48 protein-coding genes and 3 pseudogenes are annotated in these 57,671 nt (G+C 61.6%); 39 read left to right on the top strand and 12 right to left on the bottom strand.

Annotated elements, in window-relative coordinates:
* Positions 1-653: 653 nt before the first annotated feature.
* Both SO140_RS31730 and SO140_RS31725 read right to left on the bottom strand, forming a co-directional pair.
* Entirely contained in the window at positions 654-1,427 is a 774-nt protein-coding gene (locus SO140_RS31730; protein ID WP_449378133.1) for a tetratricopeptide repeat protein, read from the bottom strand.
* 573 nt (positions 1,428-2,000) lie between these two features.
* Positions 2,001-2,513, bottom strand: a pseudogene (locus SO140_RS31725) (AfsR/SARP family transcriptional regulator); the annotation flags it as partial.
* A 315-nt stretch (positions 2,514-2,828) separates the two neighbouring features.
* Between SO140_RS31725 and SO140_RS31720 the strand changes: the two are divergent.
* The 8 genes and pseudogenes from SO140_RS31720 to SO140_RS31685 all read left to right on the top strand — a co-directional run bounded on the left by SO140_RS31720 (position 2,829) and on the right by SO140_RS31685 (position 10,086).
* Positions 2,829-3,524 (top strand): alpha/beta fold hydrolase, encoded by a 696-nt coding sequence (locus SO140_RS31720; RefSeq protein WP_449378093.1) that lies wholly within the window; start codon positions 2,829-2,831, stop codon positions 3,522-3,524.
* A 67-nt stretch (positions 3,525-3,591) separates the two neighbouring features.
* The gene (locus tag SO140_RS31715; protein ID WP_449378094.1) at positions 3,592-4,464 is read left to right on the top strand and encodes an alpha/beta fold hydrolase; all 873 of its coding nucleotides are present in this window, start codon (positions 3,592-3,594) and stop codon (positions 4,462-4,464) included.
* 37 nt (positions 4,465-4,501) lie between these two features.
* On the top strand, positions 4,502-5,923 hold the full coding sequence (locus SO140_RS31710; protein ID WP_449378095.1) for a mercuric reductase: 1,422 nt from the start codon (positions 4,502-4,504) through the stop codon (positions 5,921-5,923).
* Positions 5,924-6,040: 117 nt separating this feature from the next.
* Positions 6,041-6,613, top strand: a complete 573-nt coding sequence (locus SO140_RS31705; protein WP_449378096.1) for a YkgB family protein — start codon at positions 6,041-6,043, stop codon at positions 6,611-6,613.
* Positions 6,614-6,642: 29 nt separating this feature from the next.
* On the top strand, positions 6,643-7,329 hold the full coding sequence (locus SO140_RS31700; protein WP_449378097.1) for a haloacid dehalogenase type II: 687 nt from the start codon (positions 6,643-6,645) through the stop codon (positions 7,327-7,329).
* Between the two features lie 26 nt (positions 7,330-7,355).
* Positions 7,356-7,663 (top strand): annotated as a pseudogene (locus tag SO140_RS31695) (SDR family NAD(P)-dependent oxidoreductase); the annotation flags it as partial.
* A 1-nt stretch (position 7,664) separates the two neighbouring features.
* A pseudogene (locus tag SO140_RS31690) lies at positions 7,665-7,916 on the top strand (HpcH/HpaI aldolase family protein); the annotation flags it as partial.
* Between the two features lie 373 nt (positions 7,917-8,289).
* The gene (locus SO140_RS31685; protein WP_449378098.1) at positions 8,290-10,086 is read left to right on the top strand and encodes a flavin-containing monooxygenase; all 1,797 of its coding nucleotides are present in this window, start codon (positions 8,290-8,292) and stop codon (positions 10,084-10,086) included.
* Positions 10,087-10,237: 151 nt separating this feature from the next.
* Here SO140_RS31685 and SO140_RS31680 read toward each other — a convergent pair whose 3' ends face one another.
* Positions 10,238-11,119 (bottom strand): ferritin family protein, encoded by an 882-nt coding sequence (locus SO140_RS31680; protein WP_449378099.1) that lies wholly within the window; start codon positions 11,117-11,119, stop codon positions 10,238-10,240.
* Positions 11,120-11,294: 175 nt separating this feature from the next.
* On the opposite strand from SO140_RS31680, the gene SO140_RS31675 reads away from it, so the two are divergent.
* From SO140_RS31675 to SO140_RS31645, 7 genes are read left to right on the top strand one after another with little or no spacing between them, the layout of a single operon-like run.
* Positions 11,295-13,568 carry a 4Fe-4S binding protein gene (locus tag SO140_RS31675; protein WP_449378100.1) on the top strand — a complete coding sequence of 758 codons (2,274 nt, stop codon included), beginning with the start codon at positions 11,295-11,297 and terminating at the stop codon, positions 13,566-13,568.
* A gap of 17 nt (positions 13,569-13,585) precedes the next feature.
* Positions 13,586-15,535, top strand: a complete 1,950-nt coding sequence (gene nosZ, locus SO140_RS31670; RefSeq protein ID WP_449378101.1) for a TAT-dependent nitrous-oxide reductase — start codon at positions 13,586-13,588, stop codon at positions 15,533-15,535.
* Positions 15,536-15,549: 14 nt separating this feature from the next.
* Positions 15,550-16,908, top strand: a complete 1,359-nt coding sequence (locus SO140_RS31665; RefSeq protein ID WP_449378102.1) for a nitrous oxide reductase family maturation protein NosD — start codon at positions 15,550-15,552, stop codon at positions 16,906-16,908.
* A complete protein-coding gene (locus tag SO140_RS31660; protein ID WP_449378103.1) occupies positions 16,905-17,813 on the top strand; it encodes an ABC transporter ATP-binding protein in 909 nt (302 codons plus the stop codon). The genes SO140_RS31665 and SO140_RS31660 overlap by 4 nt, the downstream gene beginning before the upstream one ends.
* A complete protein-coding gene (locus SO140_RS31655) occupies positions 17,810-18,637 on the top strand; it encodes a DUF2705 family protein (protein ID WP_449378104.1) in 828 nt (275 codons plus the stop codon). The genes SO140_RS31660 and SO140_RS31655 overlap by 4 nt, the downstream gene beginning before the upstream one ends.
* Positions 18,634-19,182 (top strand): nitrous oxide reductase accessory protein NosL, encoded by a 549-nt coding sequence (locus SO140_RS31650; protein WP_449378105.1) that lies wholly within the window; start codon positions 18,634-18,636, stop codon positions 19,180-19,182. Before SO140_RS31655 ends, SO140_RS31650 begins: the two co-directional genes overlap by 4 nt.
* Positions 19,183-19,193: 11 nt before the next feature.
* On the top strand, positions 19,194-20,192 hold the full coding sequence (locus SO140_RS31645) for an FAD:protein FMN transferase (RefSeq protein ID WP_449378106.1): 999 nt from the start codon (positions 19,194-19,196) through the stop codon (positions 20,190-20,192).
* A 61-nt stretch (positions 20,193-20,253) separates the two neighbouring features.
* Here the strand turns inward: SO140_RS31645 and SO140_RS31640 are convergent, their stop codons facing one another.
* Both SO140_RS31640 and SO140_RS31635 read right to left on the bottom strand, forming a co-directional pair.
* Positions 20,254-21,486 (bottom strand): caspase family protein, encoded by a 1,233-nt coding sequence (locus SO140_RS31640; protein ID WP_449378107.1) that lies wholly within the window; start codon positions 21,484-21,486, stop codon positions 20,254-20,256.
* A gap of 91 nt (positions 21,487-21,577) precedes the next feature.
* Positions 21,578-22,696, bottom strand: a complete 1,119-nt coding sequence (locus SO140_RS31635) for a DUF4399 domain-containing protein (RefSeq protein ID WP_449378108.1) — start codon at positions 22,694-22,696, stop codon at positions 21,578-21,580.
* 65 nt (positions 22,697-22,761) lie between these two features.
* On the opposite strand from SO140_RS31635, the gene SO140_RS31630 reads away from it, so the two are divergent.
* From SO140_RS31630 to SO140_RS31610, 5 genes are all read left to right on the top strand, one after another.
* On the top strand, positions 22,762-23,637 hold the full coding sequence (locus SO140_RS31630) for a formylglycine-generating enzyme family protein (protein WP_449378109.1): 876 nt from the start codon (positions 22,762-22,764) through the stop codon (positions 23,635-23,637).
* 29 nt (positions 23,638-23,666) lie between these two features.
* On the top strand, positions 23,667-24,077 hold the full coding sequence (locus SO140_RS31625; protein WP_449378110.1) for a hypothetical protein: 411 nt from the start codon (positions 23,667-23,669) through the stop codon (positions 24,075-24,077).
* A 384-nt stretch (positions 24,078-24,461) separates the two neighbouring features.
* Positions 24,462-24,734, top strand: a complete 273-nt coding sequence (locus SO140_RS31620) for a curlin repeat-containing protein (protein WP_449378111.1) — start codon at positions 24,462-24,464, stop codon at positions 24,732-24,734.
* Between the two features lie 96 nt (positions 24,735-24,830).
* On the top strand, positions 24,831-25,166 hold the full coding sequence (locus SO140_RS31615) for a hypothetical protein (protein WP_449378112.1): 336 nt from the start codon (positions 24,831-24,833) through the stop codon (positions 25,164-25,166).
* Between the two features lie 85 nt (positions 25,167-25,251).
* The gene (locus SO140_RS31610; protein ID WP_449378113.1) at positions 25,252-25,692 is read left to right on the top strand and encodes a hypothetical protein; all 441 of its coding nucleotides are present in this window, start codon (positions 25,252-25,254) and stop codon (positions 25,690-25,692) included.
* Positions 25,693-26,220: 528 nt separating this feature from the next.
* Here SO140_RS31610 and SO140_RS31605 read toward each other — a convergent pair.
* A complete protein-coding gene (locus SO140_RS31605; protein ID WP_449378114.1) occupies positions 26,221-26,454 on the bottom strand; it encodes a DUF6894 family protein in 234 nt (77 codons plus the stop codon).
* Between the two features lie 248 nt (positions 26,455-26,702).
* Between SO140_RS31605 and SO140_RS31600 the strand changes: the two genes are divergently transcribed.
* Positions 26,703-27,182, top strand: a complete 480-nt coding sequence (locus SO140_RS31600) for a cyclic nucleotide-binding domain-containing protein (protein WP_449378115.1) — start codon at positions 26,703-26,705, stop codon at positions 27,180-27,182.
* 130 nt (positions 27,183-27,312) lie between these two features.
* Here SO140_RS31600 and SO140_RS31595 read toward each other — a convergent pair whose 3' ends face one another.
* Positions 27,313-28,344: a LacI family DNA-binding transcriptional regulator gene (locus SO140_RS31595; RefSeq protein ID WP_474800017.1), complete on the bottom strand. Its 1,032-nt coding sequence runs from the start codon at positions 28,342-28,344 to the stop codon at positions 27,313-27,315.
* Positions 28,345-28,671: 327 nt separating this feature from the next.
* Here SO140_RS31595 and SO140_RS31590 point away from each other — a divergent pair, with 327 nt between their 5' ends.
* The 15 genes from SO140_RS31590 (at position 28,672) to SO140_RS31520 (ending at position 47,464) form a co-directional block, all read left to right on the top strand.
* The gene (locus tag SO140_RS31590) at positions 28,672-29,490 is read left to right on the top strand and encodes a TIM barrel protein (protein WP_449378116.1); all 819 of its coding nucleotides are present in this window, start codon (positions 28,672-28,674) and stop codon (positions 29,488-29,490) included.
* Positions 29,491-29,571: 81 nt separating this feature from the next.
* Positions 29,572-30,510, top strand: coding sequence for a sugar ABC transporter substrate-binding protein (locus SO140_RS31585; RefSeq protein ID WP_449378117.1), 939 nt, complete (start codon positions 29,572-29,574; stop codon positions 30,508-30,510).
* A 107-nt stretch (positions 30,511-30,617) separates the two neighbouring features.
* Positions 30,618-32,156 (top strand): sugar ABC transporter ATP-binding protein, encoded by a 1,539-nt coding sequence (locus tag SO140_RS31580; RefSeq protein ID WP_449378118.1) that lies wholly within the window; start codon positions 30,618-30,620, stop codon positions 32,154-32,156.
* Between the two features lie 50 nt (positions 32,157-32,206).
* Positions 32,207-33,229 (top strand): ABC transporter permease, encoded by a 1,023-nt coding sequence (locus SO140_RS31575; protein ID WP_449378119.1) that lies wholly within the window; start codon positions 32,207-32,209, stop codon positions 33,227-33,229.
* Between the two features lie 179 nt (positions 33,230-33,408).
* The gene (locus SO140_RS31570) at positions 33,409-34,311 is read left to right on the top strand and encodes a sugar phosphate isomerase/epimerase family protein (RefSeq protein ID WP_449378120.1); all 903 of its coding nucleotides are present in this window, start codon (positions 33,409-33,411) and stop codon (positions 34,309-34,311) included.
* A 25-nt stretch (positions 34,312-34,336) separates the two neighbouring features.
* Positions 34,337-35,512, top strand: a complete 1,176-nt coding sequence (locus SO140_RS31565; RefSeq protein WP_449378121.1) for a Gfo/Idh/MocA family protein — start codon at positions 34,337-34,339, stop codon at positions 35,510-35,512.
* A 10-nt stretch (positions 35,513-35,522) separates the two neighbouring features.
* Positions 35,523-36,452: a sugar phosphate isomerase/epimerase family protein gene (locus SO140_RS31560; protein ID WP_449378122.1), complete on the top strand. Its 930-nt coding sequence runs from the start codon at positions 35,523-35,525 to the stop codon at positions 36,450-36,452.
* 28 nt (positions 36,453-36,480) lie between these two features.
* Positions 36,481-37,491 carry a Gfo/Idh/MocA family protein gene (locus SO140_RS31555; RefSeq protein WP_449378123.1) on the top strand — a complete coding sequence of 337 codons (1,011 nt, stop codon included), beginning with the start codon at positions 36,481-36,483 and terminating at the stop codon, positions 37,489-37,491.
* A gap of 14 nt (positions 37,492-37,505) precedes the next feature.
* Entirely contained in the window at positions 37,506-39,416 is a 1,911-nt protein-coding gene (locus SO140_RS31550) for a bifunctional 5-dehydro-2-deoxygluconokinase/5-dehydro-2-deoxyphosphogluconate aldolase (protein ID WP_449378124.1), read from the top strand.
* Positions 39,413-41,248, top strand: coding sequence for a 3D-(3,5/4)-trihydroxycyclohexane-1,2-dione acylhydrolase (decyclizing) (gene iolD, locus SO140_RS31545; protein WP_449378125.1), 1,836 nt, complete (start codon positions 39,413-39,415; stop codon positions 41,246-41,248). The genes SO140_RS31550 and iolD overlap by 4 nt, the downstream gene beginning before the upstream one ends.
* Positions 41,249-41,256: 8 nt before the next feature.
* Positions 41,257-42,150, top strand: coding sequence for a myo-inosose-2 dehydratase (gene iolE / locus SO140_RS31540; RefSeq protein ID WP_449378126.1), 894 nt, complete (start codon positions 41,257-41,259; stop codon positions 42,148-42,150).
* Positions 42,151-42,208: 58 nt separating this feature from the next.
* Positions 42,209-43,015 (top strand): 5-deoxy-glucuronate isomerase, encoded by an 807-nt coding sequence (gene iolB / locus SO140_RS31535; RefSeq protein ID WP_449378127.1) that lies wholly within the window; start codon positions 42,209-42,211, stop codon positions 43,013-43,015.
* A gap of 536 nt (positions 43,016-43,551) precedes the next feature.
* Positions 43,552-45,120, top strand: a complete 1,569-nt coding sequence (locus tag SO140_RS31530) for a sugar ABC transporter ATP-binding protein (RefSeq protein WP_474799997.1) — start codon at positions 43,552-43,554, stop codon at positions 45,118-45,120.
* Entirely contained in the window at positions 45,117-46,109 is a 993-nt protein-coding gene (locus SO140_RS31525) for an ABC transporter permease (RefSeq protein WP_449382203.1), read from the top strand. Before SO140_RS31530 ends, SO140_RS31525 begins: the two co-directional genes overlap by 4 nt.
* A 203-nt stretch (positions 46,110-46,312) precedes the next feature.
* A complete protein-coding gene (locus tag SO140_RS31520; protein WP_449382204.1) occupies positions 46,313-47,464 on the top strand; it encodes a substrate-binding domain-containing protein in 1,152 nt (383 codons plus the stop codon).
* 77 nt (positions 47,465-47,541) lie between these two features.
* Here the strand turns inward: SO140_RS31520 and SO140_RS31515 are convergent, their stop codons facing one another.
* Entirely contained in the window at positions 47,542-48,336 is a 795-nt protein-coding gene (locus tag SO140_RS31515) for a DeoR/GlpR family DNA-binding transcription regulator (RefSeq protein WP_449382205.1), read from the bottom strand.
* Between the two features lie 356 nt (positions 48,337-48,692).
* On the opposite strand from SO140_RS31515, the gene deoC reads away from it, so the two are divergent.
* The 3 genes from deoC to rbsK all read left to right on the top strand — a co-directional run bounded on the left by deoC (position 48,693) and on the right by rbsK (position 52,996).
* Positions 48,693-49,610: a deoxyribose-phosphate aldolase gene (deoC, locus tag SO140_RS31510; protein WP_449382250.1), complete on the top strand. Its 918-nt coding sequence runs from the start codon at positions 48,693-48,695 to the stop codon at positions 49,608-49,610.
* 9 nt (positions 49,611-49,619) lie between these two features.
* Positions 49,620-52,007, top strand: coding sequence for an aldehyde dehydrogenase family protein (locus SO140_RS31505; RefSeq protein WP_449382206.1), 2,388 nt, complete (start codon positions 49,620-49,622; stop codon positions 52,005-52,007).
* A 65-nt stretch (positions 52,008-52,072) separates the two neighbouring features.
* Entirely contained in the window at positions 52,073-52,996 is a 924-nt protein-coding gene (gene rbsK, locus SO140_RS31500; protein ID WP_449382207.1) for a ribokinase, read from the top strand.
* Between the two features lie 347 nt (positions 52,997-53,343).
* Here rbsK and SO140_RS31495 read toward each other — a convergent pair whose 3' ends face one another.
* The 4 genes from SO140_RS31495 to SO140_RS31480 all read right to left on the bottom strand — a co-directional run.
* A complete protein-coding gene (locus SO140_RS31495; protein WP_449382208.1) occupies positions 53,344-55,308 on the bottom strand; it encodes a D-apionate lactonase family protein in 1,965 nt (654 codons plus the stop codon).
* Positions 55,309-55,318: 10 nt separating this feature from the next.
* Complete coding sequence (locus SO140_RS31490; protein WP_449382209.1) at positions 55,319-56,389, bottom strand: ABC transporter ATP-binding protein; 1,071 nt, start codon at positions 56,387-56,389, stop codon at positions 55,319-55,321.
* A gap of 3 nt (positions 56,390-56,392) precedes the next feature.
* Positions 56,393-57,232 (bottom strand): carbohydrate ABC transporter permease, encoded by an 840-nt coding sequence (locus tag SO140_RS31485; protein ID WP_449382210.1) that lies wholly within the window; start codon positions 57,230-57,232, stop codon positions 56,393-56,395.
* On the bottom strand, positions 57,229-57,671 hold a 443-nt coding region (locus tag SO140_RS31480; RefSeq protein ID WP_498543553.1), incomplete at its 5' end, for a carbohydrate ABC transporter permease. The genes SO140_RS31485 and SO140_RS31480, both read right to left, overlap by 4 nt.

Below are 57,671 nucleotides of genomic sequence, written 5' to 3'. Positions count from 1 at the left end.
CCGAGATGGTTGCGGTGAGAGGAGATCGGGAGCTGACCACCGATTGACCACCGAAACGCCGTGAACAAACGGCGATAAAGGTGGTCAATCGCGAGCGAGTTTCATTGTTTTTGTTGATCTTTTCGGCCGCTATTTACGTTCGGGACGCAGGGGGCGCAGGCCATCTTTCCTAATCTAATGGGCCCCTTTATGGCCGAGGCACTGCGGCGCCGGCACGTAATGATCTATGCTGAGAACGGGGCGGTCTGCATCAACGAGAGTTTTTGAAAGTTACCACTAGCTTTCAAATGCACCTTTCAACTCACCGATTGCTGGTAACCCATTGAAATCGCTGCAAATACGACCGCCCTCCGAGCGCACCATTGGCATTGAAATCTCAGGATTTCTTTCGCCCGTTACTTTCAAAGGTCACTATTCTGTTCTGATCGTTGGCATTGCCCGAGCGGCGATGTTCTCGATTTGATCATGGGACGACATCTTCGCCATCCCCGCCGCGGTGCCGAGCGGTCACAGCGCGCGATACTTCGGTATGTCCTCCTCTGTCCACGGAACCCAGCCGCTGCTCTCGAATTTCCGGCGGACAATCAGCTCGCTTTCAACGGTGTTGCGCGCCGACGAGGTGATCGAATGAGCCGCCTTGTTTGTCCTCAAGCTCAATCCGGGATTTGCAGCACTTTCGCGGCCTTTTGGTAGATGCCCGTAAGATCGTCGAGCATATGTAGCGCCTCGGTGAATTGCCTGAAATTGTAGTCCGGACGTAACGCACTGATGCGTTGACGTGCCGCTCGGGCCTCCTCGATGCGGCCAGCGGCCGCAAGCGTCAGCGCTGCTACGGCATGTGCATGAAAATGATCGCCGGCATGCCGTTCAACAAGCGCCGCACAGTCCGCGGCCTCCTGGATCTTGCCGAGCCGCAACAAGGCGAACGTTCGCACTCGATGCGTCCCGAACATCATCGGATCAAGCGGGCTGAGCTGCGCTGCGATGTCGGCTGCGTCGATCGCGCACCCGGGATCGCCGGTCTGGCATTGCACAAAGGCCATAGAGTAGTGAGCAAACGCATAATTGGGACTCAAGCGAATCGATTGATTGAGCTCGCCAACGGCGCCGTCGTGCGCGTGCGCAAGCCATAGCGCCCGGCCGATCGCACAATGTGCCGCCGGGTCGCTGGGATCCGCCTGCAAGGCCTGTTCGGCAGTTTCGATCGCCGACGCAATCTCGTGTTCGGACTTACGCACGTGCAGATGGAACGCGTTCTGAAAATGTGTGAACGACATTCCCGCATAACTTCGCGAGAAGGTCGGGTCGAGAGCTATTGCCCTGGTGAAGAACTGCTGCGCCTCTCGATTGCTCTCGCTCGTAAAGCGATGCATGTGGGAGAGCCCCAGATGGTACGCCTGCCACGCGTCGAGCGAGGCAGGCGGCATGAGCAGCGCACGGTTGCGTTCGATAACGTGAATTTCCGCATCAAGACCCGAGACGATCCGCGTGGCCAGCAGCGGAGGCGCAGCGAAGGAATCGACGGCGTTGCAGCTGAATTCGTCAACCCAGAAGATGCGATCGCTCTTGGGGTCGATGAGCTCGACCGAGACAAGATATTTCCTGCCGTCGCGTCGCAGATGGCCGGACGCAACATATTGCGCGTTCACAATCCCGGCGGCCGTCGAGGGCGTCTGGCTGCGCAGCGAAAAAGCCGTACCGCGGGCAATGACGCGGATGCTTCGCAGCTTGGCAAAACCAAAGATGATGTCGCTTGTGACGCTGTCGGCATCCGCAACGTTTTCCTGCGCCGCTGTGAACGGCATCAGCAGCAGCGTCGGCCTATTCGTGGCCACCGCTTGCTGATCCGTCGGCGGCTCGAAATGCGCGACGCCGGCCGAACTGACACTGGCCGGCCTCGAACCCGAGCGTTGTGCCGCCGCCAGAACGGCCTTGAGCGATGCCGGATCGATGCCTCCGGTCTGGAATTGCCTCACCGCTGCGTCGATCTGGTGCTCGGCCTCGGCATAAAGCCCGCGGCGAAGCAGCGTGCGAACGAGCTCGATGTGAACCGCTTCGTCGAACGGCGCAATTTCGATGCACTGACGCAGCAATGCGATGCGGTCATCGTTCTCCGGAGGCAGGATGAAGATGAGCCGTTCGAGGAGCTGTTGGCGCCATTGACCGAAACGGTGCCGTTGGCTTGCGAGCCAATTCTCGAACGACGGGGCCCTTTCGATCGAGAGACCTTCGAGAAAGTCGCCGCGAAACAAAGCCAGTAGCGAGCGAAGGTCGCTCGGCGAGGGACTGCTTAGCGTCCTCTGCGCACTGCGCGCAACGGCGAGGGCATCCACGTGGAGCGACGCCGTATCGAGGCTGACTTGCCTGCGGTCGGCGATGAGCCGCTTCGTCGCCTGTCCATCGACCAGAGACCTCAGCTTGGAAAGGCACCAACGTAATTCGCCTCTGGGATCATCGGCGACGTCCCAGAACAGCTCGCAGAGTTTTTCGCGGGTGACCGGACGCGGCGCCATCGCCAGATAGGCAAGGAGCGCCCGCACCTTGCGCGAAGGCGGCTCGGATAACTCCGCCCCATTCCGGATGATCTGCAACGGTCCCAGCAAAAGCACATGGTCCGCCGGAGTGGCCATTTCCATGATTTCTCCAACGCTTGCTCCAACGACGGCCGCCTAACTTCAAGGTCTTAGGGTTTGCCGGGCCCTTGGGAAAGTAACAGATGATCGATTGCTCCAGATGGAAGGATTGTAAGCAAAATCAATATTTTATGAGGCTGGGTGGGAAGGATGGGCTGCAGGTGACGCCTAGGGCGCGTGGCCGGGAGAAGTCGGATGACGACAAAGGATGTGGGCATTGTGCTGGCTCATGGCGCATGGGCGGATGGATCGAGCTGGGCGCGCGTCATAACCGGCCTCGCGGCCCGCGGCGTGAAGGCGTCTGCGGCGCCGCTGCCGCTCACGTCGCTTGCCGACGACGTTGCCGCGCTCAATCGCAGCATCGGGCGCATGTCCGGACCGGTCGTCCTGGTCGGACATGCCTATGCGGGTGCCGTCATTGCATTGGCGCGGCCCGAGCAAGTGAAGGCGCTGGTCTATGTTGCCGCACTGGCGCCGGACGAGGGTGAGAAGGTCGAGGACGTGTTCTATCGCGCGGAACCGCATCCGCTGGCGCCGAAGCTTGCACCGGACGCCAACAATTTGATTTGGCTGCCCGACGATGCCTTCGCCAAATCTTTCGCGCCGAACGCTTCGGCGGAAGATCGGTCGGTGCTCGCCGCGGTGCAGCGGCCCATCTCGCTGGCGTGCATCACGGTCCCGGCAGGGCGTCCGTTATGGAAGGACGTTCCGACGTGGTTCATGCTCGCGGAGCAGGATCATATGATCATCCCAGCGACGCAGCATTTCATGGCCGAGCGCATGAAAGCGAAGATCAGGTCGCATGCCGTCGACCACACGCCGATCGTCACGGCTCCCGGACCTGTCATCGACATCATCCATGACGCGGTCCAGTCGGTCGCCGGCAACTGATCGGTTACGGCCAGGCTCGCGACGAAGCATCGGTCGCGGAGATCGAATTTGCAGGTAGGAGAATCCGATGGCGCCTTTCAGATACCGCAAGGTCAATGTCGACGGGTTCAATGTGTTTTACCGAGAGGCCGGCAGAAGCGACGCGCCGGTGTTGCTGCTGCTTCACGGCTTTCCGTCCGCGGGCCACATGTTTCGCGAGCTCATTCCCATGCTTTCGGATCGGTTGCGCCTGATCGCGCCGGACCTGCCCGGCTTCGGCCAGTCCGACACGCCGCCGCGCGACACTTTTTCCTATACCTTCGCTAAATTGGCTGACGTGATCGAGCGCTTCACGGAAGTGATCGGTCTGTCGCGGTTTGCGATCTACGTTTTCGACTACGGTGCGCCCACCGGCTTTCGCTTGGCGGTTCGCCGTCCCGAGCGCATCAGCGCGATCATCTCGCAGAACGGCAATGCCTATGAGGAGGGGCTGAGCGACGGCTGGATCCCGATCCGCGCGTACTGGCAGGACCCGTCGGAGAAGAACCGTGCCGCGCTCAGGGCCTTTCTTTCGCCGGAGACCACGCTCTGGCAATACACCCATGGTGTTGCCGACACATCGCGTGTGTCTCCGGATGGCTATTCGCTCGACAATTTCTATCTGGCACGTCCCGGCGCTCATGACGTGCAACTCGATCTCTTTGGCGATTACAAGAGCAATGTCGCCATGTATCCGGAATTCCAGGCTTACTTCCGCCAGCACAAGCCGCCATTTTTGGCAACCTGGGGTAAGAACGATCCATTCTTCCTGCCGGCAGGGGCGGAGGCATTCAAACGCGACTTGCCGCTCGCCGACATACGCTTCTTCGATACAGGTCACTTCGCCTTGGAGACGCACTGCGAGGACATCGCAAAAGCCATCGGCGATTTCCTGGATGCGACCAGATCGAAGGCAGCGTAGCGATGTCAACGCAAGGCCCGCATCAGCGGAGAAGCACATGCCTCACCTAGAGCAATTGGACGCCCTCATCCTTGGCAGCGGAACCGGCGGCAAGCTTCTGGCTTGGCACCTGGCCCGATCAGGGTTCAAAACCGCGGTGGTCGAGCGGCGATGGATCGGCGGCTCCTGTCCCAACGTTGCTTGCATGCCGACCAAGAATGAGATCTCGAGCGCAAAAGTCGCGCATGTCGCGCGTCAGGCCGGCGAATACGGCACCTTGGCCCATAACGTCACTGTCGACATGGCAACGATTCGTCAGCGCAAGCGCGCGATGGTCGAGCGCCAAGTTGCGAAGCACATGCAGATCTACCAGGCGAGCGGCGCAGAACTGATCACGGGCAGCGGACGTTTCATCGCGCCGAAAACCGTTGAAGTGAATTTGAACGGCGGAGGCACGCGCGAACTCGCGGCCGATAAGGTTTTCCTCAATGTCGGAACCCACGCGGCAATTCCACACGTTCCGGGCCTTCGAGCGGCTGGGCCGCTCACGCATGTGGAGGTTCTGGAGCTTGATTATTTACCGCGACACCTGATCGTGATCGGCGGGGGCTATTCGGGGCTGGAACTTGCACAAGCCTATCGTCGCTTTGGCAGCGATGTAACCATTATCGAATCCGGTCCTCAACTCCTGGCTCGCGAGGATATCGACGTCTCGGAGGAGATGAGGCGCATTCTCAGCAGCGAAGCTATTCGAGTTCTTGTCGCGGCCGAGCTGCTTCGGGTAAGCGGGCGATCCGGAGATGTAGTTTCTGTCGTGGTGCGCACCCCCTCGGGAGAGCAGCAAATCGATGGCAGCGATATCCTGGTAGCAGCAGGGCGTATTCCCAATACGGCTGAAGTTGGCCTGGATAAGGCCGGCGTCGAGCTGGACGCGCGCGGTTTCATTCGCGTCAACGATCGGCTGGAAACGAGTGCGCCGGATGTATGGGCGGTAGGCGAATGCGCGGGCAGTCCGCAATTCACTCACATATCTGAGGACGACTTTCGAATCGTACGCGACAATCTGGCGGGAGCAAGTCGCAGCACGCGCGGCCGGCTGATTCCGTATTGTATGTTCACCGATCCGCCTCTTGCCCATATAGGGCTGAGCGAAGGAGAGGCGGAACGCCAAGGTATCATTACTCGTGTCGCAAAGCTGCCGATGGACTCTGTGCTCGGAGCGCAGGCGACTGATCAGACACAGGGCTTTATGAAGGCACTTGTCGGCGACGGCGACGACCGCATCCTCGGTTTTACGATGATTGGTGCCGCTGCCGGCGAGGTCATGGCGGCCGTACAAATGGCCGTGTTGGCAGGCCTTCCGTATTCCAGCCTGGCTGGCGCAGCTCTTGCGCATCCAACAATGGCTGAAGGGCTCGGCGCATTATTTTCGGTCGTGCCTCCTCGCGAGGTGCAACAGACCAGCTCAAAGGCGGCTTAGTGATGTCCAATCAGCTTCATCGCTGCGATCCGCAGTCGGTTGCGGTCGGTTGAATGAGAACGTTGGGCTGACGAGGATCTGGAAAAGTCCGCTCCGTGGCCGCTGTTGAGGAACGACATGATGAAGCAGGTGAGCCAGCTTGTTCGTTATGCTTCGAGGACCATTCCGTTCCGGAGCGATCTGGACCGTCATCTAATTCGTGCCGCGATGGTCTTTACCTTCTTCGCATTCAGCGTCCAGAAATGGAACCAGTATACCGTTGAGATGCTGGTGCCTTTGATCAGCCATAGCCCCGTCGTCTTTTGGCTGATCCCGGCCTTTGGCGTGCGGGGCGCAGGCTACTTCCTCGGGACGACCGAAACGATCTTCGGCTGTCTCATCTTCCTTGGCTATTGGAGCTCGAGGCTGGGCATCCTGGGGGCGCTCGGGTCGATCGTAACTTTCGTCGGCACCACGAGCATCATTCCCTTTCTGCCAGATGGCTGGGCCCCTGAGGCGGGTGGATTTCCGATCATGACCCTGCCGGTCGGCTTCCTCATGAAGGACGTTCTGTTCCTCGCCGCGTCGTTCTACCTGCTCAAGCAAGATGTGACACGTGCGGCGCTGGAGGATGAGCGGTCATCCGGTCACGCAGAACTGCACGCCGCCGCGCAGATCCGCATCGACGCCGGTGAGGTAAAGTCGATCTAACCGGGTCACCGCAATATTGGAGGCTGACCATGTCCGATCTTCCACTGATCGTCTTTGACGTCAATGAAACACTGCTCGACCTTCGTACCATGGAGCCGACCTTTGAGCGCATCTTCGGCGACAAGCGGGACATGCGGCTTTGGTTTGCCAACTTCATCATGTATTCGGCGGCGCTCACGGTGGCCGGCTGTTATGTACCGTTCACCGACATCGGTGCGGCCGTGATGAAGATGCTCGCGGATACGCAAGGCATCCAGATCAGTGATGCGGACAAGCGAGAGCTCACCGAAAAATTCTCGACCATGCCGCCCTATCCGGAGGTGCCGGGCGCTTTGCGAAAGCTGCGTGGCGCCGGGTTCCAGCTCTTCACGCTCACGGATAATTTGCTCGAGGTGCAAACCCGTCAGCTCGAGCATGGCGGCATTGTCGATTTGTTCGAGCGGCGGTTCAGCGCGGACGGCGTGAAGCATCACAAGCCCTCGCGCCAGGCCTACGGCTATGTTGAAAAGGAACTTGGTGTCCGTCCATCTCAGCTCTGCCTGATCGCCTGTCACACCTGGGACACGCTCGGTGCGGTCGCGGCCGGTTGGGAAGCAGCCCTCATCAAGCGCATCGGCAATGATGTCTTGGGCGTCGGCCCGCAGCCGCACATCATAGGCAATGATCTAAGCGACGTGGCCGACCAGCTGATCGAGCGCCACAAGCGGCGCGCCTGATCCGCCCGCTGACGAAATTGCCGCCGACCAGCAATTTCAACCTGACCCAGGCTGTGCTGGAGGGCATGATCGCCCAGAAGGAGGGCACGATCATCACCATCTCTTCGCTGGCGGTCGTCAATCCGAACTTGCTCGGAGGTGCTGCCTACGGCGCGGCCAAGGCCGGCGTGAAGAATTTCATGACCTTCCTGCACAACACGTACCGCAATCAGGGCATCCAAGCGACACGATCCTGCCGGGCGAGACCGATACTCCGATCATGGACAATCGCGCACGGCCCCCGTTGCAAAACGAACGTGCGGTGATGCTCAGCCCACATGATGTCGCGCGCGCGCCCCAGCGATCTCTCTCAAAACATGGGGTACCCGCCAGCGCCGCCATTCGGTCAGCCGCGGCCGCAAGCCGTCACCGAGCGGGTCGGCTTTGCCGTGAAGAAGACTCGCGCTGCGTGCAAGGTCGCCGGTACGCTTGTGACGTCGGACGAATTGCCGTCCTGGCTCGAGCAGGGCGTGCGATACTTCTACATTCATTCCGATCCGTTCCTTCGCGTCGGTCTGGCCGGCGTGAAGAAGATGCTCGGTCGGTAATTCCGTTCGCGGAAGGGCGAACCTCGGAATGATACTCAGTTCGCGAAACTAAAGCATGATCCGGAAAAGCGTGCAGCGGTTTTCCAAGAAGATCATGCTCAAACAATGACCTAAAGCGCGATGACGATTCATCCCGATCTCATGCGCTTTGGTGTGATTCGACGCCTTGCACGTGCATTTGACGGATCTGGCACGGAATCGATGGTCCCGCTGCGCTCTGGGGCGGTTGGCCATGTGATCCAGTTTTCATCATGCCCTTCACGCTCTATTGAGGCGCTTCCCGAACTGCGCAAGTGTGGATTCGTTCGATAATTCGGATAAGCTAGTTTCAAGAAACACAGAGGGATACCAATCGACCCGCCGGGAGGAAGTCATGCTCGACACCACGCTCAACGCGCGCGTCCAGGTCTTTCTTGACAAATTCGAAGCGGCTCTTGCGGCAGGTGATCTCGATGCCGCCGCAGCGATGTTCGCTTCGGAATGCTACTGGCGCGACCTCGTTGCTTTCACCTGGAATATCAAGACCCTGGAAGGCCGCGATCAGGTCCGGGAGATGCTCAGCTCTTGCCTTGAGCGCACAAAGCCGCGCGATTGGAAAGTCGCCGATGGGGAAAGCGCGACCGAAGCCGGCGGCGTAACCGAGTGCTGGATCTCGTTCGAGACTGAACTCGCGCGCGGCTACGGCTTGATCCGCCTCCAGAACGGCCAGATCTGGACCCTTCTGACGACGATGGTCGAGCTCAAAGGTCACGAGGAAAAGGCGGGTTTCACCCGCCCGCTCGGCGCCCGGCACGGAGTCAATCCCGGCGCCAAGACGTGGAAGGAGTTGCGCGACGAGGAGACCGAGCAGCTCGGCATCAAGACCCAGCCCTATGTGCTCATCATAGGCGGCGGCCAAGGGGGCGTCGCGCTCGGAGCGCGGTTGCGTCAGCTTGGCGTGCCTACCATCATCGCCGAGAAGAACGAACGCGCAGGCGATTCCTGGCGCAACCGGTACAAGTCGCTCTGCCTGCATGACCCGGTCTGGTATGATCATTTGCCATACATCGACTTCCCGAAGAACTGGCCGGTATTTTCGCCGAAGGACAAGATCGGCGACTGGCTGGAGATGTACACTAAGGTCATGGAGCTGAACTACTGGACCGGTACCACGGTCAAACACGCCGACTGGGACGATACCCGCAAAGAATGGACGGTCGCCGTCGAGCGCAATGGCAAGGAGATCACGCTGAAGCCAAAGCAGCTCGTGTTTGCGACCGGTATGTCGGCCAAGCCGAACATGCCGCAATTCAGAGGCATGGACGCTTTCAAGGGCGAGCAACACCATTCCTCGCGCCATCCAGGTGCCGACCGCTGCAAAGGCAAAAAGGTAGTTGTAATCGGCTCGAACAATTCCGCGCATGACATCTGCGCCGCCCTATACGAGGCCGGCGTCGACGTGACCATGGTGCAGCGCTCGACCACCCATATCGTGCGCTCGGATTCGCTGATGTCATCGATAGCGGATCTCTATTCCGAGCGCGCCGTCCGCGGCGGCATGACCACGGCAAAGGCTGATCTGATTTTCGCCTCGCTGCCATACAAGATCCTGGCCGGATTCCAGAAGCCGGTCTATGACAAGATCCGCGAGGATGACGCCGAATTTTATGCGGGGCTAGCGAAAGCCGGTTTCCGTCTCGATTTCGGCGACGATGATTCCGGGCTGTTCATGAAATATCTGCGGCGCGGCTCCGGCTATTACATCGATGTCGGCGCTTCGCAGCTCATCATCGACGGCAAGGTCAAGCTGGCCGCGGGGCAGGTCGAGGAAATCACGCCCAACGGCGTCAAGCTCGACGATGGCAAGGAACTGCCCGCTAATGTAATCGTCTACGCGACTGGCTACAGCTCGATGAACGGCTTCGTTGCCGACCTCATCAGCCGGGAAATGGCCGACAAGGTCGGCAAGGTCTGGGGGCTCGGCTCGAACACGACCAAGGACCCCGGCCCATGGGAAGGCGAACAGCGCAATATGTGGAAGCCGACACAGCAGGAGGGGCTGTGGTTCCACGGCGGTAATCTGCACCAGTCGCGCCATTACTCGCAATTCCTTTCGCTACAGTTGAAAGCACGCTACGAGGGCATCCCAACGCCGGTCTATGGCTTGCAGACCGTCTATCACAAGGCCTGAACTTTCACGGCACGTGCTCGCGGGTTGGCGTCGCAATGGACTTGCGCGCTCGGAGAAAGGTTTCTCTCGACGAGCTGCTGTTGTTCGACATCGGCCGGGATGGCTATCATGTCTTGGTCGTAGCGCGAGCGTCGGAGACGTTCGCTGTCTATCATCCGGCAAGGGATGCGATGGTCCGAAGGTCCGCCAGCCGAGCGATAGAGCGCGCCGCGAGTTGCTGAGCCAGCTCCAACCGAGACTGGTCGACGGCATTGTCTGCTTCATCCAGATAAATCGAAGACAGCTGCTCCGCGCGACGAAGCACGCGCCGCTTGATCTCGTCGAGTGCGTCGGTGTGCGGCAGCGTGTCGTTCGTCCCGGTGATCAACCCCTGCGAGCCGTCTCCGATCAGGGACAGGAGGTGTCCTCGCTGCGGCGCGGGCGCGTCCTGCGACCATCGATAGATGTCACGGAGGAGGAGGCTCTCAAGCAGCGCAGCCGAGGACAGCTCAGTGGTTTCCGGCGCGTCCCCTGCGAGGGCCTCTCTTCGCTCAGTCCGCCATGCCCGGCGACGTTCGCGGCGAAGCAGATTGCCGTCGCGCAGCGCCTCGCGGGCCATACTCTCGGCGACCGTGCGCACGATTCCCGTCTCCGCGCGCGCTGCAACATATGTCCAGAAGATGAAAGCACGTTCGCGGTGCCTGACGGCGAGAGCCCAAGCGCCATAGGCGGTCGAAAGGAGGGAGTTCTTGAAATCGGAAAGCTCTTCCGTGGGAACCAAATCTACCGGCATCCACCTCAGATCGGCCTGAGCCGGCGCGCGTCCGAGAGCCGCGATGCAGGCTTCTTCGATTAATCCAGCGCGTTCGTTTTCCTGCTGACTCAACACTTCGAATACGCAACGGACGGGCTCGAAGGCATCGTCACCGGCCGCGGCGAGCTTGCCATAGTGCTGCGCAGCCCTTTCGCTCTGAGCCAATGCAATCGCATAGAGCTCACCGGTATTCCGAACGGGAGCGGGCGGCTCTGCGGCCAACAGGGGTTCGCTGCGCATCTTGGGTTCCAATCAGGCTGCAGAGCTTGATCTGAACCAGATCGCGTTAGTTTGAGATAGCGCAAAGGCGAGCGCAGTCGCGCTGGTACAAGGAGCGGGATTCAGAACAACGGCGTTCTCCTAACTGGAAGCGGCGCCCTTGCGAAAATTCCTCGGCATCCGTCTGTTCTTGGGGTTGGCACTCGCCATTCTCGGCTGGAACGGCTCCGGCTGTCCGGCCAATGCGGCTGGCAGATTGAGCGAGTATCTGCCGAAGGCAGAGTCGGGCGAATTGGTCCCCGGCGCAAACAGGCTCGGATCGCCGCAAGGCGATCCGGCGATCGCGGCGGCATATAAGGACGATCAGCTTCTCGGGTTCGTCTACCTGAATTCGGACTTCGCCAACGCAACCGGCTACTCCGGCAAGCCAATTCAGCTTTTGATTGGCATCAGTCCGAAAGGCATCCTCACAGGCCTCAAGCTGGTCGAGCACAAGGAGCCCATCGTTCTGGTGGGTATTCCGGAAAAACGCATCTTGGAGGCCGTCAACAAGCTGATCGGCACCGACATGGAACCCGTCGTGCGCGGAGCGGTGCCCGCGCCGCAGGTCGACATCGTCAGTGGCGCGACGGTCACCGTTCTGGTGATGGGAGACAGCATCGTCCGGTCCGCGACCAAGCTCATCAAGAGCGGTCGTCTCGATGCTCAGGGCAATGCGCACGCCGACACGGCTCCTCAAGCCACCAAAGCGATTGATCCCAGCAAGAGCGAGATCCGCGATTGGCCAAGCCTGGTCGGTGACGGCTCCGTTCGCCGCCTGGCCCTGTCCGTTGCCGATGTCAACATGGCTTTCGAGAAATCCGGCAATGCGGCTGCGGCGGCGCGTACCGAGGAAGGGGACCCCGGCGACACCTTCATCAACCTCTATGTCGCCGACGTTGCGGTGCCGACCATCGGCCGCAGCCTGCTCGGCAACGACGGATACGATCGCCTGACCGCGAAGCTCAAGCCGGGTCAGCAGGCTCTCGTCGTCGCAGGTTCTGGCCGCTACTCCTTCAAGGGAGCCGCCTACGTTCGCGGCGGGATCTTCGACCGGATCGAGTTGATCCAGGAGACCAATAGCATCCGCTTTCGCGATCGCGACCACACTCGGCTGGGGAGCCTCGAGGCCGAGGGCGCGCCCGACTTTCCCGAGATCGCGCTTTTTGTCGTGCCGGCAGAATTCAATTTCGATCCGACCGAACCGTGGACGCTGCAACTGCTCGTGCAGCGCGTCGTGGGCACGCGAGAAAAGGCATGGGTGACTTTCGAACTGGGGTATGCGCTGCCCGATGTCTACGTGAAGCGCGAGCCGATCAGGCCGGTGGCGCAGCAGTCGGCCGCCTCGCCGGCTAAGATGCCGGAGGGAACGCCTGTATCGACGGCAGAACAACGCAGCACTGCGATACCGCCTGGCGCCGAAGATGAACCGCTGTGGATGAAGATCTGGCGAGGCAACATCGTCAAGATCAGCACGACGGTCCTCGCGCTTGGCGCGCTCACCCTGATCTTCTTTTTTCAGAATCAGCTCGTGCGCCGCCCGCAGGTCTACACCTGGGTGCGCCGGGCCTACCTCGCGTTCATCCTCGTGTGGCTCGGATGGTACGCGAATGCCCAGCTTTCGGTCGTCAACGTCCTGACGTTCGCCAATTCACTACTGACAGGATTCAGCTGGGAATACTTCCTCTCCGCACCGCTGATCTTTCTGCTGTGGTGTTCGATCGCCGCTGGGCTTTTGTTTTGGGGACGCGGTCCGTTTTGTGGCTGGCTCTGTCCATTTGGCGCCCTGCAGGAACTCCTCAACAACGTCGCGCAGGCGATGAAGATTCCGCAATATCGATTGCCGTGGGGTCTTCATGAACGGCTGTGGCCACTAAAATACATCATTTTTCTCGGCCTGTTCGGGATGTCGTTGTACTCGACCGCGTTCGCCGAGCAGCTTGCGGAGGTCGAACCCTTCAAGACTGCGATCGTCCTGAAGTTCGCGCGCGAATGGCCATTCGTGATCTACGCGCTGACACTTCTGTCAGCGGGATTGTTCGTCGAGCGCTTTTTCTGCCGCTACGTGTGCCCACTCGGCGCGGCGCTGGCGATTCCGGGCCGCATCCGAATGTTCGAATGGCTGCGCCGCTGGCCAGAATGCGGCTCGCCATGTCAGCGCTGCGCTGTCGAATGCCCGGTACAGGCGATCCATCCCGAAGGGCACATCAATGTCAATGAGTGCATCTACTGCATGCATTGCCAGGAGCTCTACTTCGACGACCACCGCTGCCCGCACATGATCCAGGTGCGGCTTAAGCGCGAGAAGCGGGAAGCCCTCTCGTCTCAGTCGATGCGCAGCGGCGGCAAGGGTCCAGGCACGATCATCACCGCGGGCGGCAAGCCGGTTGCGCTGCCGCGTACAGAAGCCATCACCCCACCATCAACTTGAAGAGCCAGGAGGATAGCATGAGTGAGAACGAAAATGGAAAATCCGTCAGTCGACGCACCTTGTTGGGGACCTCGGCTGCGGCCGCCGGCGTAGGCATCGCGGGCGGCGTCGGCCTGTCGAGCGACGGCCGCGGCCTCGTCGCGGCTGCGGACGCGCAGACCAATGCGGCACCAAAGGCGCCGACGGCGCGTCCAGCAGTGCAGAAGACCGAGGTGGCGCCGGGCGAACTCGACGAATATTACGTGTTCTTCTCCAGCGGCCAGTCCGGCGAAATGCGCATCATCGGCCTGCCCTCGATGCGCGAGCTGATGCGCGTTCCCGTCTTCAACCGCTGCAGCGCCACGGGATGGGGACAGACCAATGAAAGCCTGAAGGTGTTGACCGAAGGGATGCAGCCGGCCACCCGCGAATTGCTCAAAAACCGCGGCGGCACGTTCATGAACGGCGACCTGCATCACCCCCACATCACGTTCACCGACGGCACCTATGACGGCCGATTTGCATTCATGAACGACAAGGCCAATAGCCGGGTCGCGCGCGTGCGCCTCGACGTCATGAAGTGCGACAAGATCATCGAGTTGCCCAACCAGCATACGGTCCACGGTCTGCGACTGCAAAAATATCCCCGCACCGGATACGTGTTCTGCAACGGCGAGGATGGCGTGCCGCTCCCGAACGATGGCAAGGTGCTCGACAAGCCGAAGGAATATCACTCGATCTTTACGGCGCTGGACAGCGATACCATGAAGGTCGCGTGGCAGGTGATCGTCGACGGCAACCTCGACAACGTCGATGCCGACTACCAGGGCAAGTACGCGGTCTCGACCTGCTACAATTCGGAAGAGGGCGTCACCCTCGCCGAGATGACGGCCAACGAGCAGGATTGGGTCGTGATCTTCAATCTCAAGCGGATCGAAGAGGGCGTCAAGAAGGGCGACTTCAAGGAGATGAACGGCGTGCCGGTACTCGACGGCCGCAAGGGCTCGCCCTACACGCGTTACGTCCCGGTCTCGAACAATCCGCACGGCTTGAATACCGCGCCGGACGGCATCCATATCGTGGCGGCCGGAAAGCTGTCACCCACCGTCACGGTGATGGATGTCCGGCTGTTCGACCAGTTGTTCGACGACAAGATCAAGCCGCGCGACGTCGTTGTGGCCGAACCCGAACTCGGCCTCGGGCCGCTGCATACGGCTTATGACGGCAGAGGCAACGCCTATACGACGCTGTTCCTCGACAGCCAGGTCTGCAAGTGGAACATCGAGCTCGCCAAACGCGCATTCAAGGGCGAGAAGGTCGATCCCATCATCCAGAAGCTCGATGTCCACTATCAACCCGGTCACAACCACTCGTCCATGGGCCAGACCAAGGAGGCCGACGGGAAGTGGCTGATCTCCCTGAACAAGTTCTCCAAGGACCGCTTTCTTAATGTCGGTCCGCTGAAGCCGGAGAACGATCAACTGATCGACATATCGGGCGACAAGATGGTTCTCGTCCACGATGGTCCGAGCTTCGCCGAGCCGCACGACGCAACGATCGTCCATCGCTCCAAGATCAACCCGATCTCGATCTGGGACAGGGCCGATCCGATGTTCGCCGACGCGGTGAAGCAGGCGAAGGCCGACGGGATCAATCTCGAAGCCGACTCCAAGATCATCCGCGACGGCAACAAGGTTCGCGTCTACATGACGTCGACCGCGCCGGCGTTCGGTCTCGAGACGTTCCAGGTCAAGCAGGGCGACGAGGTGACCGTCTATGTCACCAACATCGACGCCGTCGAGGATCTGACCCACGGCTTCTGCATCGTGAACTACGGTATCCAGATGGAGGTTGCGCCGATGGCGACGGCCTCGGTGACGTTCGCGGCGGATAAGCCCGGCGTCTACTGGTACTACTGCTCGTGGTTCTGTCATGCCATGCACATGGAGATGAAGGGCCGCATGTTCGTCGAGCCCAAGATGGTCTGAAGCGAGGACGGAAAGTGTTTTTCCTGCAACGACTCATTCCGGCGGCGATCCTCGCCGCCGGAGTCTTCGGTCCCGCTGCCGCGGCTGAGCTGAAAGCTGTCGCGTACCAGCCGCTTCAGGCAGTGCTGGACCGTGCGCAGGAAGGCGACGTCGTCAAGCTGGCGCCCGGCGTTTACCGAGGTGCGATCAGGATTGACCGTCGCCTCGTTTTGACCGGGGGACCGGGCGCCGTGCTCAGTGGCGGCGGGGCCGGCAACGTCGTTACTGTCGCCGCGCCTGACGTCACGATCCGCGGCATCACGATCAGGGAATCCGGCCGCGACCTTCAGGCCATGAATTCAGGGATCTTTCTCGAGAAGACCGCCGAGCGCACGGTGATCGAAAACAACCGCCTGGAAGAAAACCTGTTTGGCATCTACGTTCACGGCGCAGCGGGATCCCACGTCGAACGCAACATCATCGAAGGATTGCGCGAGGGGCGCCGCAGCGAGAGCGGGAATGGCGTGTCGCTCTGGAACGCGCCAGACGTCACCATCGCGGAAAACACCTTCCGCTATGGTCGAGACGGCATCTTCACGATCAGCAGCCGCAAGGACCGCTTCATCAACAACCGCTTCGAACAGGTGCGCTTCGCGATTCACTACATGTACACCAACGACAGCGAGGTTAGCGGCAACGTTTCCGTGCGCAATACTGTCGGCTACGCCATCATGTATTCGAACCGACTGGTGATCCGCAACAACATCTCCGATCGCGACCGGGACTACGGGATACTGTTCAACTACGCCAACTACGCCGAGATTGACGGTAACCGGGTCGTCGGCGGACCGCTGGACAATGTCGCGGTCAGCCGCGAAGGGGTGGACGGTGAGAAGGAGATGGTGCCCGACATACGGCCGACGCGGGACGTCGGCAGCGGGCCGGAAAAATGCGTGTTCATCTACAACACCAACCACAACAAGTTCCGCAACAACTGGTTCGAACGTTGCGGCATCGGCGTCCACTTCACCGCCGGCTCAGAAGGCAATGAGATTTCCGGCAATGCCTTCGTCGGTAACCGCAACCAGGTCAAGTACGTCGGCACGCGCGATCTCGACTGGTCCAAGGGCGGCCGCGGCAACTACTGGAGCGACAACCCTGCGTTCGACCTGAACGGTGACGGCATTGCCGACACTGCTTATCGGCCCAACGATCTGGTCGACCGCGTGCTGTGGACGGCGCCGTCCGCCAAGGTCTTGATCAACAGCCCGGCGGTGCAGGTCTTGCGCTGGGCGCAAGCGCAGTTTCCGGCTCTCTATCCCGGCGGCATTGTCGACAGCCATCCGCTGGTGGCGCCGCCGCCGAAGCCCTCTCCCGAGCGGAGTTTCAGATGACCGCGACCGTGTCCGTGACCGGCGTCGACAAGAGTTATCGCAAGGTGCGAGCGCTGCGTGATGTTTCGTTCTCTCTCGTCCCCGGGCGGCTGAGTGCGCTGGTCGGCCACAATGGTGCGGGCAAGACCACGCTGATCAAATTGATGCTGGGTTTGATCCACGCAGACCGCGGCGAAATTCGCATGATGGGGCAAAATCCGGCGGCGGGCGAGTTTTCGGCGCGTCGGCTTCTTGGCTATCTTCCCGAAAACGTCGCGTTCAATGCGGCCCTTACAGGGCGCGAAACGCTGGCATTCTATGCGCGCCTGAAAAGGATCGAGCCGGCCTCGGCGTGGGCGCTGCTCGACCGCGTCGGATTGAGCGATGCCGCCGATCGCCGCGTCGGGACCTATTCCAAGGGCATGCGGCAGCGACTGGGCCTGGCGCAGGCGCTGCTCGGGCAGCCACGCGTGCTGTTGCTGGATGAACCGACCACGGGACTTGATCCGGCGCTGCGGCAAACGTTCTACGAAGTTCTGAACGAATTGCGGAACGGTGGCGCCACCGTCCTGATTTCATCCCACGCGCTCAACGAACTCGAAGATCGCGCCGAGCATGTCCTGATTATGAATCGCGGCCGGCTGGTCGCACAGGGCACGTTGGCGGAGTTGCGCTCGCTCTCGCAGTTGCCGATCCGGGTCTCGCTCGATCTGGTGGCCGGCGCCGATGACGCCATTGCCCCGATCGCGGACGAAACCTTTTCGGCTGCAGGCCGCAGAACCGTGCTGGTGGCTGACGAAAAGGGGAAAATGGATCTGTTGCGCGCGGCTGCGAGCGATCCCCGCGTCAAGAATATCGAAATTGCGGCACCGACCCTCGACGATCTCTACGCACACTTCCTCGACACGCAGGAGAAGGCCGCGTGAGGACAGTCGCAGTCATCGCCTTCAAGGAGATCCAGGAAGGCCTGCGGAACCGCTGGGTATTGGCGACCACGCTGCTGCTCGCCAGTCTTGCCTTGTCGCTGACGTTCCTCGGCAGCGCTCCGACCGGCAACGTTGGTGCCGGTGCCCTCGACGTGGTGGTGGTCAGCCTGTCCAGCCTGACGATCTTTCTGTTGCCGTTGATCGCACTTCTGATCTCGCACGATGCGGTGGTCGGTGAGATGGAGCGGGGCACGATGATCCTGCTGCTGAGCTACCCCGTCGGTCGCAGCCAGGTCATCCTGGGCAAATTCTGCGGTCATGTCCTGATCCTCGCCTTCGCGACGATCCTCGGTTATGGCGCAGCCGCCGCTGCGCTCGCGATCACCGGCGCCTCTGTCCTGGCGGCGAGCTGGTACGCCTTCGCCTCGATGCTTGGAACGTCGATCATGCTTGGGGCTGTATTCGTAGCGATAGGATACCTGATCAGCAGTCTCGTCCGCGACCGTGGCACCGCGGCGGGCCTGTCGGTCGGCATCTGGCTTTTGATGGTGTTGGTGTTCGATATGGCACTGCTTGGGATCCTGGTGATCGACCAGGGACAGATTATCTCGGCAAGGGTCCTCGAATGGCTTCTGTTTCTCAATCCCACTGATCTTTACCGTCTGGCGAATCTCACGGGATTCAATGTGAGCCAGTTTTCCGGCATGGCCGGGCTGTCGGCTACGGCCACCACCGGGATTGCCACGCTCCTGCTGGGGCTGCTGGTCTGGATTGTGGCGCCGCTCGGGCTTGCGGCGACCTTCTTCGCACGGAGGGAACTATGACCCGAAGATCCGTCGGTGCGATCATCATCGCGGCGTTGCTTCTTGGCTGCAATCCTGACACGGGCAACACCAACATGCCGCCGCCGCTTCCTCTTACGCGCGATGCGATGGGCGTCTTTTGCGGCATGAACCTGATGGAGCATCCCGGACCCAAGGGGCAGATCATCACGGCGAGCCGCATCGATCCGTTCTGGTTCACCTCCGTCCGGGATACTGTGGCGTTCACGTTGATGCCGGATCAGCCGCGTGACATCCGGGCGATCTACGTCTCGGACATGGCCCGGGCAACGAGTTGGGAGGACCCTGGCGCAACGAACTGGATCGACGCGCGGAAAGCTTTCTTCGTGATCGAAAGCCGCAAGCAGGGCGGCATGGGGGCGGCGGAGGCAGTGTCCTTCGGGAACCGGGCGGCAGCCGATGGGTTCGCGGCCGATAACGGCGGGCGGGTCGTGACGCTTACGGAAATTCCCGACGCGTACGTGCTGGGTAGCGATGCGGCAAGCGAGTCTGTCGAACATGATCGTGGCGATGTCAGGCTCAACTGAGGACCTCGATGATGCGCAAGCCAACTCTCTCGCGGCGACGGATGATTGCAATCACGGCGACGGCGCTCGGCTCGGCCCTCGCGAGCGGCTCACGTATGGCTCGGGCGCAAGAGGCCGTGCGTTGGCATGGTTCGGCGCTCGGGGCGCAGGTCTCGATGGAGATCTATCATCCGGACCGTGCCGAGGCAGCGCGATTGGTCGGCAGCTGTCTTCTCGACGTGCGCAGGCTGGAGCAGCAATTCAGCTTGTATCGGCAGGAGTCCGCGATCTGCACGCTCAACTCCACGGGCATCCTCGTTGCGCCGGACCCGGACATGGTGGCTCTGCTGGAGGCCTCGCTGGCCTTTGCCGACCTGACCAGCGGCGCATTCGATCCGACCGTTCAGCCGTTGTGGCGGCTCTATGCCGATCACTTTTCTTCGGAGCATCCGGATCCGAACGGTCCGCAGTGGGAGCAACTCGCTGAAGTGCTGACCAGGGTCGGTCGCCGCGGACTGCTGGTGAGGCCAGATCGCATTGCCCTGGCACACCGCGGCGCTGCGATTACTCTGAACGGCATTGCACAGGGGTTTGTGACCGACAAGGTCGTCGAGAAGCTGCGAAAGGCCGGCTTGTCGACGAGCTTGATCAATATGGGAGAGATACGCGCAATCGGGCCGCGACCCGAGGGCGGGCCGTGGCGTGTCGGTCTTGCAGATCCGGACAAAGCAGGCGCTCTCACCGAGACGATCGATCTCGTCGACCGCGCCGTCGCGACAACGGCCGGTGCCGGATTCCGTTTCGACGCCGCGGGTCGCTTTACTCACCTCTTTGACCCCACAACGGGACTAAGTCCGTCGCTCTATCGAACGGTCAGCGTGGTCGCACCGAGCGCAACCGAAGCTGATGCTCTCTCGACAGCCTTCAGCTTGATGGCCATTCCTCGCATACGGGATATCGTCGCCAGCCGTCCGAATGTCCAGGCGCGCCTGATCGATGCAAATGGTCGTTTGACCGTATGTGGCGCGTGAGACGTCGCTTCAGGCTACAGAACCGAAGGGCGACCGCGGATTCGTTCCGTAAGCGACAAAATCAAGGTGCGACGCTCTCGCGCAGTCGGCGGAGCTGAGACCGGAGCCGCTCGCAGCCCAATTCGTTCTCAAACTTGGTGATCGCCTCAAGTGTAGGTTCAGCGCGCATGGTCTGCAGACGCGCCATGTCGCGGGTGCAAGCGTCTTCGGAACGGGTGGACTCATTCTGAGCCTGTTGTCTCGGAGCCGTTTGCGGTGCCGAAGTCCCGCCGGGGGGCAGAGCGGTATCGCCCACATAACTTTCGAATAGGCGCTGCACTTGCGGGCGCAGCCGACTGCATGCGACCTCGCGTTGGAAGTTGGTGATTTCTTCCGGCGCGGGGTTGGCGCGCAGACGCGCCAGCCTCGCTTCGTCGCGGACGCAAGGGTCTGTCGTCTGGGGCGCCGCCTGAGCCGGAAGGGGCATCTTTGGGAGCCCTGCGTTTACGGTTGGCGCAGTGGTTGGCGTTCCCGGCGCTGGACTGACCATGAGCGGCTTCGGCAAGGTCGGCACCGGAACCGGGGGTGGCGCTGGGGCAGCCGCCGGCGCGACTCTTGTTGCGTCCGACGGTGACACCAAGGAGATGGTTGCGCCGCCAAGGGAGCCATAGATGAACGGCTCCTGACGCCCGCCGGTCATGGCGATAACCGCATCGCGGACACGACCGAGTGCGATCCGAATGTCGACGCCAGGCTCGGCAAGGTGTTTCAGCAGCGCGATTGCATAGGGACTGTTGACGCCGTCGCCGTCGTAGGAAATCGAGCCCGCTTTCGCGGCGTAGGCGACCAGCGTATCGGCCCCGACTTCGTCAAGCTTCGCGAGCCCGCCTCTGGACGGTGTGCGGCCTGCCGAGCGCAGCTTGGCCGCAAAGGGGTTATCACGGCAGGCGTCAAGCAGGATCAGGCGCAGGCGGCGTACTGGCTGCAGCGCCCAGATGATGCGGTCGAGCGCGATAGCCTCGTCGTCGACGTCGTAGTCGCGGCTCAACCGGGCATCCACCGGGATAAGATAGTTGGTGCCGCCGATCTCGAGGCCGTGGCCGGCGTAATAGACCACCGCCATGTCGGCGTTCTCTGCCGTGATGAGGAATTCCCGCACGGTTCGTTTGAACTCGACGACGCCAAGGTCGTTGCGCGAAATGACGACTTCAAAGCCGATCGATTTGAACAACGCTGCGATCGCATTTGAGTCGTTGATGGTATTGGACAGCGTGGATGCGTTTTTATAGGCGGAATTGCCGACCACCAGCGCCACGCGACGCTCCGCTGCTGCCGCGTTGGCGAACGTCGCGCCGACGACAAGGCAGAGGCAGGAGATCAAGAGGTGGCGTAGTTTCATCGCTGCATCAATATCCGTAACTCCGCCAGGAACGATGGCGGTACTTGGAGCGCTTTCTCGGCGGCTGGCCGCTCTCCGTCACGGTGACGTTGATGACGTCGGAGAAAACCGCCGGATCGTGCGGCACGTGGGCGAAATCGGCGAACAGGAGGCGCAGCTTGTGTTGGCCGACCGGAAGGGTGATCTTCGCTTCGGTCTGGCCGGCACCGAAGTGCAGGTGGTTGAAGTCGTTTGGGATCGGCTGGTCGAGCGGAGGCAGTTCGGCATCGACAAGCAGATGATGATGGCCAGTGTTGGGCTTGTCGTAGCCCGCCGGAGCCACGCCCATATTCAACAGGCCAAAACGGATCACCGGGTTCGGAGAAATATAGGAGCCGTTCTTCGGATAGATGAAATAAACTTTGGCATCTTTCGGTGAGGGGCGACGTCCGCCGGCTGCGGCTTGAACCGTCGCAGGAGGGGCTTGAGCCGCCGCGGGAGCAGTTTGGTCAGTCACCTTGACCTTGATCCGCTCGGAGACCACCGGCGGGGAATGCGGAACGTGATTCTTGTCGCCGAACACAAGCTGCAAGGTGTGCTCGCCGGGCGTCAGCGAAATCTCAGCCTCAGTTTGTCCGGCGCCGAAATGCAGGTGCTGGAAGTCGTTGGGAATTTCGGAATTCAGTGGCGGCGTTGGCGAGTCAACTATCAGATGATGGTGCCCGCTATTGGCGCGGTCCGAACCTGCCGGCGCGACGCCCATGCCATGCAGCCCGAAATGCAGGGTGGCCTTGGTTGGCAGCGTGTCGCCATCTTTCAACCCGATGAAATAAACAGCAGCCCCCGGCGGCGACGGCGTCGGTCCGCCCGTCTGGGCCTGCGCCTGCACGGCGTGGCAATGGATCAATCCGGCGACAAATGGAACCAGAACCAATGTCAGCAATCGCTGCATCATCGCAATATTCCCAATGCATGGACCACAATCTGGACCGCGCTGGCCGCGGGAAACTGAAATAATTGCGTGTCGAAAGTATCCCCATCCGGCAATACGAAGGGGAGAAGTGGAACGATATTCCTTTGCCGCCCAATGTAAACCGAAATTCGGCGCCGCGACCGCCGCCTTGCCGGTTGCGGCCGAATGAAGCATGTTATTCCGCATTGAATGTGACGTGTGCATACTCCCGATCGTTCGAGCCGACCGGAGATCAAGACATGAGATCCGCCGTCTTGTCTGTGATTTTGCTCATAACACTCGTTGAATTTGCAGGTACTGCAGCGAGCGACCAGCGAGGGCTGAGCAACAGCCCGTCCGCGGACCCGCCGTCCGCGTCATCAGACACCAGGGTAGCCCAGCAAAGCGCCAATCCGGAGCCGGGAGAGCTATTTCGCGATTGCGACAATTGTCCCGAGCTTGTGATCGTGCCGCCGGGAGAGTTCGTGATGGGATCCAATGACACGCCCTACGAGAAGCCTGAGCATTCGATCAGCATTCGCAAACCCTTCGCCATCGGCCGCCGCGAGGTGACGTTCGCGGAATGGGATCAGTGCGCTGATACGGGCGCGTGCAGGGTGCGCCCCGAGGATCACGGCTGGGGACGTGGCGATCGGCCGGTGATCAATGTCAGCTGGGAGGACGCCAAGCTGTTCGTCGCCTGGCTGTCGCAGAGAACCGGGCAAAAATACCGTCTGCCCAGCGAGGCGGAATGGGAATATGCCGCGCGCGCGGGAACCAAAACGCCATTCTGGTGGGGCAGGGACATCGGCGCCGGTCATGCGCAGTGCGAGGGCTGTGGTAGTCCGATCAAGCAGCAGGTCGTGCCAGCGGGTTCGTTCCGGCCAAACGGCTTTGGGCTCTACGACACATCAGGTAATGCTGCGGAATGGGTCGAGGATTGCTGGAACGACTCCTATCGCAATGCGCCTAAGGACGCATCGGCCTGGACGTCGGGCGACTGCCGCCTGCGGGTGCTGCGCGGGGGCAACTTTCTCAGCAAGGGCAGCGACGTCAGATCGTCGGCGAGGTTTCGCTACGACGTTGACGTTCGCTACTACGCCAACGGCTTTCGTGTCGTGCGGGAGCTGCCGTAGTCATGGCGCCCGCGAGTACGATGCGTTCGATGGTTGTGGCACTACTCGTGCTGACTGGGGCGACTTCCGCTGCTTGGGCGCAATCCCACACCATCAGTGGGCACATCGGCTATCTCCACGAATGGGAGATTGCAGGAAGTATCGCGAAAGCGGCAACGCACCAGGCCGCGGATTATTCAGGAGCAGTCACGCTGCGGCACGTTGGCCTGTGCAGCGTCAATGGCGTCGAGCAGAAGCAGGCGCGCGTGCAGTTGAAAGTGTCGTCCGGACGACTGGAAGGCACATTGATCATGGACGACGATGAATGCCGCATCGTCGCATCCGGAGCATCAGGCTCGGGGTTGCTGACCTGCCGCAGTGGACAAGGCATTCCGATCGATCTCCTGATCGGCAACGCGGTTGCGACCGAAGCGTCCAATCGCGCCGGCCCCAATCCTTGAGCAGGTCGCCGGACAATTGTCCGCAAGAGACGTGGTGATCGACCGCGCATTGAGATCCGAGCGCGTCTTCTGATCGCGCACGACCATCGAACGCCAAGAGTCAGAAAGGCTGTTACAGCGGTGCACGTGATCGCTGTGCGTCCAACACCGGCGTGATTCGATGTGGTTGGAAAAATCCTCTGATCGCTTGCGCGCGCACGGCTGAGTCGTGAGCTTCAACGCATTCGCGTACCGCTCGTTGGATGCAGCGAATTCGCGATGCGAATGCAAAAGCGCTGCTCCACCATGCGTGACTCCGCGCACAGAATTGGGGGCCGACGAGGCCTATCGTCAAATCATCGAACGGCAATCACGCGGTTCGACATCATCCAAAGGGAAAATATTATGTTTCGCTCCATCCTCCTCGTCTCGGCGGCCGTGCTCTCGCTCGCGTCTTCGGCTTATGCTGGCAACTCGTCCTCCATCGTGCAGAGCGGCAACGGCAACGACGCCGTGACGTATCAGCGCGGTCACACCAACGACAGCCAGGTCATTCAGTACGGCAACAACAACGGTGCCGGCATCCACCAGGTCGGCCGGAACAACAACGCTGGCATCGGTCAGGTCGGCGACGGCAACTTTGCCGGTGTGGACCAGGTGCAGCGGCGGCGCTGGTAAGCCGGCAGCCGAGCGATCCCACATCGCCCTGAAAGGAGTCGTGCCGGCAGGTTCCCGCACGCTCCTTTCCATTCCTGACCTCGAAAGGACAAATCCATGAAAAAGCTTCTGTTGATTGCCAGTGCCGCGCTGACCCTGGTCTCCGCTCCGGCATTCGCTGGCGGCACCACCGCCTGCGTGCACGCGAGGACGCAGATCGGCAGTGGATCGAGTGATAGCACCAGCCAGAACTGCCAGTACAATATGAACGGCCAAGTGCAGGCCGGCAACGGAATGTCGGCGACTGCCCGGCAGTCCGGAACGAACAACACGTCGTACCAGACCCAGCTCGGGAACGGCAACTTTGCTGGAACCAGCCAGCATGGCCGTGACAACAGCGCCGGCGCCATGCAGATCGGCGATGGCAACCGCGTCAGGGTCCATCAATGGTAAGACCGCTGGCCAATCGGGCCAGCGGTACGGCGATTGGGCGGAGCGTTCCTCTCGCCCAACGCACGCCATCGTCAAGGAGGTAGACATGAAACCCATGCAACGACAGTCGGTTGTGCTTGCCGCAATGTTGATGGCTGCGCTGGCGAGCGCGTCCGCGCGGGCCGAGACGACGTCCGTGAACAACGGCAGCAATTCTGCTACGATCACCCAGAGCGGCGATCCATCCAAGACCGAGAAGCAGGTCAAGACGGCCCCCGGCTACACCAGCATCGAGCAACATAGCGGCGGCAACTCGGCGACGATCGTCCAGCGCTCCAACCCCGCTGCGGGTGATCCGACCGGCGCAGAAGCTGGCAAAAGCCCGGATGCGCAGGCAGCTCCAGGCGAAGCCGATGGCGATGCCGATCACAATCCCCCGCCGACCGATGCCGACGTCTACCGGCAGATCCGCAAAGGTGCCTCGCCGCAATCGCAGCAGACGCTCGACAGGTTGATGAAAGCCATGGGCCTGCAAAACAAGATGTGACCAGCCCCCCAATGTCGCCGCCACCACCCCTCTCACGTCCCGCGACCGTCGAGGTCGCGGGGAAGGCCGCAGCTCAATTCACGGGACACGCAAAACGGGAGACATCACATGCACAAGATGATTGTGGCCATGGTGCTGGCTTCAGCGTCCGCTCACACCGTGGGTTCGCTTGGACTGGCGCTGGTCTCAGACGGCGATCCGATCACCGCACCACAGTTAACGACCACGACCGAGCCAACTATGACGCAGGCTCCCGGCGCTGCGACTGGCCCGGTTGTTCCGTCCAATCCGCAAACTCCATTAGAGAGGCACTGCACGACTCCGGGAGGCAAGAGCTTTAAGTGGTCTTTCCCAAATGTGCCATTTGGAGTCGCGCGATGCACTTGAGATGGCACGATGGCTACGACCGGCATGCGCTTGCGCGAACATCGCTCCGGCGAAGGCACGTCGGATGATCGCCGTCACAATCGCATCGACGCCCTGACGAACAACCAAGTATGAGGGCAGCCCCGACGACATGGCATCCACTCAGTGCGGCCTGCCGAGCACGAATGCGAAGGGGAGAACGAAGATCTCGTCGCCAGCCTCATCGCTGACATGCAGGGCCCAATGACGCCAGTCTTCCAGGGTGCTCGCTGCGACGAGCGATCGAACCCTGCGGGTAGCCTCCTCGCACGCTTCGATCAGATCGGACACGAATGTGCCGCGACGATCCATCAATACGCCCCGAGCATTGGAACAATGGAAATAAATCTGAGCCATGTACGCCTCCTTGCAACATCCGGGTGAGCAAGCTCACCCCTGCATGCCGGAGTCATACTAGGCGGCCAAATCGACGTCCGTGATCCCGCGCACATGGTGCGACTTGGCAGTCCGACAGGGCGACGACCGGTCCGCCCCGAAATATGCGCTCCACCCATCTCGGGGGCGAGGAATGGCTTCAACGTCAGCGGCCTGCTCGTTGGGCTTGGCCCGCTTGCCGTCGCTGGAGGCAGGCATATACTAGGTCGATGGCCGTCAGCTCGCCCGATCTGAAAGCGTTCTTACTCGCCACCCCTTTTTTCGGTGGCCTCTCAGACGCAAGCCTCGATCTCTTGCTCTCAATGCTGATCGAGCGACGCATCGACGTCGGCGCCACCATCGTAGCGGAAGGGGAGGCGGGGCGATCGATGTTCATTGTTCACTCCGGCGAGCTCGTAGTGAGCAAGCTCGGGGACTCCGGGCGCGTCGTTCGAATGTCATCTCTCGAGCCGGGTGACTTTTTCGGTGAAATGACGCTGATCGAAATGCAGAACCGATCAGCCACCGTCGTCGCGGAGAGCCCAACCGTACTGTATGAACTCACGGCCGGAAAACTCTACGCGTACTACAAGGCCGACATCCACGCCTATGTGATGGTGATGCAGAACATCAACCGCGAGCTTTGTCGACGACTCCGCCGCGCCGACAATCGGATCGCCAAACTGCTGACACTTCAAGAGAGGCAATGACTCAAATTCGTCTGCGTCGTCTGGTTCAGGAGCAACTGCGACTCAGGTCCCGGACCTCATGTTCCCGGCTCGAACGACTTCTGGTACTTCAAGGCGCCGCTCGGCGGTGCGTTCGAGTTCGCTTACCCAGTCATAGCGATTCCGGCAGATACAGATGAGGTTCCAGAAAGCGTTGCCCGGGCAGGCCTTCGCCGGGGCCCCGCGTGGCATTGATCATCAAAGACACGAGATCCCTGCTGAACTCCTCAAGTGGAGTGCAGACCGCCAACAATACATAGCGATCAGACAGCGCGGCCCGGGATTCGGGCGTCAGTTCGTTCACGATGAGCTTTACCTCTCCCGGCCTGCGCGCTTCGCGTAAGGCGGAGATTGCGCCCTCCATGCCGCCTCCGGCAACGTACAATCCTTTCAGGTCAGAGTGGCGCTCGAGCAGGTCGAGCGTCGCTTCATGCGTGAGTTGGGGCGTCTCCAAGTTGACGAGAGTATCGAGCACTGTGCACCTTGGATGGTATTCTCGGAAATAGCTGCGGAAGCCGGTTTCTCGCAATTCATGCCCGTGCCAGCGATGACCGCCGACGAAGACCGCGACTTTTCCCGGCTCGTGCATGGCCGTCGCAAGCATATAGGCCGCGACACGCCCTACCTTGAGATTGTTAAGTCCGACATAGGCTGCGCGTTCACCTTGGGCGTAGTCCGAAAGCAACGAGACTGTCGGCACGCCGGCCGCCTTAAGATCGGTTACGGCTGCGGTGGTGTCCTGATGATTGACGGCGACGGCGGCCAACGCATCGACCCGGGAGCCGATCGCGCGCATCATCTGTGCCATGTCCTTGGTTGTTTGTGTCGGGCAGAACTCGATGATCGCCTGAGCTGAAATGCCCGGAGCGGTTTTGACCGCATGCTCCAGATGCCGCGCCATCGACTGATAGAAGCTCTGCTCCGGTTTGGTCAGCAAAAAGCCTAGCCGGAAATTCGGTAGATCCGGGTTCAGACGCTGCTCGATCAGCCGAGTGGCGTGATAGCCGACCCGCACGGCAGCCGCGAAGACGCGGTGCGCAGTGTCGGAGCGGACGTTCTGGCGCCCGTTGAGAACACGGTCGACGGTCGAGGGGCTGACACCCGCCTCCCTCGCGACGTCGATGATGGTCGGTCTGTCAGCCATTGCACTGCGCATTCTGATGTAATTTACATCATTGATCTCAACGATATTGATGCTTTCATGGCGCGTCAAGTTTGACTCGCTGAACGGGAATTAAAGCCAACGGTCGAGAAATGCGGATCAAATATCTGTAATACAAAACATATCTGTCTTCATGCTTGTCCCCGATAGGCGTGGTGGAGTCGCCTCATAAATGCGTCATGATACGTCATGTAATGACGCGAAATACCCCACACGCCTTGACGTTCACTGCTTCGGCATCGTTACATCCCGAGCGTCAACACGCCGAACGTACAACCAGACATCAACAGGCCGGAGGAACAGGCGGACATGCTGCCCATAGCGATCAATCACATGACGGTGCCGGGGCTGCGTTACGAGGGCCTCCTTGCGCTTACCAAGCGGCTTGGGTGCATTGGCGTCGAACTGCGCAATGATCTGGCTCAACCGCTATTCAATGGCGATGCGCCCGGCGTCGTGGCCGCCAAGGCGAAGGATCAGGGGCTGCGGATCGTCGGCCTGTCACAGGTCTATCCGTTCAACGACTGGTCAGATTCCCGTCGCGATGCTGTCGATGTTCTGATCCGGACTGCGTCGGCTTGCGGGGCGGAGACCATCAGCCTCATCCCGCGGAACGACGGCTGGGGCCTCGGCGCGGGCGAGCGGATCGGCAATCTGCGCCTTGCTTTACGCGAGATCGCGCCCATGCTGGAGGCCGCGGGCATGATCGCCCTTGTCGAGCCGCTCGGCTTCGAAACTTCTTCGCTCCGCAGCAAGGCGGAAACGATCGAAGTGATCGAGAGTCTCGGTGTCGCGCGCCATTACCGGCTCGTTCACGACACCTTTCATCATCACCTTGCCGGCGGCGGTCCCCTTTTTCCGGAATATACGGGCATCGTCCACGTTTCCGGCGTCGTCGATGTCGATCTCGCGGTAGCCGACATGCGCGATGCCCATCGGGTTCTCGTCGACGAGGCGGACCGGCTCGGCAACATCGCCCAGATCGAAGCTCTGTTGGCAGCCGGATATGCCGGGCCGATTTCGTACGAGGCATTCTCTCCGGCGGTGCACGCGTTGGCCGATCCGGAGAGCGCGCTGCGTCGATCAATTGGCTTCATGAACGAGAGGGTCTCTCTCACGCCCGCGTAACGGCAGCCGCCGGCATGCGGCGGAAAACACGACCGGCATAATCAGCGTGGACGCCGGCCACGCAGAACGCGGGAGGAAATAATGAGGAAGCTCGTGCTCGCGGCCGCCATTTCGGCGCTCATGTCCGGATCGGCCTTGGCCGAGAACATCGGCGTCTCGATGGCACTGTTCGACGACAATTTCCTGACAGTGCTCCGCAAGGCGATTCAGGACAGCGCTGCCAAACAGAACGTGAAGCTGCAGATCGAAGACGCGCAGAACGATGTCGGCAAGCAGCTGAACCAGATCCAGAACTTCGCCGCGGCCAAAGTCGACGCCATCATCGTCAACCCGGTCGACACCGACGCCACGGCAGCGATGAGCAAGGCCGCGGCGGACGCCGGCATCCCGCTCGTCTTCGTGAACCGCATGCCGGTCAATCTCGAAAAGCTTCCATCCAATCAGGCCTTCGTCGGCTCGAACGAGGCCGAGTCCGGCACGCTTGAAACCAAGGAAATCTGCCGTGCGCTGAAGGACAAAGGCAAGAAAGAAGCCCGGATTGTCGTCATGATGGGGGAACTTTCGAACCAGGCGGCCCGCCAGCGGACCAAGGACATCGAGGATGTGATTGCCACTCCGGACTGTAGCTTCATGAAGATCGTGGAGAAGCAGGCCGCCAACTGGTCGCGCACCCAGGCGGCCGATCTCATGACCAACTGGCTGTCGGCCGGGCTCAAGTTCGATGCTTTCATCCCGAACAACGACGAGATGGCGATCGGCGGCATCGGGTCGATCAAGACTGCGGGCCTCTCGACGAAGGAGATCCTCGTCGGCGGCATTGACGGCACCAAGGACGGGCTCGCGGCGATGCAGGCCGGCGACCTTGCGGTGACCGTGTTCCAGAACGCAGCCGGTCAGGGCCAGGGCGCCGTGAAGACCGCGCTCAAGCTCGCCAAGGGCAGCAAGGTCGACAGCACCGTGTGGGTGCCGTTCGAACTCGTGACGCCGGAAAATCTCAAGAACTATCTCACCAAGAACTGAGTCCCGAACGTCTTCCGGCCGTAGGCATGCTCCCTTGCGAGCCCGCGGCCGGTGACGGCGGGCGCGGAGAAACCGCGCGCAACCCCACGACGCCGGGAGGCAAGGCCATGCTGAGTCCGAAAACGCTGGCAGCGGTCGCTCGCTACAAGGAAAAGATCGAACAGGACGGTCTTCTGGCGATCGAAGGTATCCGCAAGGAATTCCCAGGCGTGGTTGCACTTGACGACGTGCGTCTGCGCGTCCGGCCGGGCACGGTCCATGCGCTCATGGGCGAAAACGGGGCCGGCAAGTCTACTCTGATGAAAATCATCGCCGGCATCTATCAGCCCGACGCCGGCGAAATCCGGCTCTTCGGCTCGCCCGTTACGCTCAAGTCTCCACTTGATGCGCTGGAGCAGGGGGTCGCGATGATCCACCAGGAGTTGGCGCTGATGAACTGGATGACGGTCGCGGAGAACATCTGGATTCGCCGCGAGCCGCGGAATCGGTATGGCTTGATCGATCACGCGCGCATGGCGGCAATGACGCGGGAGTTGTTCGACCGGCTCAATTTGAGCCTGGATCCGATCGCACAGGTCTCCGAGCTCACCGTGGCACAGAAGCAGATGGTCGAGATCGCCCGTGCGGTGAGCTACAATTCCAAAATCCTGATCATGGATGAGCCGACCTCGGCGCTGACCGAACGTGAGGTGGAGCATCTCTTCGAGATCATCCGCGATCTCAAAGCCGGCGGGATCGGCATCGTCTACATCACCCACAAGATGAACGAGCTCTTCGCGATCGCCGATGAATTCACGGTGTTCCGTGACGGGCGCTACGTTGGCACCCATGCCGCGAAGGACGTGACGCGCGACGACATCATCCGGATGATGGTCGGACGAGAGATCACCGACATGTTTCCGAAGGTCGATTGTCCGATCGGCGATGTCGTGCTGGAGGCGAAGAACCTCACCCTGAAGGGGGTGTTCCACGACATTTCCTTCACGTTGCGCCGGGGTGAGATCCTCGGGCTCGCAGGGCTGGTCGGGTCCAAGCGCTCCAATGTCGCAGAGGCGCTGTTCGGCGTGGTACCGGCCGAAGCCGGACAGATACTGATCGATGGCAAGCCGGTCAGCATCGATAGTCCGGCGACCGCCATGAAGCACGGCATCGCCTTCCTCACGGAGGACCGGAAGGAGACCGGCTGCTTCCTGATCCTTGATTGTCTCGCGAACATCCAGTCAGCACTGATCACCGGCGCGCATGTGACGGCCGGATTCGTCGACCAGAAGACGGTGACGAGGCTCGCTGCGGAGATGGCGGCGAAGCTCAGGGTCAAGACACCGGACCTCGCCGAGATCGTCGAAAACCTTTCGGGCGGCAATCAGCAGAAGCTGTTGATCGCTCGCTGGCTCCTGACGAAGCCCCGGATTCTCATCCTCGACGAGCCGACGCGCGGGATCGACGTCGGCGCGAAGTCGGAAATCCACCGCCTGATCACTGGCCTCGCCGCCGAGGGCGTCGCCGTTCTCATGATCTCATCGGAGCTGCCGGAAGTGCTCGGGATGAGCGACCGCATCATGGTGATGCACGAAGGACATGTGGCCGGGTTTCTCGATCGTGGCGAGGCAAACCAGGTCAAGATCATGGATCTCGCCGCACGCTGAACTGCGACGCGCGAGTTACAGAACAAGAGAGAGCAAAGGAGGAATCGATCATGACAGAGGCGGTCGTTCAATCCGTGCAGGCCGTGCCGAAGCCGACGCGGCGGTTGCCGCCCGAGTTGAGCATTCTGCTCGTTCTCATCGGCATTTCCGCGACGTTCGAGATTCTGGGATGGCTGATCCAGGGGCAAAGCTTTTTGGCGAACCCGCAACGCCTGTCGATCATGATCCTCCAGGTCTCGGTCGTGGGTATCATCGCCATAGGCGTGACCCAGATCATCATATCCGGCGGCATCGACCTCAGCTCGGGCTCGATCGTCGGCGCGACGGCCATGATCTCGATGAGTCTCGCCCAGGTCAGCACCTATTCCCGTGCTGTCTATCCAGCGCTGACGGACATGCCGGTCGTCGTGCCGATCGTCGCCGGGCTGCTTACGGGCCTTCTGTGCGGCGTCGTGAACGGTGCGCTGATTGCTTACACCCAAATTCCACCGTTCATCGCTACGCTTGGAATGATGGTGACAGCGCGCGGTTTCGCGAAGTGGTACACGAAGGGCCAACCGATCAGCTTTCCGACGGAGAGCTTCGCCGCGTTGGGCTCCAAGCTCACCCCTGTCTTCATTTTCCTGTTCGTCGCCGTGGTGATGCATGTGGTGCTGCGTTACACACGCTACGGCAAATTCACTTATGCGATCGGAGCCAATCCGCAAGCGGCGCGCGTGACTGGCATCAACGTCGAACGCCACATCGTCAAGATCTATGCCGTCGCCGGTTTGTTGTCCGCTCTCGCCGGCATCGTCGTGGCTGCGCGCGGTCTCACCGCGCAGGCCGGCATGGGTCAGATGTACGAGCTCGACGCGATCGCCATGGCGGTGATCGGCGGGGTGTCGCTGTCGGGCGGGCGCGGCTCGGTCCTGGGAACCACAATCGGAATGATCATCTTCGGCGTGGTTATCTCCGGTTTCACATTCCTGCGTATCGACGCCTACTACCAGGAGATGATCAAGGGCGCGATCATCGTGGCCGCCGTCGTGACCGATGTTCATCGCCAGAAGAAGCGGCAGAAGAAATCATGAGACTGGTCGCCTGAACATCGACACTCGCCACGGCCTACGAGATCTCTTTCAGAGGACTCGAGGCCAACCGGCAAAGCAACGGTATTGCTCAGATGTCCGCTCGATCCAGGTCTGGCGGCTGCGGTCCACCGATCGGGATCGACCTTAGATCGAACCAGATTACACCAAGGAACAGATAGATGCGTATCGCGCTCGATCCCTTCATGCATCGGCACCTCTCGCTGGAAGCCTTGCCCGTCAAGGTGAAAGAACTCGGTTACGACTGGATCGAGCTTTCGCCGCGGGAAGATTTTCTCGAATGGTTCAAGGCTCCACGCGTTTTTCCGGAGCGCATCCGATCCTTCAAGCAGGCGCTGAAGCAAGCGGACGTCCGCATTGCCTCGCTGCTGCCGATGTATCGCTGGGCGTCCAACGACGAGGTCGAGCGTTGCGCCGCCGTGCGTCACTGGAAGCGTGCCATCGAGATCGCCGTTGAGATGGAGGTTGATACGATGAACTCCGAGTTCGGGCGGGGGCCGCATCCGGACAAGGGCTCCTGCTACTGCTGCCATACCGGTTCGATGATCGAAACCTGTGAGGACGCGTGGTGGCGCTCGATGGAGGAGCTGGTGCCGATCTTCGAGAAAGAGGGCATTAGTTTGCATATCGAACCGCATCCTGAGGATTGGTGCGAAACCCTGCAGCCCGCCGTCGACATCATCCGGACCGTCAATTCCAAGCGCGTGAAGTTCCTCTATTGCGCGCCGCACACCTTTTATTTCGGCGATGACACCAAGGCGATGCTTCGCGAATGTGCAGATGTCCTGGCACATGTGCATGTCGGCGATACCTTCAATCACAAGGCCTCGTCCGGCCTGCGCTATATCCTCAATCCGCCGGGCACGAACGCCCGCGTGCATCAGCATCTCAACATAGGCCAGGGCGAAGTTCCCTGGGACGACTTCTTCGCTACGCTCGCCGAGATCGGCTTCGACGGGATCATGAGCTCCTGCGTCTTCGCATGGGAGGACAAGGCCGACGAATCCGGCCGGTTCATGCGGCGGAAGATGCAGGAATACGTCGACAGCCACTGGAAGAAGTAGTCGGGGCGGAAAGCGAGGAGCGTCCATGCTGAACGGTGAGAGATTGATCCAGCGCCCGCTTCGCTGGGGAATGGTGGGCGGTGGGCGGACGGGCCAAGTGGGCTACAAACACCGGACCGGCGCGCTGCGGGACAACACGGCCTATACGCTGGTGTGCGGGGCCTTCGATGTCGATGCGGCGCGCGGACGGGATTTCGGCATCAATATCGGCGTCGATGGCGAGCGCTGCTATCCCGATTACCGGACCATGATCGGCGAAGAAGCGGGACGGCCGGACGGGGTGGAAGTCGTCACGGTGGCGACGCCCAACCACACGCACTTCGAGATCACGAAGGCCTGCCTCATGGCCGGACTTCACGTCATCTGCGAGAAGCCTCTTTTCTTCAAGGTTGAGGAATGTCGCGAGATCGAGCGGCTCGCCACCGACAAGGGGTTGATCGTCGGTGTCGCCTACACCTATTCGGCCTTTCCCATGCTCCTGCAAATGCGGGCCATGGTCGCGAAGGGCGTGCTGGGTGAGATCCGCATGGTCGACCTCTGCTACATCCACGGCTTCAATTCGGCTGACGACTCCAACGCGTCCGAAGCGCAGAGGTGGCGGACGAACCCGGCAACGAGCGGGCCGACATTCGTGCTTGGCGACCTCTCCACACACACTTATTACCTGAGCCAGATGGTGCTGCCGCATATGAAGGTCACCAGGCTTCTGTGCGACCGGCAGAGCTTCGTCAAGTCGCGCGCGCCGCTCGAAGACAACGCCTATGTGCTCTTCCACTACGACAACGGCGCCGTCGGCCGCCTGTGGTGTTCGTCGGTCTGTGCGGGCTCGATGGACTCCCAGACGATCCGGATCGTCGGCTCGCAGGCCAGCCTCGTCTGGCGCGACGCCCATCCTAACGAGCTCTGGCATGAAATGCAGGGCCGGCCGGCTCAACTCATGAGCCACGGCATGCCTTACCTCGACGAGCTGTCACTTGGCAGCGATCGGATGGGCGGCCTGCATGCTGAAGGCCTTGGGGACTCCTGGGCGAACGTCTATCTGCGCCTCGCGCAGGCAATCGACGCGAAGCGGCGAGGCGACCAGGCTGCGCTCGATGGCCTGATCTATCCCGGGATCAACGACGGTACCGAAGGCGTCCGCTGGATCGAGAACTGCGTGCGCTCCGCCAACGCTGGTTCGGTGTGGGTGGATTTTCGGTGAGGGGCCGGGGATGATCAAGCCGATCACCATCACGACCGCGCCCTGCTGCTGGGGCGTCGACGACGTCAGGAATCCCCACCTGCCGGCGTGGGAAAAGGTGCTTGACGAAGCAGCGGAGGCCGGGTTCGGTGGTCTCGAGCTCGGGCCTTACGGCTACCTGCCGCTCGATGCGGCCCGCGTCTCGGACGCGCTTGAGCGGCGCGGGCTCAGCATCGTCGCAGGGACCATCTTCGATGATTTGGTCTCGCCGGAAAACCGTGACAATTTGCTCCGGCAAACTGATGAGATTTGCGCGCTGATCGTGAGCCTTCCAAAACCCGTGACCCATGATGGCCAGCGTCATGAGGCGCCATACCTCACGGTCATGGATTGGGGACACGACGCGCGCGACTTCGCGGCCGGCCATTCGGATCGCGCACCGCGCCTCGCGGCGAGCGGGTGGCGAAGCATGGTCGAGACCATTCGCGCGATTGCGGCGCTCGCCCGGGACAAATACGGCGTGCGCGCCGTGATCCATCCCCACGCCGGCGGCTACATCGAGTTCGCCGACGAGATCGAGCGCATCGTTGCGGATGTTCCGTCCGAGCTTGCCGGCCTCTGCCTCGACACCGGCCATCTCGCCTATGCGGGCATGGATCCGGTCGAGGTGCTGTGGCAATACCGTGAGCGCGCCGACTACATCCATTTCAAGGACATTGACCCAGGCGTCTTCAGTACCGTGATGAACGAGCGTATCCGTTTCTTCGATGCTTGCGCCAAAGGCGTGATGTGCCCGATCGGCAGAGGCAAGATCGCCTATCCGGCTATTCGGACTTTGCTCAGCGACATCGGCTATGGCGGTTACATCACGATCGAGCAGGAGCGCGACCCCCGCAATACCAGCTCGATTCTCGACGATCTCGCGGCCAGCCGCGATTTCCTGCGGCGAGCAGGCTTCTAACGCAACCGAACAGAAAGTGAGACCAGCAATGACAGTCAAGATCGGCGTGATCGGCTCGGGAGCCATCGGCCGCGACCATGCCCGCAGGATCAATAACGTGCTCGCGGGAGGTCGGATCGTTGCCGTTACCGACGTCAACCGGGCGGTGGCGGAGGCCGTCAAGGCGGACGTGGCGCCGGATGCGGCGATCTACGCGACGGGGGAGGAACTGGTCACGGCGAAGGACGTCGATGCGGTTCTGGTCACGTCCTGGGGCGCGACGCACGAGCAGTATGTTCTCGCAGCCATTGCTGCCGGCAAGCCCTGCTTCTGCGAGAAGCCGCTCGCCACGACGGCGGAGGGCGCGCGGCGGATCGTCGATGCGGAGGCGGCTCTCGGCCGCCGGCTCGTGCAGGTTGGTTTCATGCGCCGCTATGATGCGGGCTACGTCGCCCTCAAGGAGGCGATCCGGACGCGAACGGGCGCGCCGATCATGGTCCATGCCGCCCATCGAAACCCCACGGTGCCCGAGGCCTACGTCACGCCGATGGCGATCCACGACACGCTGATCCACGAGATCGACGTGCTGCGCTGGCTGCTCGACGACGACTACGTCTCGGCCCGTGTGCTGTTTCCGCGTCGAGCCACGCGGTCGCATGCCAAGCTGCGCGACCCGCAGGTGGTGGTGCTCGAAACGAAGAAGGGCGTGCTGATCGACGTCGAGATCTTCGTGAACTGCCACTACGGCTACGACATCCAGTGCGAAATCGTGGGCGAGGACGGAACCGCGCGCCTGCCCGAGCCCATGGCGATCGAGCTGCGGCTCGGCGCGAAATTGCAGAACGACATCCTGACCGATTGGAAGGACCGTTTCGTCGCAGCCTATGACGTCGAGCTTCAGGACTTCCTGAAGGCAGCGGCGGAGGGGACGGCAACGGGTCCGAGCTCCTGGGACGGCTATGTCGCGGCGATCACCTCTGATGCCTGCGTTGCCGCGCAGGAAAGTGCAGGCGCGCTCGTCGCCATCACGATGGCGGACCGGCCGTCGCTCTACCGCTGACGAGGAGCCGGCCAATGAAGAAACTCGACGTCATCACGATCGGAAGATCCTCGGTCGATCTCTACGGCGCGCAGGTCGGCGGGCGGCTCGAGGACATGGGATCGTTCAACAAGTACATCGGCGGCTCTCCGACCAACATTGCCTGCGGGGCGGCGCGGCTCGGGCTGAAGTCCGGGCTGATCACGCGGGTGGGCGACGAGCACATGGGCCGGTTCATCCGCGAACAGCTCCAGCGGGAAGGCGTCGACGTGCAGGGGGTCAAGACCGACCCCGCGCGTCTGACTGCCTTGGTGCTGCTCGGCATCCGCGACGAGGACCAGTTCCCGCTGATCTTCTATCGCGAGAATTGCGCCGACATGGCTCTCTCCGAGGACGACATCGAGGAGGCCTTCATCGCCTCCGCGCGCGCGGTCGTGCCGACCGGTACGCATCTGTCGAACCCGCGAACCGAAGCCACCGTCCTCAAGGCGCTGCGGCTCGCCCGCGCCCACGGCGCCCGCACCGCGCTCGACATCGACTATCGCCCGAACCTCTGGGGCCTCGCGGGCCATGGCGCCGGTGAAAGCCGCTTCATCGAAAGCGCGACGGTCACCAGGAAGCTCCAGGGCGCGCTCCATCTCTTCGACCTGATCGTCGGCACGGAGGAGGAATTCCACATTGCCGGCGGCTCGACCGACACGGTCGCCGCGCTGCGAGCTGTCCGCGCGCTGACCCCGGCGACGCTGGTTTGCAAGCGCGGGGCGAAGGGGGCGGTCGCCTTCGCTGCCGCCATCCCCGACAGTCTCGACGACGGCGAGATGGGCCCGGGATTCCCGATTGAAGTCTTCAATGTGCTTGGCGCCGGTGACGGCTTCTTCGCCGGGCTGCTGCGCGGTTGGCTCGACGACGAGAGCTGGCCGAAGGCGCTCGAATACGCCAATGCCTGCGGCGCCTTCGCGGTCAGCCGCCACGGCTGCACGCCGGCTTATCCGTCCTGGGAGGAGCTCCGGTTCTTCCTCAAGCGCGGCATCACGGTGAAGGCGCTGCGCCACGACACCGAGCTCGAACAGATCCACTGGGCGACAAATCGGTCGGGCGACTGGTCGGAATGTCGGGTGTTCGCCTTCGACCATCGGTCGCAGCTCGAGCAGATGGACGGCTACACGCTCGCCAAGGGTGGCGCCTTCAAGGAGCTGTGCCTCAAGGCCGCGCTCGAGGTGCAGGGCGGGCAGCCCGGCTACGGCATCCTTTGCGACAACCGCACCGGTCGGCGCGCGCTCCACGCTGCCTCCGGTTCGGGCCTCTGGATCGGCCGGCCCTGCGAATGGCCGGGCTCGCGGCCACTCTCCTTGGAGCCGGAGCTCGGGGCCGACTGCGGCGGCCTCGGTGAGTGGGCGCGCGAGAACGTCGTGAAGGTGCTCTGCTTCTGCCATCCGAACGATGACGTTGCGACGCGCGCGGCGCAGGAAGAGAGCGTCAAGCGCCTGTTCGAGGCATCACGGCGCAACAACCTCGAGTTCCTGCTGGAGATCGTGGCCTCGAAGGTCGGGCCGGTCGACGATGCGACGACGGCAACGCTGATCCGGCAATTTTACGCCGCCGGCATCTATCCCGACTGGTGGAAGCTCGAACCGCTGGCGAGCGCAGCCGCCTGGGATGCTGCCTGCAAGGCGATCGAGGCGCACGACCGCTTTACCCGCGGCATCGTCGTGCTCGGTCTCGATGCGCCCGAGGCCGAACTCGCCGCCAGCTTCCGCGTCGCCGCCAGCTTCCCGCTGGTGAAGGGCTTTGCGGTCGGGCGCACCATTTTCGGCGAGGTGGCGCGGGCGTGGTTCAAGGGTGAGACGTCCGACGAGGCGGCGGTCGCCGAAATGGCACTGCGCTACCGCCGGCTCTGCGAGATCTGGGACGAGGCGCGCGCAACCGCGGGGGAGAAGGCGGCATGACCAAGACGATCCGACTGACCGCGGCGCAGGCCATGGTGCGCTGGCTCTCGGTGCAGATGACGGAAGAGGGCGGGCGCTTCATCGAGGGTGTCTGGGCGATCTTCGGCCACGGCAACGTCGCCGGTCTCGGCGAGGCGCTGCACGGCATCGGCACGGCGTTGCCGACCTGGCGCGGCCAGAACGAGCAGACGATGGCGCATACGGCGATCGCCTATGCCAAGACCATGAAGCGCCGCAAGGCGATGGCGGTGACCTCGTCGATCGGCCCCGGCGCCACCAACATGGTGACGGCGGCCGCGCTCGCGCATGTCAACCGCCTGCCGGTCCTGCTCATCCCCGGCGACGTGTTCGCCAACCGTCGCCCGGACCCCGTGCTGCAACAGGTCGAGGATTTCGACGACGGCACGGGCTCGGCCAACGACGCCTTCCGGCCGGTGGTGCGCTACTTCGACCGCATCACGCGGCCCGAACATCTGTTGACCGCGCTGCCGCGCGCGCTGGCCGTGATGACCGATCCGGCCAATTGCGGGCCGGTGTGCCTGGCCTTCTGCCAGGACGTCCAGGCCGAGGCCTACGATTATCCGGAAAGCTTCTTCGAGCCCAAGATCTGGCGCATCCGCCGGCCGCGGCCGGACCCGCGCGAGGTCGAGGAGGTCGCGGGCCTGATCCGTGCCGCCAAGAAGCCGGTGCTGATCTCAGGCGGCGGCGTGGTCTATTCCGGCGCCGAGGCGACGCTCGCCGCTTTCGCCGCGAAGCATAACATCGCCTTCCTGGAGACCCAGGCCGGCAAGGGGGCGAACGCCTGGACCGATCCCCTGAACTTCGGCTCGCCCGGCGTGACCGGTTCGGAATGCGGCAACGCGCTTGCGTCCGACGCAGATCTCGTCATCGGCGTCGGCACGCGCTTTCAGGATTTCACGACCGGCAGCTGGGCCCTGTTCAAGAACGGCGCCCGCAAGCTCGTCTCGATCAATCTGCACGGCTACGACGCCACCAAGCACGGCGCGATCGGTGTTGTCGGCGATGCCAAGGTGGCGCTCGAACAGCTCTCGGCTCTGCTCGGCGGCCACAAGGCGCAAGCCCCGGACGCCGCTTCGCGCACCGCCTGGCACGCCAAGGTGAAGGCGGTGACGGCCGCGCCGGAGGGGACCGCCAACGTCCTGCCGACTGACGCGCAGGTGATCGGCGCAGTGCAGCGGGTCGCGACCGAAAAGACCGTCGTCATGTGCGCCGCCGGCACCATGCCGGGCGCGCTGCAGGTTCTGTGGCAGGCGGCAGCGGGTGGCTACCACATGGAGTACGGCTATTCCTGCATGGGCTACGAGGTCGCCGGCGCGCTCGGCATCGCGCTCGCCGCGCCGGACAAGGAGGTCGTCTGCTTCGTCGGCGACGGCTCCTACATGATGGCGAATTCTGAACTTGCCACCGCCGTCATGAGGCGCATCCCGTTTACCGTCGTTCTGACCGATAACCGCGGCTATGGTTGCATCAACCGTCTGCAGATCGAATGCGGCGGAGCCGAGTTCAACAACCTGTACAAGGACTGCGCCGTTGAGGAGCAGCCCGAAATCGACTTCGTCGCACATGCTCGAGCCATGGGCGCCTGGGCGGAGAAAGCATCGGACATCGCCAATCTGGAAGCGCTGATCATCGCGGCGCGCGCGCGAAACAAGCCTACTGTCATCGTGATCGATACCGACGCCGTACCCGGTACAGGCGCCGGCGGACACTGGTGGGACGTGGCCGTTCCGCAAGCCGGTGGTCCTGAGCGTCTTGAGCATGCCCGAGAACGGCACGAAGCCAACGCGCAACTTCAGCGCACTTTTGATTGAGGTCCCTCATGATCCTGTTTGGTACTAACCCAATCGCTTGGTCGAATGATGATGACTGGAGCATTGGCGATCATCTCACGCTCGAAGACTGTCTGAGCGACTGCCAGAAAATCGGGTTCGACGGCATCGAAAAGGGCCACAAGATGCCTGATGAGGGGCAGGCGCTCAAAGCGAAGCTCGCAGAGTACGGTCTGCGCTTTGCGGCCGGCTGGCACTCGACCAATATTCTCGTGAACGATATCGATGCTGAGAAGAAGAGCCTTCAGCATTTCATCGACATGGTAAGAGCCGCCGGTGGAGATCACATCAACGCGTGCGAGTGTTCGAACACAGTGCATGGCAATGACCGCGAGGCGGTCAACGACCGCCCGATCATGACAGATGAACAATGGGAGCGCTTCTCGAAAGGATATGAGGAGCTCTCGAAGTACGCCCATGGTCAGGGTGTGAAGATGGGGTATCATCATCACATGGGTACGATCATTGAAAGCGGCGCCGACATCGATCGCTTCATGGAAATGGCAGGTCCCCATACCCGGCTATTGTTCGACACGGGCCATGCCTTTTTCGGAGGTGCTGATCCATCGCAAATGGTGCGCAAATATATCGACCGCATCACTCATATCCATTGCAAGAACATCCGTCCCCCGATCATGCGGCAGGTGCGTGAGCACGGTTTGAGTTTTCTCGAAGGTGTGCGGCGCGGAGCCTTCACGGTGCCGGGCGATCCCGAAGGCTGTATCGACTTTGAGCCGGTGCTGACGATTGCCGCTCAACATGGGTATTCGGGCTGGATCGTCATTGAGGCCGAGCAGGACAGCCGGGTCCGCGAACCGCTCAAATATCAGGGTCTGGGCTTGCGCACGCTCAAGGAGATCGCCGCGCGTGTCGGCCTCGCGTAGATCGTGCGGGTTAGCGCCAACCTAGCTGAACCAGCATGCGGCGCTTCAGGAGAAAAATATGGCGGAACTGCTACGCAAACCCTTTGGTACCCACGGGAAGGTGCATGAAATCACGCCGCAATCCGCAGGCTGGCGATATGTCGGCTTCTCGCTTTACCGGCTGCGCCAGGGCGAGCAGGCCGCCGAGGCGCAGGGCGATCGCGAGGTGATCCTTGTGATGGTAGAGGGCAAGGCCGCCTTTACCGGCTGTGGGCATGACTGGGGTAGTCTGGGCGAGCGGATGGACGTCTTTGAAAAGACCCCGCCACACTGCCTCTATCTACCCAGCGGCGCCGCGTGGCAGGCAACTGCCGAAACAGATTGTACAATCGCCGTCTGTTCGGCTCCTGGCAGGGGTGGCCACGCGGCGCGGCGCATTGGTCCGGACGGAATCACGCTGATCGAGCGTGGCAAGGGGACGAACACGCGCTACATCAACAATATTGCGATGGAGAACGAGGATTATTGCGATAGCCTTCTCGTAACCGAAGTGTTCACGCCTGCGGGCCACTGGTCGAGTTACCCCTCGCATCGTCACGACGAAGATGATTTTCCGCGTATCACCTACCTTGAGGAAACATACTACCATCGCATCAAACCATCGAGCGGTTTCGGTATTCAGCGTGTCTACACCGACGATTTACAACTCGACGTGACGATGGCTGTGCACGACGGCGACGTAGTCCTGGTTCCGCGCGGGCACCATCCCTGCGGCGCACCCCATGGCTTCGAGATGTACTATCTCAACGTGATGGCCGGCCCTTTGCGCAAATGGCGTTTCCTGCCGAGCCCGGCGGTCGAATGGATCATGAAGCGTGATGCCTAAAATGAGGACGCCTGGTCATCCGGAGCGCAGATCCGAGATCAGGTCAATTCTGTCCTCGAGAAGGTGACGTCCAGCTTCAACGTCTCATCTTTGACAAGGAAAAGGCACCAACTTGGTAAGGTCGACTGCCTCTTTCTAACCATTGGTGAAGCCCGCAACTTTCAAGCCTGATGAAGCCGCCTCGGAGCGAGCCGGGTCGGTTCTAATTGGGCAACGCCAAGACGTAGTCGCTGCGGCGATTACCGTGAAGCTTCTGTTCGAAGCAAAATCCGCAGGGCTTGGCGCAGAGATCGGTTGCGGCGAACCAGGCGCACCCAGCGCGTTGGCCGCATGTCGACGCCGACGACAATCTCTATCGCACGACCCTATCGCACGATGATGACGGCCGCATGCGGCCGGATCAGTGTCCTCAAACGTTCGTTCGGGCCGATCTCCCATTGACAGTCGGTCAATCTGATAGAATTATAACAAACTAAGTTGCGATAATAACAAAATGTCACCATCGTACCAGAGGTGGGACTACGACGGAGGAGAGCTTGGAGCCGTCTGGTTCGGTTGCCGCACGGCCTCCGACGCCGCTTGTGATGGTCAACGGCATCAACAAGCGCTTCGGTGGAGTGCGTGCGCTGCGCGACGTAAATCTCGAGGTGCGAGCCGGCGAGGTACACGCGCTGCTGGGCGAGAACGGCGCCGGAAAATCCACACTGATCAAGATACTGAGCGGTGTTCATGCCCTCGACAGCGGCACGATCGAGATTGCGGGCAGGCCAGTGGCGTTCGACCGTCCGGCAAAATCGCGCGAGGCGGGGATTGCCGTCGTCTATCAGGACCTGAGCCTGGTTGAATCGCTTAGCGTCGCTGACAATCTGCTGCTCGGCCGCGAGCCGCGCATGCGTTTCGGCTTCGTCCGCAAGCGAGAACTGATGGCGCAGGCCACAGCATTCCTGGCGGAACTCGGCATACCCCTGGATACGAAAGCGACGGTCGGCTCGCTGCCGTTCGCCTTCCGCCAGATGACGGAGATCGCAAAGGCGCTAATGGGCGAGGTGCGGTTGCTCATCCTCGATGAGCCGACATCGTCGCTGACGTCGGACGAAGTCCGAATCCTGTTTGATGCGATCGGAAAGGTGACGCGGCGGGGGGTCGGCGTGATCTATGTGACCCATCGGCTCAACGAGGTCTTCGAGATCTCGCAGCGTGTCACAGTGCTCCGTGATGGGGCCAATGCTGGCACGTTCGTCACCGTCGATACCGACATGAAGCGGCTGGTGAATGCGATCGTCGGAACCGATCGACTGACGCCCGCAGCGGCGTCGCGCGCCGAGCCCGCGGCAAAGCGCGCGTTCGATCCGTCGTCGGTCTTGTCTCTGTCGGGTGCGTTCAATGACCGGCTACGATCCGTCGATCTGTCCGTGCTGAAAGGCGAGATCCACGGCCTCGCCGGATTGATCGGCAGCGGACGCACGGAGATTCTGGAGACGGTGTTCGGCCTCCGGCCACTCGACAGCGGCACAATTGAGATCGAGGGCCGGCGCTGGTTGCCGAAGAGCCCGGCCGATGCGATCGATCAGGGTATCGCGCTAGTGCCGGAAGATCGGCACGTGCAGGGTCTGGTCCTGGACCATTCGATCGAACGCAACGTCACCCTGTCACGAATTCCCTATTTCTCGCGGTGGGGCTGGATGCAGCAGCACGCCGCCGCCAAGCGTGCGGCGGCCGCGATCACCAAGCTTGCCGTTAAGGCGCAGGGTGCCTCCAGCTTGGTCCGGACACTCTCGGGCGGCAACCAGCAGAAGGTCGTGTTCGCAAAATGGAATGATCCGCGACCGCGCGTCCTGCTTCTGGACGAGCCGACGGTTGGCGTCGACGTGGGCGCACGGGAGGAAATTTACGGTGTAATCCGGAATGCCGTTCGTGACGGCACCGGCGTCCTCGTCGTCTCGTCCGATCTCGTCGAATTGATCGAGCTCTGCGACCGCATCTCAGTGATCGTCAATGGCCATGTGGCTCGAACGCTCATGCGCGGGGAGATCGACGATGCCGAAGAGCTCCACCATCTTCTTCAAATGTACCAGGCTGGCGTATCGCAAGGGCTGCCCGCATGACCGAACTGATCGCGCCCAATGTCGTCGCCGCGTCGACCCGATCCGATCGTCGCCGCAAGCTTCTGCAGAATCTGCTGCGGGGCGAGCGGCCCTACATGCTCTACATCGCCTTCGTGATCCTGCTCGTCGTATTCAGCCTGTCCTCACCCTGGTTCCTGTCGGTCGACAATTTTCTGAACATTGGACGCCAGACGACGCTGGTATCGATCATTGCGGTGGGCATGACCTTCGTCATCGTCGCGCGTCAGATCGATCTTTCAGTCGCATCGACATTGGCGCTATCAGGCATGGCGGCCGCGCTCGCGATGAGCCAAATCAACAACAGCTGGGTTGTAGGGGCGGTCGCCGGGCTTGGCACCGGCGCGCTTATCGGGCTGCTCAATGGCATCCTGACCACGCAGCTTTCGATCCCGTCCTTCCTGGTGACGCTCGGCTCGTTGAGCATGGCCCGGGGACTGGCGATGATGGTCACCAACACCAAGCCCGTGATCATCACCAACGAGACCTATTTTGCAATCTTCGGCGAAGGCACGTTCCTCGGCATACCGGTGCCGATCGCCTGGACGCTGGTCGCGACGATCCTCGGCATCCTGCTGCTGCACTACAACGTGTTCGGCCGTCGTATCTACGCGGTCGGCGGCAACCCGACGGCAGCGCTCTACTCCGGCATCAACACCAAATGGGTGACGACCGCAGCCTTTGTCCTGACTGGCACGCTGGCCGGCCTCGCGGCGTTGGTGCTGTCGGCGCGTTCACATGCTGCGCGGCCAGATGTCGTCCAGGGAATGGAGCTCGACGTCATCGCCGCGGTGATCCTCGGTGGCTGCAGCCTGTTCGGGGGGCGTGGCTACATCCTGGGAACGCTGTTCGGCAGCCTGATGATCGGCACGCTCAACAATGGCCTTGTGCTGCTCGGTGTGAGCTCGCCGATGCAGCTCGTGATCAAGGGCGCGATCATCGTTGCCGCGGTCGCTTTCACGAAACGCTAGAGCATGATCCGGAAAAGTGTGCAGCGGTTTTCCGAAAAGATCATGCTCAAACGACAACCTAAAGTGCGATGACGATTCATCCTAATCTCATCGCGCTTTAGTCAGATTAAGGCGCAGCGCATGAGCACAGGATCATTGCGCTGCTTGGGTGGGGGCAAGGCTGCCGGCCCTCCAGTGAATCGGTGGCCAAAATGGAGGAAGCAATGATGCCAATCTTACGACGAACCTTGCCGCTGACCGCGCTGATCGCAGCGACAGCCGTCTCGTTCGCCCCCTCGGCCCGCGCCGAAGTGCCTGCGACCTGCGTCAAGGGCGTCGATCTCGCGACGCTTGGACCGAAATCGATCGTCGGCCAGGGACCCCACGGCGAGAAGGCGGCTTCGCCCGAGGTGCTCGCGCTCTCGGAGGCTGACGCTGCGAAGGTCAAGGAGAAGCACTTCAAGGTCGGCATTTCCATGCAGACGGTCAACCTTGACTGGTCGCAGCTCCAGATCCAGGGCATCACCGATACGTTGAAGAAGTACGGAGTAACGGTGACGGGGGTTGCGTCCGCCGAATATCAGGTGGACAAGCAGATCGCCGACATCGAGAACACCATCCAGCAGCATCCGGACGGCATTATCTCGATCCCGGTCGATTTCACGGCGACCGCACCGACCTATAAGAAGATCGCCAAGGCCGGCATCAAGCTGGTCTTGATGGACAGCATTCCGACCGGCCTGAAGCACCCAGAAGAGTATGCCTCGATGGTCTCTGCGGACAGCCAGGGCAACGGCCAGATCGCGGCACAGATCCTTGCATCCTGTGTTACGCAGGGCGGCACCATCGGTCTCGTCAATTTCGGCGTCGACTATTTCAGCACCAACGAGCGCACCAAGGGGGTTCGGGAATGGATGAAGGCGAACCGTCCAGACATAAAAATGAAGCAGGTCGATTTCACGGATCCGCCGAAAGTCTCGCAGATCGCGGGCGACTTCCTCACCGGCAATCCCGATGTAAAGGGACTGTTCGCTGTCTGGGATCAGCCGGCGCTGGATACGCTGAGTTCGATGCGGGCGCAGAGCATCGACATTCCCGTCACCACGGTCGATCTCGGCCTGCAATCAGCGATCGAGATCGCCAAGGGTGGTCCGTTGAAGGCCACCGGCTCGCAGCGCCCCTATGATCAGGGCGTGGCGGAAGCGATGGCAATGATGAACGCGCTGCTCGGCAAGGAAACGCCGGGTTGGATCGGTGTGCAGTCGCTGCCGGTGACGCAGTCGAACGTGCTCGAATCCTATCGGACGGTTTTCAAGAAGGAGCCGCCGCAGGAACTGACCGACGCCTGCAACAAGGCGAAGCCCGCCTGCAATTGAGCGATCGGGATGCGTGGTCACAGGAGGCCGCGCATCGCCAGGCAGACTTGGTCCGGGCGAACCAGCCCCCGTCCGGATCAGGCTGCGCTGGTGACGTATTCCACGGGAAGGCTGCGGAAATGCTTGCGCATGTCTGACGACGCTGAGCCGCCGACAATGATCCGTGAAAACGCGCTGATATCGGAAAAGAAGGCCGGCTTGAGGCTGCCGAGCTTGCTGGCATCGACGACCAGGATGCTCTCCATAGCGGTCGCGATCACAGTCTGCTTGATCGCGACTTCATGAAAGTTGGAGCAGCTGGTGCCGCGGGTCCAGTGTACGCCACCGGCGGATATGAACGCCTTGTTGATTCCGAGCCGTCGCAGGTAGGACAGGCCGTCGTCCGACGCAAATGACTGCGATGATGGGTGGTAGAGCCCGCCCATCAGCATCACCTGCGTGGCCGGCCGCCGCGTGACGATCGTGGCCACATTCAGCGAATAGCAGATAATCGAGAGTGGCAGATCTTCGGGCAGGCAGTCCGCCAGCGATTGCATCGTGGTGCCGCAGTCGATGAAGATCGTGTCGCCTTCATTGATTGCGGCGGCAGCGGACCGGCAGGCGAGGCGCTTGTCCTGGGTATGCTGGTCGATCTCCTGCTCGAACGCATACTTGATTCCGGTCGGCGAGGCCGCGTTGACGACGTAGCCGCCAAGCAAAGCGAGCGCAGCCTCCGGCCCGGCGAGGTCGCGTCGAACCGTCATCTCGGAAACCTTGAGGAGCCCGGCCGCGTCCTTCAGATGCAGCGCGCCGCTCGTCTCGACGGCGCGGCGCAGTCTCTGCAAACGCTGGACGCGCGTCTCGCTTGATCGTGCGTTCGCTGTTTCAGCCATTTTGGTCACCGAGCTTGCTTATCCGGTTGACAATGATCTTACAATGTTGTGAGTTTGCCAACGTGGAAATGTTAGAATTATAACACGCGGCCTGTTCGAGGTTAGCGGAACATCCCAGCGATGCCGTCCGTCGCCCATGCGGCAAACCCCGGGCAGCCAGGACCAGGGAGGATCACATGCTTCGATCAGCTCATTCAATCTATCTGGCGATCTCGTCGATTCGCTAGGACTGCACGGGCGCGTCGATGAAGCAGAGCGTCTTGATACAGGATGCGTCCGCTGTACCCGTGCAGCCCCATGCCCGAGGCGAGGGGCATGCGCACTCCGTCTCGCGCAACAGCGGCCACGCGCTCGAGATGGATTGGGTCGACGAGATCAGGATCAACCTATCGGCTGCCGAACGGCGTGTCGCGAGCTTGCCGGGCCGGCGAACGGTCAAGAAGGACGCGCAGGCCGCGTGGCTTCTGAAGGCGATCACGTGCATCGACCTGACGACGCTCAACGGCGACGATACGACCGAGCGGGTGAAGCGCCTCTGCGCCAAGGCCAAGGCCCCCGTGCGCGGCGACCTCCTCGCGGCGCTCGGCTTCGCCGCGCGCGAACTGCACACTGGCGCGATCTGCGTCTATCATCGCTTCGTTGCGGCTGCCGTCGAAGCGCTCGACGGATCCGATATCCCGGTCGCTGCGGTCTCCACCGGATTTCCTGCAGGTCTCGTGCCCCACGACCTGAAGCTCAAGGAGATCGAGGCATCCGTCCGGGACGGCGCGCGGGAGATCGACATCGTCATCACCCGTGAGCATGTGCTGACCGGCGATTGGCGGGCCGTCTACGCGGAGGTTCGCGATTTTCGCGCCGCTTGCGGCGACGCGCATCTGAAGACGATCCTTGCAACGGGCGATCTCAAGACGCTGCGCAATGTCGCAAAGGCGTCGATGGTTTGCATGATGGCCGGAGCGGACTTCATCAAGACATCCACCGGCAAGGAAGGCGTGAATGCCACGCTGCCGGTGACGCTCGCGATGCTGCGGATGATCCGTGTGTATCAGGAGCGCACGGGGCACAGGATCGGCTTCAAGCCGGCCGGAGGAATTTCGACGGCAAAGGACGTGCTCAACTATCAGTTCCTGATGAAGGAGGAGTTGGGGCGCGACTGGCTCGAGCCGGATCTGTTCCGCATCGGTGCTTCGAGCCTGCTCGCCGACATCGAGCGGCAGCTCGAGCATCACGTCACCGGTCGCTACTCGGCCTTCAACCGCCACCCCGTGGGATGAGACCCAGCGATGAGCGTCGCAGACTATTTCGAGACGATGGAGTACGGTCCCGCGCCCGAGGCAGACGGCGAGGCGCGCGCCTGGCTGACGCGGCATGAAGCCTCGTTCGGGCATTTCATCAACGGCAAATTCGTCGCGCCACTTTCGGGCCAGCATCTCACGACGATCGAGCCTGCCGTCGGCAAGGCGCTGGCCCGGATTGCGCAAGGCTCTTCTGCCGATGTGGAGGCGGCGGTCAACGCCGCGCGCACTGCGCAGTTGCCATGGGCAAAGCTCGGCGGTCACGGCCGGGCGCGCCATCTCTATGCGTTGGCGCGCATGTTGCAACGTCATGCCCGGTTGTTTGCCGTGCTCGAGGCGATCGACAATGGCAAGCCGATCCGGGAAACCCGGGATCTCGATGTGCCGCTCGCCGCGCGCCATTTCCTGCATCATGCTGGCTGGGCCCAGTTGCAGGAGCGCGAATTCGCCGACCAGGTTCCGATCGGTGTGATCGGCCAGATCATTCCGTGGAATTTTCCGCTACTGATGCTGGCCTGGAAGATCGCGCCCGCACTGGCTGCGGGCAACACGGTGGTGCTGAAGCCGGCAGAGTTTACCTCGCTTACGGCCTTGCTGTTCGCCGAGCTTGCGGCCGAGGCCGGTCTGCCGCCGGGCGTGTTGAACGTGGTGACCGGCGACGGTACGACTGGCGCTTTGCTCGTCGAGAGCCCCGGCGTCGACAAGATTGCCTTCACGGGTTCGACCGAGGTCGGGCGGCTGATCCGCCAATCGACCGCAGGCTCCGGCAAATCCCTGACACTCGAGCTCGGTGGCAAATCGCCATTCATCGTCTTCGACGATGCTGACATCGACGGTGCCGTGGAAGGCGTGGTCGATGCCATCTGGTTCAATCAGGGGCAGGTCTGCTGTGCCGGCTCGCGCCTGCTCTTGCAGGAGGGGATCGCGGAGACCTTCCGCAAGCGACTTGTCCGTCGCATGGAGACGCTTCGCGTCGGCATGCCGCTCGACAAGGCGATCGACATGGGCGCGGTGGTGGCGCCAGTCCAGCTCGAGCGGATCAAACTACTGGTCGAGACCGGGGTGAGGGAGGGCGCAGAGAAATATCAGGCGTCCGCCGCGATGCCCACGGAGGGATGTTTCTATCCGCCGACCCTGCTCTGGAACGTACATCCATCGTCGACGGTTGCGATGGAGGAGATCTTTGGCCCGGTTCTCGTGGCGATGACGTTCCGCACGCCGGACGAAGCTGTGATGCTCGCCAACAATACACGCTACGGCCTTGCCGCCAGCGTGTGGAGCGAAACGATCGGGTTGGCGCTGGACATCGCGCCGAAACTGCTGGCCGGCGTTGTCTGGGTCAACGCGACCAACCTGTTCGACGCAAGCGTCGGATTCGGTGGCTATCGCGAGTCCGGCTTCGGCCGCGAGGGTGGCCGTGAAGGCATGTATGAGTACCTCAAGCCGAAGGTATGGAGCGGGCGCAAGGCGAGGACCAAGGCATCGCCGCTGCCCGCTGCTTCCGACGCCGGCGCCGGATTTGGCGTGCCGCCGATCGATCGAACGGCCAAACTTTTCGTCGGTGGCAAGCAGGTGCGTCCCGACGGAAACTATTCGCGTGCTGTGCTGTCGCTAAACGGCCGGCATCTGGGCGAGGCGGGCGAAGGCAACCGCAAGGATATCCGCAATGCCGTGGCCGCGGCGCGCTCAGCCGAGTCGTGGACAAGGGCAACAGCGCACAATCGGGCTCAAATTCTGTACTATCTTGCCGAGAACCTGTCGGCACGCGACGACGAGTTTGCCCGACGCATCTCCGACATGACGGGGATATCAAGTACAAAGGCGCGCGCGGAAGTCGATGCGAGCATCGAGCGGCTGTTCAGCTATGGCGCCTGGGCCGACAAATTCGAGGGGACTGTCCATGCACCGCCGCTGCGTGGTGTGGCGCTCGCGATGCACGAGCCGATCGGCGTGGTTGGTGTTGCCTGTCCCGATGAGGCGCCGCTGCTTGCCTTCGTCAGTCTGGTCGCGCCGTTGGTAGCAATGGGTAACCGGGTCGTCGTTGTGCCGAGCGAGCGGCATCCGCTCGCCGCGACCGATTTCTATCAGGTGCTGGAGACGTCGGACGTGCCGGCGGGCGTCGTCAATATTGTCACGGGCGACCGCGACGGACTTGTGAAGGTTCTTGCCGAGCACGACGATGTCGACGCGGTCTGGGTTTTTGGATCGCAGGACGCCTCGACAGCAGCCGAACGGCTCTCGATCGGCAATCTCAAGCGCACGCTCGTCGATCATGGCCTCGCGCTCGATTGGTACGACAAGGCTGCCTGCGAAGGCCCGATCCTGCTGCGCCATGCCGTGCAGGTGAAGAACATATGGATCCCCTATGGAGACTAAGCGCCGCTTCTACGGCTGCTTCCTGTTCAGCAAGGGCGTTATCGGGTCGGACGCGGAGTGATGACATGAGCAAGAATGGTGTCGCAGTCCTTGGCGTTTTTGTCGTCGATCTGGCGTTCCGCGCCGGCAATATGCCTGCGATCGGCGAGACGATTGCCGGATCGGGATTTGCGATGGGACCCGGCGGCAAAGGATCGAACCAGGCCGTGGCGGCGGCGCGCGCCGGCGCCAGCGTGAGCTTCATCTCCCGGATTGGTAGCGACGCCTTCGGCGAGCTTGCGATCAAGACGTGGGAGGCCGAGGGAATCAAGCCGTGCGTGGCCAGGACCACGGAGGCGCCAACCGGCGCCGCGTTCATTTATGTCCACGAGACGCGCGGTGACAACGCGATCATCGTGGTGCCTGGAGCGGCCGGCGGCATCAGCCCGGTCGATGTCGACAAAGCGGCTGACGCTATCCGCGCCAGCCGCGTGTTCGTTACGCAGCTTGAACAGCCGGTGGATGCGGCGCGGCGAGGGCTCGAGATCGCGCGCGGCGCGGGAAGCATCACAGTGTTCAACCCAGCGCCTGCGATCAAGTTTGACAGCAGCCTGTTTGCTCTGTGCGACTACGTCGTCCCCAACGAAACCGAGGCTGAGGCGTTGACCGGAATTGCCGTGAGCGACCTTGCGGGCGCTCGCCGTGCTGGAGATGTGCTGCTGGCCAAGGGAGCCGGAACAGCGCTGATCACGCTCGGCGAACGCGGGGCGCTATTTCACGCGCCGGACCGCTCGCTGCACGTGCCGCCCTTTACCGCGGGCAACGTGGTCGAGACCACGGGCGCGGGCGATGCATTCGTCGGCGGTTTCGCGGCGGCGCTCGCGGACGGTGCGGATCCGCTCCAGGCCGCACGATTCGGCTCGGCGACGGCGGGGATTTCGGTGACGCGGGCCGGGACTGCGCCTGCCATGCCGCGACGTGCGGAGATCGAAGCATTGTTGGCGGGGTGATCTCCTCCATGATGCCCGCCGGTTTCATGGCGGCGGGCTCGCTATGTCCTAAGAGCGTCGACCGCGTGGGCGATGAGAATGCTCAAGCTGAGTACCATCAGGCAAACAATTGCGGCTTGAAATAACATCGGAGTGGTTTCTGTGGGGCCAAGGGTGAGCCGCTCATAAGCCTTCACATTTCGCCAGCATTTGGCCGCGGGAGCGGCGCCTTGGTGTTCATGTCGTTACAAGTCTGCAAGGTTTGAACGCTGGCCGGTCATTGCTGGCCTAATAATTTCGGTTGAGCTCATGATGCCAATACGCACAAGCATCGCCAAATTAGAGCAACACGCAACCCTTTCAAGCGGTCAGCCACTCCTGATTCGAGCAATCCCATAGGGCTGAAGTTCAAAGCCTCCCACCTTGCGGATGTAGGTGCGGCCGCTGTCGAGCCAGACGGGATCGCGCACGGCCGCTTCAAAGCTTCCTTGGTCGAGGACATCCAGACTGGCAGGGCCATCGAAGCCCTTGACCTTCAGGCGCTGAGTCTCGCTCGACAGGTTGGCAAGCCAAAGCACTTGCCCGGCCTTGTTGCGATGGGCAAGAGCGGAAAGCTTTGAAGGCGCAGACGAATCCGTATCGATGCGCCTTGCGCTGCTCGCAGGGGCAAGACCTGCAATCACATGGTAGACAGGGAGCAGTCGGCCGGCGCCGCCATCGAACCACGGTTGGGCATGGGCCAATTTGCGATAGATCATCCCTTGCGGGCCGGTGGCAGAGCCGAGGGCCACTGCGTCGACACCGGCTCTCGCGGCCGCCGACAGATAGCCAAGACTCCATGCGGCGGCGAAGAGCCCGCGCTGGCGCGGATCAATATCGGAGAGGCAGACCCGCCTATTGTCGGGGTTTGGCGCAACCGCTGCGCCATAGGGGTTGTCACGACATGGAATACTGGTCGGGCCAATGTGATAGGGCAGTTTGCCGATCATGGCGCGTGCTGAAGCGAAGATCCACGGAAGAGTCTCAAGCGTCTCCATGACGGAGATGTCGTCAGGCGCATGGACAATGGGACATCCGGTATGTGTGATGAAGTCAAACACGCCCTGAGGGGCGGGCTTGCGGTTCAATTCGGTGAAATAGGAAAGCATTCCACCACCAAGCATGGCATCGGGGAAGGAGGTTCGCGCTGCCGTCGCCATTTCCTCGTAGGTGGGGCCCCAGGGCCTCGGTGTGTTGGGCTGAAACGATTTGAGATCGTGCATCTGGGTGACAACTACGGACGCAGGTGTGAGCCCCGCGGCATTCACTGCGCTCGCGATCGCAGCCACTTCCTTATCGGCCGGCTCTCTGGCTGGCAGAATGATCTCAAGTGTGACGGGAGATCCCGTTTGCCTTGAAAGATCGCGGTAACAGGCGGCGGCTTCTTCCTGTCCTCGCCGGCGTCCGTCGATCTGACATACGAGTGATTGAGGCTTTGCCGCAGCGATCAGGTCCACGGCCTCGAGCGCGGCCGCGGCTTCCTCCATCGGCACGCCGAGGCCGATTTGCGGAATACGGCCCTTCGCGCCCGCAAGAGTTATCGTCGTATCGGCAGCGGAGGTCCTCGGTCTCGATTTCGGCGGTTTGCCTGAGATGGTGAGCGTGATTGACTGGCTGAAGCTCTTGCCTTTCTCCAGCGTGTACGGCCAGGGATCGAGCAGGGAGCACACATAGGTCTTGTAGGAAGCATCCATCCAGTTTCGATGGTCCTCCATCTCGAACTTGTTTCCCTCCATAAGAACGGTCATTGCAACGCCGGACAGCGGCTCGTGCTTAAGCGAGCGGATTTCAAAGATGGGCTGACCGGGGCTGATGAACTTCGGGAATTTGCGCCTCTCTTTCTTCCCATCCGTGTGCACGACTTCGACCGGGCGCCCCACCGTTCCCGCGAGCGGATGCAGCACCACAAACCCTGTGCGATTAGTGAGGAAGTCGGAAAGGGGCGTTCCTTCGGCCGAGAACTTCAGTGTCCCATTGCTGTTTGCGTCGATCTTGGCGGAATATCGGATCGCCTGATTTTGGTCCTTGCAAACGGCCTGATAGGTGATGGCAAACCCATCCTTGTTTTGGTGGACTTTCAGGTCTTCGATCGCCGGAGCATACGTGCCCCAGTCCTTGTCCCGCGCGATATAGGAAATTCCTCGCAAGATCTCGTCACCGTAATAGCGGATGTAGCGTAAGGCGCCGCTGTCGAACACAGCCGAGATGGGACCTGCGGTCAATTCGCGACGTTTGCCTTCGGGAGCTTCGGTTCCGAAGAGCTTGATTGCGCGGCTCGGCTTCCTCTGGGCCATGACGGCTCCCTCAAATGACCTTGTCAGTTTGTGGATCGATCAGAACGGCGCGGTTCATATCGATGTCGATACTGACCTGTTCGCCCGGCGCCGTGACCTCGTGAGCCGCAAATTCGGCGGTGATGCTGATGCCCCCGAGCGGCATGCTAACCTGCACCCGCGAGCCCGTCGGTTGGACGAGCTCTATAGTCGATGGCAACTGCACGTGACCTGGCGCAGCATTCGCGCTAGCCTTGGCGATGTGCTGGGGCCTGAGTCCCAAAATGGCTTGGCCGTTTGGCGCCTTTCGTCCGGTAGGCAGGGTCAGCTTGGTTCCGTCGCGAAGGGTCACCTCTCCGGTCTCGATCGTGGCCGGAAGGAAGTTCATCTTCGGGCTGCCGAGGAAGCCGGCCACGAAGCGCGTTGCCGGCCGCTCAAACAAATCGAGCGGCGTGCCGAGCTGTTCAATCTTGCCGTCGCGCAGCAGCGCGATGCGGTCAGCAAGCGTCATCGCCTCGATCTGGTCGTGGGTCACGTAGATGATGGTACGGCCGAGCTCCTGATGGAGCCGCTTGATTTCGACCCGCATGTCGTCGCGAAGCTGGGCATCGAGATTGCTCAGCGGTTCATCGAATAGAAAGAGCAGCGCGTCGCGCACGATCGCGCGGCCGATCGCGACGCGCTGGCGTTGGCCGCCAGAAAGCTCACGTGGAAATCGCTGGAGAAGTTGTGCAATGCCGAGCAAGTCGGCGGCACGCTTCACACGTTTGTCGATCTGGGGGGATGCAACTTTCCTCGCTCGCAAGCCAAATGCAATGTTTTCATAGACGTTGAGATAGGGATAGAGCGCGTAATTCTGAAACACCATCGCGATGTCGCGATCGCGTGGGCGTGCCCACGTCACATCCTTTCCGCCGATTTCAACTTTGCCGGCGCTCGCCTCCTCGAGGCCTGCGATAGTGCGAAGCAAGGTTGATTTGCCGCATCCCGACGGGCCTACCAGGACTGTGAATTCGCCCGAGGGCACCTCAAGATCGATTCCCTTGACGGCGTGGTATGTGCCGTAGTGCTTGTGGAGTCCGGTAATCTTCAGGTCCGACACGAGTTAACCCTTGACTGCGCCCATGGATATGCCGCGGACGAGATAGCGCTGCAGCGTTGCGACGGTGATGAATACGGGAATGGTCCCGAGCACCGACATCGCGGCGATCTTGGACCAGAAGTTCGACTGGCCTCCAAAGTAATGCGTGACCTGGACCGTGTAGGTCGTGACCTCGGTGCGCGTGAGAACCAGTGAAAACAGAAAGTCGTTCCAGGAAAAGACGAAGGTGAAGACGGCGGTGGCGAACAGCCCGGAGCGCGCCATCGGAAATACCACCTTCCACAGGACCTCCCAGCGGCTGCAGCCGTCGATGAGAGCGCTCTCTTCGAGCTCTAGTGGAATGTCCTCGATATAGCCCCGCATCATCCAGATCACATAGGGCAGGCCAAACGCGGTATAGAGGATGATGAGCCCGATATAGGTATCGACCCAGCCGAGCCAGACATAGAATAGGAAGACCGGAAATGCGATGGCCACGGGGGGCATCATGCGTTGCGAGATGATCCACACGGCGAGGTTCTCGCCGCCTGTCTTGAAACGTGCCAGTGAGTAGGCGGCGATAGTGCCGAAGATCATGGCAAAGAAGGTCGATACCGAAGCAAGTACCAGACTGTTGCCGACCGTTTTGGCATCGCCATCCTTGAACAGCACCGCATAATTGTTGAACTGGATGCTCTTGGGGTACCACACTGGTGGGAAAGCGAAGATCTCGCCTGGCGTCTTGAACGAAATCGCAAACAGCCAGTATATCGGAAAGACAAAGATAACGACGAGGAACGTCGCGATGAGATAGCGCCAGACCAGCTTCGTTTCCTTGCGACGATGAAACGGCAAGCCTTTCATTTTGCCAATCCCATGCGTCGAATGGCCCAGGTCACGATGACGGTGAGAAGCGCGATGACCAGAAACGCGATCGCCGCCGTGTAGCTCGACTCGAACTGCCTGAAGCCCTGAACGTAGGTATAGACCGAGATCGTCTCGGTCATTGTGCCGGGACCGCCCGCCGTGAGCGCCCAAATGATGTCGAAGATGCGAAAGAGGTCGAGGCCACGAATCAGAATGGCGATCGACATGACCGGAAAGATTGCGGGAAGGACCACATAGCGGAAGCTGCGCCAGAACCGCGCTCCGTCAATCTCCGCGGCCTCGGTCAACGAGCGATCGACATTCGAAAGGGCGGCAAGCAAGATCAGGAACATGAACGGCGTCCACTGCCAGATCTCACAGAAGATGATGGCGGGATAGACGAGGCTAGGATTGACCGTCCAAAGAGCCGGCACGG

This window comes from Bradyrhizobium sp. UFLA05-108, from assembly GCF_059803455.1.
Note: the sequence above shows the minus strand (reverse complement) of the source record. Positions and strands in the feature narration are given on the sequence as shown.

What these genes read in the sequence shown, in the direction of transcription:
- SO140_RS31555 (WP_449378123.1), top strand. Translation starts at nt 36,481, where the DNA reads ATGACAGTCAAGATCGGCGTGATCGGCTCGGGAGCCATCGGCCGCGAC.
- SO140_RS31485 (WP_449382210.1), bottom strand. Translation starts at nt 57,232, where the DNA reads ATGAAAGGCTTGCCGTTTCATCGTCGCAAGGAAACGAAGCTGGTCTGG.
- SO140_RS31525 (WP_449382203.1), top strand. Translation starts at nt 45,117, where the DNA reads ATGACCGAACTGATCGCGCCCAATGTCGTCGCCGCGTCGACCCGATCC.
- SO140_RS31715 (WP_449378094.1), top strand. Translation starts at nt 3,592, where the DNA reads ATGGCGCCTTTCAGATACCGCAAGGTCAATGTCGACGGGTTCAATGTG.
- rbsK (WP_449382207.1), top strand. Translation starts at nt 52,073, where the DNA reads ATGAGCAAGAATGGTGTCGCAGTCCTTGGCGTTTTTGTCGTCGATCTG.
- deoC (WP_449382250.1), top strand. Translation starts at nt 48,693, where the DNA reads ATGGATTGGGTCGACGAGATCAGGATCAACCTATCGGCTGCCGAACGG.
- SO140_RS31680 (WP_449378099.1), bottom strand. Translation starts at nt 11,119, where the DNA reads ATGCGCAGCGAACCCCTGTTGGCCGCAGAGCCGCCCGCTCCCGTTCGG.
- SO140_RS31580 (WP_449378118.1), top strand. Translation starts at nt 30,618, where the DNA reads ATGCTGAGTCCGAAAACGCTGGCAGCGGTCGCTCGCTACAAGGAAAAG.
- SO140_RS31570 (WP_449378120.1), top strand. Translation starts at nt 33,409, where the DNA reads ATGCGTATCGCGCTCGATCCCTTCATGCATCGGCACCTCTCGCTGGAA.
- SO140_RS31625 (WP_449378110.1), top strand. Translation starts at nt 23,667, where the DNA reads ATGGTTGTGGCACTACTCGTGCTGACTGGGGCGACTTCCGCTGCTTGG.
- SO140_RS31700 (WP_449378097.1), top strand. Translation starts at nt 6,643, where the DNA reads ATGTCCGATCTTCCACTGATCGTCTTTGACGTCAATGAAACACTGCTC.
- SO140_RS31720 (WP_449378093.1), top strand. Translation starts at nt 2,829, where the DNA reads ATGACGACAAAGGATGTGGGCATTGTGCTGGCTCATGGCGCATGGGCG.
- SO140_RS31650 (WP_449378105.1), top strand. Translation starts at nt 18,634, where the DNA reads ATGACCCGAAGATCCGTCGGTGCGATCATCATCGCGGCGTTGCTTCTT.
- SO140_RS31620 (WP_449378111.1), top strand. Translation starts at nt 24,462, where the DNA reads ATGTTTCGCTCCATCCTCCTCGTCTCGGCGGCCGTGCTCTCGCTCGCG.
- SO140_RS31645 (WP_449378106.1), top strand. Translation starts at nt 19,194, where the DNA reads ATGCGCAAGCCAACTCTCTCGCGGCGACGGATGATTGCAATCACGGCG.
- iolB (WP_449378127.1), top strand. Translation starts at nt 42,209, where the DNA reads ATGGCGGAACTGCTACGCAAACCCTTTGGTACCCACGGGAAGGTGCAT.
- iolE (WP_449378126.1), top strand. Translation starts at nt 41,257, where the DNA reads ATGATCCTGTTTGGTACTAACCCAATCGCTTGGTCGAATGATGATGAC.
- SO140_RS31630 (WP_449378109.1), top strand. Translation starts at nt 22,762, where the DNA reads ATGAGATCCGCCGTCTTGTCTGTGATTTTGCTCATAACACTCGTTGAA.
- SO140_RS31705 (WP_449378096.1), top strand. Translation starts at nt 6,041, where the DNA reads ATGATGAAGCAGGTGAGCCAGCTTGTTCGTTATGCTTCGAGGACCATT.
- SO140_RS31560 (WP_449378122.1), top strand. Translation starts at nt 35,523, where the DNA reads ATGATCAAGCCGATCACCATCACGACCGCGCCCTGCTGCTGGGGCGTC.
- SO140_RS31595 (WP_474800017.1), bottom strand. Translation starts at nt 28,344, where the DNA reads ATGGCTGACAGACCGACCATCATCGACGTCGCGAGGGAGGCGGGTGTC.
- SO140_RS31565 (WP_449378121.1), top strand. Translation starts at nt 34,337, where the DNA reads ATGCTGAACGGTGAGAGATTGATCCAGCGCCCGCTTCGCTGGGGAATG.
- SO140_RS31585 (WP_449378117.1), top strand. Translation starts at nt 29,572, where the DNA reads ATGAGGAAGCTCGTGCTCGCGGCCGCCATTTCGGCGCTCATGTCCGGA.
- SO140_RS31495 (WP_449382208.1), bottom strand. Translation starts at nt 55,308, where the DNA reads ATGGCCCAGAGGAAGCCGAGCCGCGCAATCAAGCTCTTCGGAACCGAA.
- SO140_RS31600 (WP_449378115.1), top strand. Translation starts at nt 26,703, where the DNA reads ATGGCCGTCAGCTCGCCCGATCTGAAAGCGTTCTTACTCGCCACCCCT.
- SO140_RS31635 (WP_449378108.1), bottom strand. Translation starts at nt 22,696, where the DNA reads ATGCTTCATTCGGCCGCAACCGGCAAGGCGGCGGTCGCGGCGCCGAAT.
- SO140_RS31710 (WP_449378095.1), top strand. Translation starts at nt 4,502, where the DNA reads ATGCCTCACCTAGAGCAATTGGACGCCCTCATCCTTGGCAGCGGAACC.
- SO140_RS31605 (WP_449378114.1), bottom strand. Translation starts at nt 26,454, where the DNA reads ATGGCTCAGATTTATTTCCATTGTTCCAATGCTCGGGGCGTATTGATG.
- SO140_RS31575 (WP_449378119.1), top strand. Translation starts at nt 32,207, where the DNA reads ATGACAGAGGCGGTCGTTCAATCCGTGCAGGCCGTGCCGAAGCCGACG.
- SO140_RS31550 (WP_449378124.1), top strand. Translation starts at nt 37,506, where the DNA reads ATGAAGAAACTCGACGTCATCACGATCGGAAGATCCTCGGTCGATCTC.
- SO140_RS31660 (WP_449378103.1), top strand. Translation starts at nt 16,905, where the DNA reads ATGACCGCGACCGTGTCCGTGACCGGCGTCGACAAGAGTTATCGCAAG.
- SO140_RS31505 (WP_449382206.1), top strand. Translation starts at nt 49,620, where the DNA reads ATGAGCGTCGCAGACTATTTCGAGACGATGGAGTACGGTCCCGCGCCC.
- SO140_RS31515 (WP_449382205.1), bottom strand. Translation starts at nt 48,336, where the DNA reads ATGGCTGAAACAGCGAACGCACGATCAAGCGAGACGCGCGTCCAGCGT.
- SO140_RS31610 (WP_449378113.1), top strand. Translation starts at nt 25,252, where the DNA reads ATGAAACCCATGCAACGACAGTCGGTTGTGCTTGCCGCAATGTTGATG.
- SO140_RS31685 (WP_449378098.1), top strand. Translation starts at nt 8,290, where the DNA reads ATGCTCGACACCACGCTCAACGCGCGCGTCCAGGTCTTTCTTGACAAA.
- SO140_RS31730 (WP_449378133.1), bottom strand. Translation starts at nt 1,427, where the DNA reads ATGCCGCCTGCCTCGCTCGACGCGTGGCAGGCGTACCATCTGGGGCTC.
- SO140_RS31520 (WP_449382204.1), top strand. Translation starts at nt 46,313, where the DNA reads ATGATGCCAATCTTACGACGAACCTTGCCGCTGACCGCGCTGATCGCA.
- SO140_RS31590 (WP_449378116.1), top strand. Translation starts at nt 28,672, where the DNA reads ATGCTGCCCATAGCGATCAATCACATGACGGTGCCGGGGCTGCGTTAC.
- iolD (WP_449378125.1), top strand. Translation starts at nt 39,413, where the DNA reads ATGACCAAGACGATCCGACTGACCGCGGCGCAGGCCATGGTGCGCTGG.
- nosZ (WP_449378101.1), top strand. Translation starts at nt 13,586, where the DNA reads ATGAGTGAGAACGAAAATGGAAAATCCGTCAGTCGACGCACCTTGTTG.
- SO140_RS31615 (WP_449378112.1), top strand. Translation starts at nt 24,831, where the DNA reads ATGAAAAAGCTTCTGTTGATTGCCAGTGCCGCGCTGACCCTGGTCTCC.